This window comes from Paenibacillus thalictri, assembly GCF_004307995.1.
Classification (GTDB): Bacteria; Bacillota; Bacilli; order Paenibacillales; family NBRC-103111; genus Paenibacillus_AF; species Paenibacillus_AF thalictri.
The window spans coordinates 1-57671 of the sequence record NZ_SIRE01000034.1 but is presented as its reverse complement, the minus strand read 5'-3'; the positions used below and the strand labels follow the sequence as shown (position 1 = coordinate 57671).

Annotated in this window: 53 protein-coding genes and 1 riboswitch; of the genes, 11 read left to right on the top strand and 42 right to left on the bottom strand. The window is 49.8% G+C overall.

The window, feature by feature from the left end:
• Positions 1 to 251: 251 nt before the first annotated feature.
• From EYB31_RS34350 to EYB31_RS34340, 3 genes are all read right to left on the bottom strand, one after another.
• Positions 252 to 581 (bottom strand): hypothetical protein, encoded by a 330-nt coding sequence (locus tag EYB31_RS34350; protein ID WP_131018104.1) that lies wholly within the window; start codon positions 579 to 581, stop codon positions 252 to 254.
• Between the two features lie 138 nt (positions 582 to 719).
• Complete coding sequence (locus EYB31_RS34345; RefSeq protein ID WP_165452766.1) at positions 720 to 1379, bottom strand: tetratricopeptide repeat protein; 660 nt, start codon at positions 1377 to 1379, stop codon at positions 720 to 722.
• A gap of 97 nt (positions 1380 to 1476) precedes the next feature.
• Positions 1477 to 4005, bottom strand: a complete 2529-nt coding sequence (locus tag EYB31_RS34340) for a chitobiase/beta-hexosaminidase C-terminal domain-containing protein (RefSeq protein ID WP_131018102.1) — start codon at positions 4003 to 4005, stop codon at positions 1477 to 1479.
• A 379-nt stretch (positions 4006 to 4384) separates the two neighbouring features.
• On the opposite strand from EYB31_RS34340, the gene EYB31_RS34335 reads away from it, so the two are divergent.
• The gene (locus tag EYB31_RS34335; protein WP_131018101.1) at positions 4385 to 5932 is read left to right on the top strand and encodes an ATP-binding protein; all 1548 of its coding nucleotides are present in this window, start codon (positions 4385 to 4387) and stop codon (positions 5930 to 5932) included.
• A gap of 50 nt (positions 5933 to 5982) precedes the next feature.
• Here EYB31_RS34335 and EYB31_RS34330 read toward each other — a convergent pair whose 3' ends face one another.
• The 3 genes from EYB31_RS34330 to EYB31_RS34320 all read right to left on the bottom strand — a co-directional run bounded on the left by EYB31_RS34330 (position 5983) and on the right by EYB31_RS34320 (position 10091).
• Positions 5983 to 6348 (bottom strand): hypothetical protein, encoded by a 366-nt coding sequence (locus EYB31_RS34330; protein ID WP_131018100.1) that lies wholly within the window; start codon positions 6346 to 6348, stop codon positions 5983 to 5985.
• A 155-nt stretch (positions 6349 to 6503) separates the two neighbouring features.
• A complete protein-coding gene (locus EYB31_RS34325) occupies positions 6504 to 8399 on the bottom strand; it encodes a PrkA family serine protein kinase (protein ID WP_131018099.1) in 1896 nt (631 codons plus the stop codon).
• Positions 8400 to 8777: 378 nt separating this feature from the next.
• Entirely contained in the window at positions 8778 to 10091 is a 1314-nt protein-coding gene (locus EYB31_RS34320; protein WP_131018098.1) for a sn-glycerol-1-phosphate dehydrogenase, read from the bottom strand.
• Positions 10092 to 10227: 136 nt separating this feature from the next.
• Between EYB31_RS34320 and EYB31_RS34315 the strand changes: the two genes are divergently transcribed.
• Together EYB31_RS34315 and EYB31_RS34310 are read left to right on the top strand one after the other, a co-directional pair.
• Positions 10228 to 10956 carry a DUF2161 domain-containing phosphodiesterase gene (locus EYB31_RS34315; RefSeq protein WP_131018097.1) on the top strand — a complete coding sequence of 243 codons (729 nt, stop codon included), beginning with the start codon at positions 10228 to 10230 and terminating at the stop codon, positions 10954 to 10956.
• Between the two features lie 301 nt (positions 10957 to 11257).
• Complete coding sequence (locus EYB31_RS34310) at positions 11258 to 11971, top strand: polysaccharide deacetylase family protein (protein ID WP_240763157.1); 714 nt, start codon at positions 11258 to 11260, stop codon at positions 11969 to 11971.
• A gap of 10 nt (positions 11972 to 11981) precedes the next feature.
• Here EYB31_RS34310 and EYB31_RS34305 read toward each other — a convergent pair whose 3' ends face one another.
• A complete protein-coding gene (locus EYB31_RS34305; protein WP_131018096.1) occupies positions 11982 to 12947 on the bottom strand; it encodes an NAD(P)/FAD-dependent oxidoreductase in 966 nt (321 codons plus the stop codon).
• 171 nt (positions 12948 to 13118) lie between these two features.
• Positions 13119 to 13685 (bottom strand): FAD-dependent oxidoreductase, encoded by a 567-nt coding sequence (locus EYB31_RS34300; protein ID WP_131018095.1) that lies wholly within the window; start codon positions 13683 to 13685, stop codon positions 13119 to 13121.
• A gap of 327 nt (positions 13686 to 14012) precedes the next feature.
• Between EYB31_RS34300 and EYB31_RS34295 the strand changes: the two genes are divergently transcribed.
• On the top strand, positions 14013 to 14450 hold the full coding sequence (locus EYB31_RS34295) for a hypothetical protein (RefSeq protein ID WP_131018094.1): 438 nt from the start codon (positions 14013 to 14015) through the stop codon (positions 14448 to 14450).
• Entirely contained in the window at positions 14450 to 15520 is a 1071-nt protein-coding gene (locus tag EYB31_RS34290) for a phosphodiester glycosidase family protein (protein WP_131018093.1), read from the top strand. The genes EYB31_RS34295 and EYB31_RS34290 overlap by 1 nt, the downstream gene beginning before the upstream one ends.
• Before the next feature lie 296 nt (positions 15521 to 15816).
• Here the strand turns inward: EYB31_RS34290 and EYB31_RS34285 are convergent, their stop codons facing one another.
• Entirely contained in the window at positions 15817 to 16071 is a 255-nt protein-coding gene (locus tag EYB31_RS34285; protein ID WP_131018144.1) for an AbrB/MazE/SpoVT family DNA-binding domain-containing protein, read from the bottom strand.
• A 122-nt stretch (positions 16072 to 16193) separates the two neighbouring features.
• Positions 16194 to 16658: a tRNA (uridine(34)/cytosine(34)/5-carboxymethylaminomethyluridine(34)-2'-O)-methyltransferase TrmL gene (gene trmL, locus EYB31_RS34280; protein WP_131018092.1), complete on the bottom strand. Its 465-nt coding sequence runs from the start codon at positions 16656 to 16658 to the stop codon at positions 16194 to 16196.
• Between the two features lie 155 nt (positions 16659 to 16813).
• Between trmL and EYB31_RS34275 the strand changes: the two genes are divergently transcribed.
• Positions 16814 to 17530 carry a response regulator transcription factor gene (locus EYB31_RS34275; RefSeq protein ID WP_131018091.1) on the top strand — a complete coding sequence of 239 codons (717 nt, stop codon included), beginning with the start codon at positions 16814 to 16816 and terminating at the stop codon, positions 17528 to 17530.
• A 121-nt stretch (positions 17531 to 17651) separates the two neighbouring features.
• Here EYB31_RS34275 and serC read toward each other — a convergent pair whose 3' ends face one another.
• Positions 17652 to 18740, bottom strand: a complete 1089-nt coding sequence (gene serC / locus EYB31_RS34270) for a 3-phosphoserine/phosphohydroxythreonine transaminase (RefSeq protein ID WP_131018090.1) — start codon at positions 18738 to 18740, stop codon at positions 17652 to 17654.
• Between the two features lie 143 nt (positions 18741 to 18883).
• Between serC and thpR the strand changes: the two genes are divergently transcribed.
• Positions 18884 to 19456, top strand: a complete 573-nt coding sequence (thpR, locus tag EYB31_RS34265; protein WP_131018089.1) for an RNA 2',3'-cyclic phosphodiesterase — start codon at positions 18884 to 18886, stop codon at positions 19454 to 19456.
• A 62-nt stretch (positions 19457 to 19518) separates the two neighbouring features.
• Here thpR and EYB31_RS34260 read toward each other — a convergent pair whose 3' ends face one another.
• The 13 genes from EYB31_RS34260 to liaF form a co-directional block, all read right to left on the bottom strand.
• Positions 19519 to 20757, bottom strand: a complete 1239-nt coding sequence (locus tag EYB31_RS34260) for a DUF1501 domain-containing protein (RefSeq protein ID WP_131018088.1) — start codon at positions 20755 to 20757, stop codon at positions 19519 to 19521.
• 16 nt (positions 20758 to 20773) lie between these two features.
• On the bottom strand, positions 20774 to 22090 hold the full coding sequence (locus EYB31_RS34255; protein WP_131018087.1) for a DUF1800 domain-containing protein: 1317 nt from the start codon (positions 22088 to 22090) through the stop codon (positions 20774 to 20776).
• Positions 22091 to 22273: 183 nt separating this feature from the next.
• Positions 22274 to 23698, bottom strand: coding sequence for a type I glutamate--ammonia ligase (glnA, locus tag EYB31_RS34250; protein WP_131018143.1), 1425 nt, complete (start codon positions 23696 to 23698; stop codon positions 22274 to 22276).
• Between the two features lie 488 nt (positions 23699 to 24186).
• Positions 24187 to 25230 carry a 3-deoxy-7-phosphoheptulonate synthase gene (aroF, locus tag EYB31_RS34245; RefSeq protein ID WP_131018086.1) on the bottom strand — a complete coding sequence of 348 codons (1044 nt, stop codon included), beginning with the start codon at positions 25228 to 25230 and terminating at the stop codon, positions 24187 to 24189.
• Between the two features lie 144 nt (positions 25231 to 25374).
• On the bottom strand, positions 25375 to 25905 hold the full coding sequence (locus EYB31_RS34240; protein ID WP_131018085.1) for a DUF2062 domain-containing protein: 531 nt from the start codon (positions 25903 to 25905) through the stop codon (positions 25375 to 25377).
• 63 nt (positions 25906 to 25968) lie between these two features.
• The gene (locus EYB31_RS34235) at positions 25969 to 26925 is read right to left on the bottom strand and encodes a 4-hydroxy-3-methylbut-2-enyl diphosphate reductase (RefSeq protein WP_131018084.1); all 957 of its coding nucleotides are present in this window, start codon (positions 26923 to 26925) and stop codon (positions 25969 to 25971) included.
• A 79-nt stretch (positions 26926 to 27004) separates the two neighbouring features.
• Entirely contained in the window at positions 27005 to 28516 is a 1512-nt protein-coding gene (locus EYB31_RS34230) for a sensor histidine kinase (protein WP_131018083.1), read from the bottom strand.
• A complete protein-coding gene (locus tag EYB31_RS34225; RefSeq protein WP_131018082.1) occupies positions 28516 to 29208 on the bottom strand; it encodes a response regulator transcription factor in 693 nt (230 codons plus the stop codon). Before EYB31_RS34225 ends, EYB31_RS34230 begins: the two co-directional genes overlap by 1 nt.
• A gap of 135 nt (positions 29209 to 29343) precedes the next feature.
• On the bottom strand, positions 29344 to 30873 hold the full coding sequence (locus EYB31_RS34220; protein WP_131018081.1) for a trypsin-like peptidase domain-containing protein: 1530 nt from the start codon (positions 30871 to 30873) through the stop codon (positions 29344 to 29346).
• 357 nt (positions 30874 to 31230) lie between these two features.
• Positions 31231 to 31641, bottom strand: a complete 411-nt coding sequence (locus EYB31_RS34215; protein ID WP_131018080.1) for a YugN family protein — start codon at positions 31639 to 31641, stop codon at positions 31231 to 31233.
• Positions 31642 to 31694: 53 nt separating this feature from the next.
• Complete coding sequence (locus EYB31_RS34210; protein ID WP_131018079.1) at positions 31695 to 32348, bottom strand: response regulator; 654 nt, start codon at positions 32346 to 32348, stop codon at positions 31695 to 31697.
• Between the two features lie 14 nt (positions 32349 to 32362).
• Positions 32363 to 33367: a HAMP domain-containing sensor histidine kinase gene (locus tag EYB31_RS34205; RefSeq protein WP_240763156.1), complete on the bottom strand. Its 1005-nt coding sequence runs from the start codon at positions 33365 to 33367 to the stop codon at positions 32363 to 32365.
• 17 nt (positions 33368 to 33384) lie between these two features.
• Positions 33385 to 34263 carry a cell wall-active antibiotics response protein LiaF gene (gene liaF / locus EYB31_RS34200; RefSeq protein ID WP_131018077.1) on the bottom strand — a complete coding sequence of 293 codons (879 nt, stop codon included), beginning with the start codon at positions 34261 to 34263 and terminating at the stop codon, positions 33385 to 33387.
• 243 nt (positions 34264 to 34506) lie between these two features.
• Here liaF and EYB31_RS34195 point away from each other — a divergent pair, with 243 nt between their 5' ends.
• The gene (locus EYB31_RS34195; protein ID WP_131018076.1) at positions 34507 to 35811 is read left to right on the top strand and encodes an ammonium transporter; all 1305 of its coding nucleotides are present in this window, start codon (positions 34507 to 34509) and stop codon (positions 35809 to 35811) included.
• A 116-nt stretch (positions 35812 to 35927) separates the two neighbouring features.
• On the opposite strand, the gene EYB31_RS34190 is transcribed toward EYB31_RS34195, so the two are convergent.
• The 10 genes from EYB31_RS34190 to metA form a co-directional block, all read right to left on the bottom strand.
• Positions 35928 to 36305 carry a nitrogenase component 1 family protein gene (locus tag EYB31_RS34190; protein WP_170318295.1) on the bottom strand — a complete coding sequence of 126 codons (378 nt, stop codon included), beginning with the start codon at positions 36303 to 36305 and terminating at the stop codon, positions 35928 to 35930.
• A gap of 213 nt (positions 36306 to 36518) precedes the next feature.
• The gene (locus EYB31_RS34185) at positions 36519 to 37385 is read right to left on the bottom strand and encodes a VOC family protein (protein ID WP_131018075.1); all 867 of its coding nucleotides are present in this window, start codon (positions 37383 to 37385) and stop codon (positions 36519 to 36521) included.
• Positions 37386 to 37533: 148 nt separating this feature from the next.
• On the bottom strand, positions 37534 to 37656 hold the full coding sequence (locus EYB31_RS41345; protein ID WP_276322125.1) for a hypothetical protein: 123 nt from the start codon (positions 37654 to 37656) through the stop codon (positions 37534 to 37536).
• Positions 37657 to 37739: 83 nt separating this feature from the next.
• Positions 37740 to 38408, bottom strand: a complete 669-nt coding sequence (locus tag EYB31_RS34180) for a 3D domain-containing protein (RefSeq protein ID WP_131018074.1) — start codon at positions 38406 to 38408, stop codon at positions 37740 to 37742.
• A 207-nt stretch (positions 38409 to 38615) separates the two neighbouring features.
• On the bottom strand, positions 38616 to 40553 hold the full coding sequence (gene thrS / locus EYB31_RS34175; protein WP_131018073.1) for a threonine--tRNA ligase: 1938 nt from the start codon (positions 40551 to 40553) through the stop codon (positions 38616 to 38618).
• A 351-nt stretch (positions 40554 to 40904) separates the two neighbouring features.
• The gene (gene ytxC / locus EYB31_RS34170) at positions 40905 to 41849 is read right to left on the bottom strand and encodes a putative sporulation protein YtxC (RefSeq protein WP_131018072.1); all 945 of its coding nucleotides are present in this window, start codon (positions 41847 to 41849) and stop codon (positions 40905 to 40907) included.
• Positions 41850 to 42041: 192 nt separating this feature from the next.
• Entirely contained in the window at positions 42042 to 43187 is a 1146-nt protein-coding gene (mqnC, locus tag EYB31_RS34165) for a cyclic dehypoxanthinyl futalosine synthase (protein ID WP_131018071.1), read from the bottom strand.
• 199 nt (positions 43188 to 43386) lie between these two features.
• On the bottom strand, positions 43387 to 44544 hold the full coding sequence (locus EYB31_RS34160) for a trans-sulfuration enzyme family protein (protein WP_131018070.1): 1158 nt from the start codon (positions 44542 to 44544) through the stop codon (positions 43387 to 43389).
• A gap of 5 nt (positions 44545 to 44549) precedes the next feature.
• The gene (locus EYB31_RS34155) at positions 44550 to 45740 is read right to left on the bottom strand and encodes an aminotransferase class I/II-fold pyridoxal phosphate-dependent enzyme (protein WP_131018069.1); all 1191 of its coding nucleotides are present in this window, start codon (positions 45738 to 45740) and stop codon (positions 44550 to 44552) included.
• Positions 45737 to 46663, bottom strand: a complete 927-nt coding sequence (gene metA, locus EYB31_RS34150) for a homoserine O-acetyltransferase MetA (RefSeq protein WP_131018068.1) — start codon at positions 46661 to 46663, stop codon at positions 45737 to 45739. Before metA ends, EYB31_RS34155 begins: the two co-directional genes overlap by 4 nt.
• A 121-nt stretch (positions 46664 to 46784) precedes the next feature.
• A riboswitch (SAM riboswitch) is annotated at positions 46785 to 46907 on the bottom strand.
• Positions 46908 to 47305: 398 nt separating this feature from the next.
• Between metA and corA the strand changes: the two genes are divergently transcribed.
• Positions 47306 to 48241, top strand: a complete 936-nt coding sequence (gene corA / locus EYB31_RS34145) for a magnesium/cobalt transporter CorA (protein WP_131018067.1) — start codon at positions 47306 to 47308, stop codon at positions 48239 to 48241.
• A 63-nt stretch (positions 48242 to 48304) separates the two neighbouring features.
• Here the strand turns inward: corA and EYB31_RS34140 are convergent, their stop codons facing one another.
• Positions 48305 to 49318, bottom strand: a complete 1014-nt coding sequence (locus tag EYB31_RS34140) for an HRDC domain-containing protein (RefSeq protein ID WP_131018066.1) — start codon at positions 49316 to 49318, stop codon at positions 48305 to 48307.
• Positions 49319 to 49570: 252 nt separating this feature from the next.
• On the opposite strand from EYB31_RS34140, the gene EYB31_RS34135 reads away from it, so the two are divergent.
• A complete protein-coding gene (locus EYB31_RS34135) occupies positions 49571 to 49894 on the top strand; it encodes a hypothetical protein (protein WP_240763155.1) in 324 nt (107 codons plus the stop codon).
• Between the two features lie 258 nt (positions 49895 to 50152).
• On the opposite strand, the gene ilvD is transcribed toward EYB31_RS34135, so the two are convergent.
• A complete protein-coding gene (gene ilvD, locus EYB31_RS34130) occupies positions 50153 to 51838 on the bottom strand; it encodes a dihydroxy-acid dehydratase (RefSeq protein WP_131018065.1) in 1686 nt (561 codons plus the stop codon).
• A 148-nt stretch (positions 51839 to 51986) separates the two neighbouring features.
• On the opposite strand from ilvD, the gene EYB31_RS34125 reads away from it, so the two are divergent.
• Positions 51987 to 52280, top strand: coding sequence for a DUF3055 domain-containing protein (locus EYB31_RS34125; RefSeq protein ID WP_131018064.1), 294 nt, complete (start codon positions 51987 to 51989; stop codon positions 52278 to 52280).
• A 230-nt stretch (positions 52281 to 52510) separates the two neighbouring features.
• Here the strand turns inward: EYB31_RS34125 and EYB31_RS34120 are convergent, their stop codons facing one another.
• The 6 genes from EYB31_RS34120 to EYB31_RS34095 all read right to left on the bottom strand — a co-directional run bounded on the left by EYB31_RS34120 (position 52511) and on the right by EYB31_RS34095 (position 57539).
• A complete protein-coding gene (locus tag EYB31_RS34120; protein ID WP_131018063.1) occupies positions 52511 to 53071 on the bottom strand; it encodes a GNAT family N-acetyltransferase in 561 nt (186 codons plus the stop codon).
• A gap of 144 nt (positions 53072 to 53215) precedes the next feature.
• Entirely contained in the window at positions 53216 to 53533 is a 318-nt protein-coding gene (locus tag EYB31_RS34115; RefSeq protein ID WP_131018062.1) for a cupin domain-containing protein, read from the bottom strand.
• Positions 53534 to 53649: 116 nt separating this feature from the next.
• A complete protein-coding gene (locus tag EYB31_RS34110; RefSeq protein ID WP_276322124.1) occupies positions 53650 to 54543 on the bottom strand; it encodes a 5'-3' exonuclease in 894 nt (297 codons plus the stop codon).
• Between the two features lie 425 nt (positions 54544 to 54968).
• Positions 54969 to 55118: a 50S ribosomal protein L33 gene (rpmG, locus tag EYB31_RS34105; RefSeq protein ID WP_131018061.1), complete on the bottom strand. Its 150-nt coding sequence runs from the start codon at positions 55116 to 55118 to the stop codon at positions 54969 to 54971.
• Positions 55119 to 55154: 36 nt separating this feature from the next.
• Positions 55155 to 56372, bottom strand: coding sequence for a GTP-binding protein (locus EYB31_RS34100; protein ID WP_165452765.1), 1218 nt, complete (start codon positions 56370 to 56372; stop codon positions 55155 to 55157).
• A gap of 51 nt (positions 56373 to 56423) precedes the next feature.
• Positions 56424 to 57539 carry a metal ABC transporter substrate-binding protein gene (locus tag EYB31_RS34095; RefSeq protein WP_240763154.1) on the bottom strand — a complete coding sequence of 372 codons (1116 nt, stop codon included), beginning with the start codon at positions 57537 to 57539 and terminating at the stop codon, positions 56424 to 56426.
• Positions 57540 to 57671: the final 132 nt, after the last annotated feature.

Below are 57671 nucleotides of genomic sequence, written 5' to 3'. Positions count from 1 at the left end.
TGCTACGAAGATTGTAACATGTTTTTGAACCGCCGAATATGGAGATTTCCCTAAAAAGTATAGGCAAAAAACACCAACGTCGGGCAAAAGAAAAAATCAACCTTTACAACAAATCATATTTTTACCTGAATAGGAAAAAGATATCTTTAGTGAACGGCGAGCAGCCTTAATCATTAAAGCGCATCGTTGCAATGAGGATGTTTTGGTGGCGGGTTCTTCGTTGGTTAGGAAAAAAATGGTCGTAAGCGAGGTTATCTGAGCTGTTTTAAAATAGACTCATGCTCAATAGAACGGGCTGATAGCAGATCGATAATTTTGCTGTGGCGTTCTTGGGTCAGTTCGATTCTTTTGACCGTTTCGTTTGTCTCGAGAACGGCTTGTTGAATAAACGGCAGAATGGCAATATCCTCTTTGGTCGCCAATTTTGCGATGTCGTCTTTGGTCGCCATGTTCGAGATGTCATCTTTGGTTGCCATGTTCGAGATGTCGTCTTTGGTCGCCATGTTGGTTTCCACATGGGTCAATCTATCATTAATTTGGCTCAATTGGTCGATAATATGCTGCAGCATTTGCTCGCTCATTCGAATCACTCTCCTGCTCTTAATAGTATATTAATACATATCATTTTAACACAAGAAATACAAAATAGGAATATATGTTCCTGTTAATGGATATTAATATTTCAAGTTCCGTTTAAAATGTGTTTGTCTAATCTTAAGTTAAGGTGACTTTAACTCTGCGACAATTCGCTCAATCTCCTGTAAACCTTGGGTGGTTGGCGAAGCCTTCTGCAAATATTCCGCAAGAGAATTTAAAGCCTGCGGCTTTTGACCAAGCTTGTACTGCGACAACCCCAAAAACCGGTAAGCTTCAAAATACTCCGGGTCACCCACAAGCGGCTCCAGCAGTGGAACAACTTGTGTGTATTGCTGCTTTAAATACAGAAGTTGCCCTTTTTTAAAATTCAAGTCCTTATAGTCGGGTTTCTGTTTCAGCCCATCCTCTATGATGCTCATGGCGTCATCCAATTTGTTTTGCAGCATTTTAATTGCCGCCGCATTATTATAGGCTTCAATTAACTGCGGTGAAGTGCCCAACGCAGATAGATAGTAGGTTAAAGCTTGATCCATTTGATTTTGCATACGTGCGACATTCCCTAGTTGAAAATCAAATTTTCCGTCCCCCTGATACTTTAGCTTGCATTGATTTAATTGCTTCTTCGCGTCTTCCCACTTTTGGCTCTGAACAGCAGCCGTCGCTTGCGAATAACAAGAGGATGCGGTCTCCACCTCGTCTGGAACTTTCATAGTGAAGTAAACCGCAATTGCTGCAATGAGCAGAATAGGTATCAATATGAATGCAACTTTATTTTCTTTCACGCGAAAAATACCTCCACAATATGCTACTCCCATTCTCCGGGATAATGAAAAAAGAGTCAAACCTTTTTCAAGGTTTGACCCCGACAAAATAAGTGCATCATTGCCTATAAACGCTGAAACTTATAGTATCCACTTGATAGGTCACACTAGAAACTGTTCTTTTGAGACCGCCTAACGTGATATTGTAGGTTTCACCAACAGCCAATGTGCTATGAGGAATGACTGCGACATAAACACCTTGATATACAGATGTAGTTACAGCATTGGCTTGAGCTCCTGGTAAGTCAGTATTAAGAGCTACTCCTGAGTAATCACTGTCAAGGTTGTCATCAAACTTGATTACTAAATAAGGATTAGTATCATTAGCTCCGATTTGATAAACCGACGAACTCACACTTAATGCGTAAACATTGGAAGTGACAGCTGCATCAAATGAGGTAAACACACTATATACACCGGCTGTGACTGTAGGCAAACTGGTTATCGTATACGGGAAGCTTACTACCTGACTGCTAATCAATCCCTCTTGCGCAGCAATGGCTTTGATCGTCACCGGACCTGTAATTGTGATTGGAGTGGTAAACAATGTGCTGGAAGTGGTCGGGTCGCTGTTATCCGTCGTGTAATACACAGCCGCATTAACGGAACTTAGCGTAACTTGGGTTCCAGAAGCAACTGCGCCTGCTGCCGGACTTGCCGTTGGCGCTGCTGCGAAGCCGGGAGCCGGGATAATTGGATAGGTAAATGTCGCCACTTCACTATCAGTCAGTCCCTGATAAGCCGCAAACGCTTTAATCGTAAACGATCCCGTACCTTGAATGGCGATCGCACTGCTGTATAACATACTGGATGCGGTTGGCGTTGTACCATCCACTGTGTAATACACAGCCGCACCCACTGTTGTCGAAGACAATGCAACCGTTGTTCCAGCAGGTACCGGGCCTGGAGCTGGATTAGCCGTTGGCGCCGCCACTTGGGAAAGTGCATTTAATGTAATGCTGCCCGTTTTAGACACTCCCGAATAAGTGACCGTGTAAGTTACATTTTGCGATGAAGCCGTCAAAAGAATGGTTGGTACGGTCAAAGTAAGCGTTCTTGCACTCACGTCGATTGCGGAGCTGCTAATAGCAACATCGGTTGCCGTTCCTCCATTATTAGAAACCTTGACGGTAGGCGTAAAACTGATCAGACCGTAAGTCATATTCAGTACGATCTTGCCATTTTCCGGTACAGATACGGAGTCCAAAGTAGCATAGATAACATCACTTGAGCTACTTACATAATTACTGCCGCTTCCCGGTCCAAACGTAGCGCCGCTGTTATTTTGCACCGAGTTCGGCTGCGTTTGGAAGGTTGTGCCTTCTGCTCCCTTGTTAATGGTAGCTTTGTCAATCTTACCGTCGCCGAGCACCTTGAGTATAGCATTCAGTACCAGTTGCAGCACTTTGGCATCTTTGCCTAAATTAAGCGATGTGTCGCCGCCTTGACCGCCTACATTCAGGTTTTTAATCGTGCCGTTCGGCACATCGACGGCAATGGATTTTGCTGAAATATCGACATTTTCAAAGCTGCCAAGCAGCGAAACCTTGGAACCGGCCGGAAGCTTGTCCTGCAAGCTCACGTTGGAGAACCCGCCGTTTGTAGCATTGCTGTTGTCAATTTTAGAACTCGATTGCACGTTGACTTGTTTTACCGTCGTCTTGCCTTCGGCAACGATCCGTACTTCTCCGGTTTTTTTGTTGACAACGATCGTTACCAATATGCTGTCTTTAAAATGAACCGAACTGGCGCCTCCGCCATTAACTACGGTGTCACCGTTAACGGTAACGTTGTCGAGAGTGACATCGCCGTCTCCGACGTTTTCACCAATCGTCAGGTTGCCGGAAATGGTCGTATTACGAAGCGTGACGCCGGCTGCGCCAATGACCACGTTGCCTTCAATTTTATCGTTCCCAGTTGCAGGACCGTATGTACCGGCTTGGTTGTAAAATGCGGCAGTGCCGCCGCCCAAAGCGCGTTCCAATGTCACAACAGCCTCAGCGCGGGTCAGGCTTTTCTCGAAGCCCAGCGTCCCGTCCTCATAACCGTTGAATACACCTTTCGACACCACGGCGCCAAATGCAGCTTTGCTCCAATCCGGAAGTTTGGCCGTGTCCTTGAATTTGGACAAGTCCGCATCTTTGCCGGTGTCGAGCTTCAGCACTTTCGCTAGCATAACAGCAACTTCCTGACGGCTTACCACGTTTCCGGGCTTGATCGTACCGTCAGAATAACCGCTGATATAGCCAGCCTTTAATGCGATAGCGATCTGGTCGTAGGCCCAGTTTTTCGAGTCGACATCTTTGGCCTGTACCTCCGCCTTTTCCGTGAATCCGAATGCCCGGTTGACAACCGTAACGAATTCGGCCCGGGTAATCGCATTGTCGGGCTTGAATGTGCTGTCAGGGTAACCTTGAATATAGCCTTTTGCGATGCCGGTTTGCAGCGACGTTTCGGCCCAGTGACCCTTAATATCCTTTACTTCTTCCGCAGCAAAAGCTACGCCCAGCGATGAAAAGATGAGACAAATGCTCATGACTACCGCCAGCGTACGCCTTGCTTTTTGTGATGCTCCTAGCAAACTCATACTTCTCCTCCTCGCATTAGTTAAAACTACCAAATCTTGCTCCCACCCCCCACATTGCTAATAATACTAGAATTTGCTAAATTTTTCTCTACTTTTTTTCTATGTTTTGGTATTTTGTATGTATTGTATCCATTTTGTGAACTTTACCACATTTTAATATAGGCCAAAAGTCCTGGATGAAAAAGAAAAATGAGTCTCCATCCGGTTATTTTTGAAAGTTTTTAAATTTGTCATTTACTAGGCGGTTGGCTAACTATATAATGTATTAGTCATATGCTTTTACATTTATTAGGGTATCATGATGATTTTGGCATGGTTGGTCCGGTTTTACTCCGCTGAGCAACCATAGAGTTACCATAGCTAGGAGTGGATAACTGGGATGCAAAAAATTCCCGTTACTCTCGATGGAAAAAAAGGTTCTGAAATTATTATCATTAACTCCGATGAAGTCGTTAAAATTGAAAGTCTGAAGGACAGGCATTTTGTAATGCACACCAAAGACAATAAATACTATTGGGCCGCGTCGCTTGAAGCTTTTGAGGAATGGCTGTACGAGGAAGGTTTCAGACTGATCGACCAAACGAACCTTGTTAACTTAAATCAAGTGGAAGAATACGACCTTAAAAAAGGGACCGTATATTTTGGCAGCAGCTTAAACCCGGAGACAAAATCGGCGTCCGCAGCGCGCATTCATCGCGAACACATTATCAATGCCATGGAAATGCTGAAAAGAATGAATTGGGAGCTTACGGACACACAGCAGAGCCAAGAAACCGACGAACTGCTCAAATCGATCGTTGCCCAAGCTATGGATGTCCGGTTTGCCCGCTCCTATGCGATGATTCAAGCGATTTATGAAAAGAAAAAAGCGGAAAGACGTCTTGAGGAAAGTGAACAGCGATACAAATCGCTTTTTGAAAATAACCCGGATTCAATCTGTTCCTTTGACCTGGAAGGCCGGCTGCTTAGCCTCAATCCGGCGATGGAGTGGATGTCGGGGTACACATCCGAAGAACTGCTGCATAAATCGATCGATCATCTGGTCATACCGGACCATATGTCGCGCTGGCAGTACCATTTTACAATGACGATTTCGGGAGATACGCAATATTATGAAATTTGTTTCTTAAGCAAATCCGGAGCCCACGTTGAATTAAGCGTCGTAAACGTCCCCATTATCGTAAACGGTAAAATTGCCGGAGCTTACATGATCGGAAAAGATATTACCGATAACAAGCAAGCGGAAGAGATGCTCATTAAATCGGAGAAGCTGTCTATCGTCGGACAACTGGCAGCCGGGGTCGCTCATGAAATACGTAACCCCTTAACTTCGCTGCGCGGCTTCGTACAGCTGCTTGAGTCCAAAATGAGCGGATATAAAGCTTATTTTGATATCATGCTTGACGAACTCGACCGGATTAACTTAATTGTCAGCGAATTCCTAGTTATTGCCAAACCGCAATCGGTGTCGTTTCAGCCCAAGCCGATCGGGCCGATATTGCAAAATACAGTGGCTTTACTGAATTCGCAGGCCATTATGAATAATGTGCTGATCTCAACTAAAATTACCGCGGGGCTCCCTCCGATCCTTTGTGATGAAAATCAGATTAAACAAGTATTTATTAATATTTTGAACAACTCCATCGACTCGATGCCGGAAGGCGGGAATATCATCCTGGAGGTAAAAAACTATGATGAGCGCCACATCGTGATTCGATGTATCGACCAAGGATGCGGCATACCTGAGGAACGGATTCCTCGGCTTGGGGAACCTTTTTATACGACCAAAGAAAAAGGGACCGGGCTTGGCCTCATGGTCAGCTTCAAGATTATTGAAAATCATCAAGGGCATATGCATATTGAAAGTGAAGTCAATAAAGGAACCGTCGTCAACATTGTTTTTCCTATATCGCGGGAACATGAATAAATAACTAAAAAACTTCCTAAGCCGTCTGCAGGCCAAGGAAGTTTTTCGCATTAATACGCCGGATAGGGATATGGGTACGGATATGGCGGATAGGGCGGATAAGGATAGGGATACGAGTAAGGATAAAGTGTGCTGTAAACGATTGGAGCGATAAGCGGCAACGCACCTAATCCTCCGTCAACAGGCCCATGAAAGCCGGGACTATGGCCGATCGGGCCGACATGTACGGGACCGGGACCGTGAAAACCAGGACCCACTCCGCCGTGAACGCCAGGGCTAGGACCGTGAAAACCCGGGGCAGGACCGCCATGGAACCCGGCACCGCCATGCACACCGGGAGCTGGATCACCATGCATGCCGCTAATTCCGCCGCCATGCGGCACATGAATATGAACAGGCATTTGAATCACTCGCATTCTGTTGAAATGGGCTCAGTCATTCCGTTACGAAGAAGTAACGGGATATAGTTCTCAATTCAACATATGTGCGTTCGCCCACAGGGTGAATGCCTACTTCAAAATTGGGCACGCCCAAAAATAAAAAGCCCGCAAGGAGCAGGCTCGGATGATATTTAACGATTCAGCAAGCTGCCCACATACCGGAGCAATTCGTTTGCGCAAGCCGGACAGTAGCCATGCTCGTCGATCAGCCGTTCGGTCACCTCGTTGATTTTTTTCAACTGCCTGTCGTCCGGTGTTTTCGTTGAAGTCGTTATTTTTACGATGTCCTTCAAATCGGCAAACAGCTTTTTTTCGATCGCTTCGCGCAGCCGCTCATGGCTCGAATAATCGAACTTGCGGTTTTTGCGCGAGTAGGATGACATCCGGATCAAAATCTCTTCGCGGAACGCTTTTTTCGCATTTTCCGATATGCCGATCTGCTCTTCAATCGAACGCATCAGCCGTTCATCCGGATCCATCTCTTCCCCCGTCAGCGGGTCGCGAATTTTCTGCCAATTGCAATAAGCTTCGATGTTGTCGAGATAATTGTCAAACAGCGTTTTGGCGGATTCTTCAAAGGAATAAACAAATGCTTTTTGAATTTCTTTTTTGGCAAGCTCGTCGTATTCTTTGCGGGCAACGGAAATAAAGTTCAGATAACGCTCGCGTTCTTCTTTCGTGATTGAAGCATGCTGATCGAGACCATCCTTGAGCGCGCGCAGCACGTCAAGAGCGTTGATGCACTGCAGGTCGTGCCGGATGAGCGCGCTGGAGATCCGGTTGATGACGTAACGCGGGTCGATGCCGGTCATGCCTTCTTCGATGTATTCGTTTTGCATTTCCTTCAGATCGGCTTCCTTGTAGCCTTCGACCTCTTGGCCGTCGTACATCCGCATTTTTTTGACCAGGTCCATGCCCTGCTTTTTCGTTTCTTTAAGCCGTGACAAGATTGAAAAAATAGCGGCGGCGCGCAGACTGTGCGGAGCTATATGTATATGGGACATATCGCTTTGCTTGATGAGCTTGCCGTAAATTTTCTCCTCTTCCGACACCTTCAAATTATAAGGAATCGGCATGACGATCATCCGCGACTGGAGCGCTTCGTTTTTCTTATTGGCGATAAACGATTTGTACTCCGATTCATTCGTATGCGCAATAATCAATTCGTCGGCGCTAATCAAAGCAAACCGTCCCGCCTTAAAGTTGCCTTCCTGCGTAAGCGAAAGCAAATTCCACAGGAACTTCTCGTCACACTTGAGCATTTCCTGAAATTCCATCAGACCGCGGTTCGCTTTATTAAGCTCTCCGTCAAACCGGTATGCGCGAGGGTCGGATTCCGATCCATATTCTGTAATCGTCGAAAAATCGATGCTGCCCGTCAAATCGGCAATATCCTGCGACTTCGGATCGGAAGGACTGAAGGTCCCGATCCCGGTGCGATTGTCCTCGGAGATCAGTACCCGTTCAACCTGCACTTCCTCTATGCGTCCTCCGTACTCCGTTTTAAGCCTCATTTGGCACGACGGGCACAAATTGCCTTCGATTTTGACATTCAGATCTTTTTCCACATCGGGACGCAGTTCCAGCGGTATCAGATGCAGCGGGTCTTCATGCATCGGGCAGCCTTTAATTGCATAAATCGCTCCCTCATCCGTACGGGAAAATTGCTCCAAACCACGCTTGAGCATCGTGACGATCGTGGATTTGCCGCCGCTCACAGGTCCCATCAGCAGCAAGATCCGCTTGCGCACATCGAGTCTTCGAGCCGCTGAGTGAAAGTACTCTTCAACCAGCTTTTCAACGCTTCGGTCCAGACCAAAAATTTCCTGCTCGAAAAATTTGTACTTTCGCCTTCCGTTGTCTTCATCGATTCCTGAGGAGGCGATCATTTGGTATACCCGGGAATGCGCCGTCATCGACAGGCTTGGATTTTGGCGGACTTTTTCAATATATTCCTTGAAGCTGCCGGTCCACGCCAATCTCTCATTTTCCGCACGGTACTCCGAAATCTTCTTAAAAATGTCCATTTTGTTGACCTCCTAAGGGCTTTTTCGAAGGAAAAGCCTGCTTCGTAAGGAATACTGGGCTTTTTCGAAGGAAAAAGCCAGCTTCGTACGGGACACTGGGCTTTTTCAAGAAAAAAGCCGACTTCGTAAGGGATACTGCGCTTTTTCCAAAGAAAAAGCCAGCTTTGTAAGAGTGACCCAATGCTCAAATCAAGTTTGACCTAGAAACTTCTCCACTTATCCATTTCTTTCTTAAGCATCAGTGTGACAAGAAGAAGTGTATTAAATACCTATGCTTTTGCAGCGGATATGTTGCCCGAAATTTTTGAAAAAAAGTAAAGAAAAAAAGACGCCGCCCCATGAACAGGACAACGCCTCAATGAAATAGAGCCCGGACCGTTAAATCGGGGTTTCAGGTCCGATAAAACGCATCAGTCGAAGAATAGTATAGCGGCTGCGGACGAACAATGCGCAATCCAGACTTCGTGCCAGCAAGGCCGGAGAAATGCCCAATTGTTCCGGGGATGCCGCTCCCCCTACCTGAACAAGCAGAGAAGCCAACTGCTCCGGTGCAGGAACGCTGCGCGCAATGGCAGCGACCGCTTCCCATCGATCATTCAGCCGCTGCGCAAGAAACGAAGCGCCGGCAGCCTCTTGCCGTTCAGATGGCGGAAAGTTCTCAGCAATCACCTGTTCGGCGATAGCCCCAAAGGCATCGCGAATCATCTGTTCGTCGTGCTCCCTGCTAAGCTGCGGCCTTTCGTGAATCCGCCGAATCGCCTCATCCCGGTTCATCCCGGCCAATTCAGCATACTTGTGAGCCATCAACACGGTAGCTGCGCCTACCTTCGCTCCATGGAGAAGCGCCCGCCGCCGCTCCTGCAAATAATTCATCTCCCAAAAATGCGACAGATGGTGCTCGGCTCCCGAAGCCGGACGCGAGTGGCCGACAAGCAGCATCGATATCCCCGATAACGTCAACGCTTCCATCAGCTTGCATACCCCAAGCTCAGAACCTTTGGCAATCTCATCGACGTGATCGAGGCACAGCCGAAGGCCATCCCGCGTCAGCTCTTCCGCCGTCTCGCAGAAAGCTTCGTCAAAAAGCACTCGGCCCAGCCCCCAATCGGCCAGCGAAGTAAACTTGCCAAGCATATCTCCGAAACCGGCGGCGATCATCGCTTGCGGCGCTCCGGCCATCACCTTCACATCGGCAAACATCGCTTCCGGAGCCAATGCATGGACGGTTTGTTTAAACCCGCGCAGAATAAGCGGGGCGCCGACCGACGTAAAACCGTCCACGGAAGGAGCGGTTGGCACCGAGATGAAGGCATGGCCCGTTTTGCTGCATGCAAATCGCACGATATCATGAATTGTGCCCGAACCTACGGCAAGAATTGCCTTAACGCCTTCCTTCAGCGCCAGCAGCACTTGTACGATCGCTTGCTCATCCGCGGCGATTTCGCCTTTCTCATCCGGCAGCAGAATACATACGTCGGCTCCGGTCAGCCCGGCAAAAAGCCGGTTGCCTGCAACCCTCATCGTCTGCTCATCCGCAACCAGCAGCACCCGGTCATAGTTATTTTGCGCTAAATATGCCGGTACCTCATCCAAGGCGCCGGAGTGAATAGCAATGTGCCGAATCGCTACCTCATGCGTCTGCCCGCAGCCGCAGGCAAATCGTCGGTTCAGCCATTCCTGAATGCTCGACATCGGAATCTCTCCTTTCAACTCTCTCAATATCGTAGCAAACTTATGCTATAATGGCACTAGAAAAATTGTTCGGTTTTTTCACGGCTATTAATATGAAGATGAACTTCGAAAGATGTGAAGGAAGGAGTCGTTTCCCATCGCTATCCGCAGCGAAACCGAGCTGTACGCCCCGGTAAAAACGTATTTTGAACAACTTGGCTTCGAGGTTCGCGGCGAGGTCAATCATTGCGATGTTGTCGCAATACGCGGGGAAGAACCACCCGTCATTATTGAATTGAAAAAAAGCTTAAACATCCCGCTCCTGCTCCAAGGCATTGATCGGCTGACCATGAGCACGCAAGTATATGTCGCCTTCGAGCTGCCAAGCAAAGGAAAAGCGCCGCACGGCGCAAGCTGGCCGGAAATCCGCCGCTTATGCCAAATGCTCGGGCTCGGCGTTCTGACCGTGCAATTTTATAAAACACGAAAACCGAAGGTTGAAGTGGTCTGCCACCCTGGAACGACAGCACCCCGGCATAACAAAAGAGCGGCACGTCTTGTCGTTCAAGAATTCCGCGAACGGCGGGCCGATTACAATGTTGGCGGCAGCACGCAGCGCAAGCTGGTGACGGCATACCGCGAGAAAGCGCTGCATATCGCTTGTTTGCTGAAGCAGCGCGGACCGCTGAGCCCAAAGCAGTTAAGAGAGTTGACCGGCAGCTCCAAAGTGCCCGGATTGCTGCAAAAAAATTACTACCGCTGGTTCCAGCGCATCGAAAGGGGCATTTATCGCCTGTCTCCGTCAGGCGAGGCGGCTGTAGAAGAATATGCGCACGTAATTAAAGAGCTGCCTCTTCCCGCCGACAGCTCCGCCATTCAAGGATGAGCGACCGCGATTTAGCGGAAGTTTTTCTTGAAACATCAGAATTGTTCAGCTCCGCTGAAAATGATAAATTCTGATGTTATAACAAAAACTTCTATCGAAGCCATTCAAGGATGAGCGACCGCGATCTAGCGGAAATTTTTCTTGAAACATCAGAATTGTTCAGCTCCGCTGAAAATGATAAATTCTGATGTTATAAAATAAGAGGGTCCGGCTTATACATAGAATTATAGATTCCAAATCCAACTTGAGCAGGTGGGTGAAGAAATTGATTCTAGTCCGGACCTCTCTTATTTGCTGTTTGTTGCTTAACCTGATTGCATTGTCTGTCAAGCCGTCCTCCGCAGTCGCCGCTGCCGTTTCCATCCCCGTGCTGAATTACCACAGCATCACCTATGATCCCGGTAACAAAGCCGTTATTACACCGGAGCTTTTTACAGAACAGATGAACTATTTAGCCGAGAACGGATATACCACCTTGACGTTGAAGCACTTTTCCGACATCTGGTTGGGGGAAGCGGAGATGCCGAAGAAACCGGTGCTGCTTACTTTTGACGACGGATATGCGGATAATCACGAGTACGCTATGCCGCTTCTGAAAAAACTCGGATTTCACGCCACCTTGTTTATGTCGCCCGGCACGACGGATGACGGTTATTTTTTATCCTGGGAACAAGTGAAAGAAATGCATGAGGCCGGTTGGGATATCCAGCCTCACGGGATGACACATCCTTACTTGACCTCGCTCAGTAAATCGGACCAGGCCTACGAAATCCTGGAGGCCAAAAAACAAATCGAAGATCAGCTCGGCACAACGGCCGATATATTTTGTTACCCTTACGGCGCCTACAACGCCAAAACATTGGCGATTCTGAAAGAAAACGGCTTCCGCTTCGCTTTTACCATTGAACAAGGGAAAACCAAGACCAACCAAGATCCGCTGAAGCTGAAGCGCATATTCGTTAATGGCGAAGAACCTACCAAAACGCTGATCAAAAATTTGGAAAAAAACTATTAAACGTATCCACTCAGCTTCTCACCGGTTCCGCTTCAACCCGTCCTGCGGCCATACGCAGCAGCTCCTTATGAATCCAAATTGCCGCTTGCGATCCTTCTCCCATAGCGATGGTAAGCTGCTCGGAATGCACGCCGATATCTCCCGCCGCCCATACGCCGTGGATGTTTGTCATTTTGGAGCGCGGATCGGTCACGATGTGCTTATTCTCATACAGCTGTACGCCAAGCCCGGCGACAATGGAGGAACGCACTTCATTGCCGCCAAAGGCAATAAACGCTTTTTCCCCGGGGACGAGACGGCCGCTCGCAAGCTTCACTCCTTGAAAAACGCCTTCCTTTCCTGGGGCAGTCAAAATTCGCCCGATGGGCTCGCCGATGCATTCGATGCGTTTCTCCTCAAGCCGGAGCATCAGATCCGGGTCAACCGTATGCTGCTCATGATTGACATAGACAAGTTTGTCCGTAAAATAGGACAATGTCAGCGCCATCCGCGCCCCTGTATCGCCGGAGCCCAGTACAATCGTGTGTTTGGCGGAAATTTCGTATCCGTCGCAATCCGGACAGACGTAGATCGACAAACCCAAACATTCAACGAGCCCGGTCAGCTGCGGGAATCGATCCATCACCCCGGTGGCGATCAGCAGCGTATGCGAGCGATATAAGGTCTTTTCGTTCGCAGCAGCCTCATCTCTTACCGATACGGCAAAAAGCTCCTTTTCCTTGTTAACGCTGAGCGCCTCGCCTTTCAGCAGCTCCGCTCCGTATCGTGCCGCTTGTAACCGTCCCAGCCTGCGCAGTTCCTGCCCGGAAATGCCGTCCGGCCAGCCGATCACGTTATGATAGCTTTTGCATAAAACAGATCTTCCCGCTTCCGAATCGACCACAAGAATGCGGTGACCCATCCGGCCCAGCTGAATCGCAGCCTGCAGCCCCGCAATCCCGCCCCCTATAATAATCGTCTCGTATACCGCTGCCATATGGGATCACCATCCTTCCAAGCACATCGTTTTCATTCCACCCCTTGCAATTAATTTGCCACAAACAGCGCTTCTCAATCCGGCCCAAACCGCAACGTTCAATTACCGCAAAAAGACCGGCAGCTCCCCGATAGGAAGCGCCGGTCTTAATATGTTATCTCTTATCTTATATTAAGCTTTCAGAACGTCATGATCGACGTAACGGGCTCCGTTTAATTCACTGATGACATTGATCGCCACTCTGGCTCCATCGCCCGCGGTAATAATCGTGTGCATGCTGACCCCTGCAATGGTGCCCGCACCCCAAACTCCAGGAATACTTGCCTGACCGGCGGCATCAAGATCCAGAATCGTTTTGATTCTTGGCTCCGTGCCGGGTTTTGTAGCCAATCCCGCCGCTTCCGCCAAATCGGCAAACATGCCGGTTGCTACGATGACGTGTGTGCCTTCATAACTTGCTTCATCTGTTGTCACGGAGAGTCCGTTATCGGATTTGCCAATACCCGTCGCTTTTCCTTGAACGAATTCGGCTCCGAACTTAGCAGCTTGCTTCTTGCCGGTATCGACGAGGTCAGGACCTGTAATTTCCGCTACGCCGTAATGATTTTCGATCCATGCTCTTCGGGTGACGCTCTGGTCGCTGTCAATCACCAATGTTTTTTTGCCTGCTTTGGCGGTGAATAATGCCGCACTTGCCCCTGCCGGGCCTGCTCCAACAATGATCACGTCGTAACTCATAGATTCCAGCTCCTTCGCTGCATTTTTGAAAATTAAAAAATCCAACATTTTCTAATCGGGATGCTCAATTTCATGCTAACGGATAAGCCGCCTTTTGTCAAACATACTATACGGTAATGTTTGTTTTGTTTACAAAAGTCAGTGTGATATCAAATAGGTTGCCCTTGCGCTGCATTCTCATATTCTTTCATCTTGCACATTCCGTTTTGCGAGATTGCAAACTGTATGCAAAACCAGTATCATCAGGATATTGTGCCTAAAACGTTCGCCGTCGATTTTTATTCGGGAAGCGTCGCATGTTATAATAATGGATGAGGTGAGACCAACATGAGCACGCCCGTTGAGACGTCAACCGTCCGGCAGCAGCCCGCAGCGCGAAGCGTCAAATCCGCCAAAGCAAAAACCAGCACTTATATTTATTTGTTATTAGGGTGGATACTGCTGATCGGGGCCGGAGTATATGGCGCTAAGATGTACGCGGAGTATATGACCAAGCAGATCGAACAGAACATTGCCGCACAAACCGAACAGCAGTTGAAGACAATTCAGGATGATTACCAGAAGCAGGTAACGGAATTAAAAGACAACATGACCTCCGATATGGCCAAAATGCAATCGAAAATCGACTCGCTCAGCGAGCTCTTGGCTTTCACGAAGGACAGCGCCAACAGTAAAACAGACAACAGCAACCAGCTGTATACCCAGCTTGCCGATGTGAAAAAAAAGCTGGATGATTTGAAAAAAAGCCTGGATGTGTTGCAATAATGAACCCGGTACAACAAATCAACCGTGTGTTTTTGATGGCGTGCGCTCCTTTTCTAGGGGCTTTAATTTATATGCTGGCCATACATATGTCCGTTCAGTTGCCCGCTATCAAACTTCAGCCTGCTCCCGCATTCTCATTAAAGAACGACGCGGAGAACGTCAACAAGAAACTTGATACCGCTTATACCAATGCAACGCAAATTAAAACGACAATCGAAAAGTTTTTTCAACTGTACGAAAAAAGTACGGCCGATACGGCGGCGATGGCCAAAACGGCGGCGTCAGCGGCTTCCCGGCCAAATGCCATTTACGACTCGCGCATAACCGCCAAGCTTGGTAAACCGAGCAAACAAACGTCAACTAGCAACATCGACCTGAAATTATTTTACTTAAATGAAGCAAACTATAAAGGGTATGCCCTTAAAGTTGACATGAAAAGCGATAAAGCGATGAAAATGGTGCTCGGCAAGGACAAGCTGGGCAGCTCCGAAACTACGCTGGAGGCGGTTCGCCGGACAGGGGCGGTTGCCGGCGTCAATGCGGGAGGATTTGCGGACGACAACAAAACCGGCAAACGTTATCCGCTCAGCACCACGATGGTTGGCGGCAAATACGTTTACGGCTTCGAGCCGACTTTCGATAACTTGACCTTTATCGGACTCAGCAAGGACCGCAAGCTGATCGGCGGCAAATTTTCGCGTCAAGCCGATTTGGACAAGCTGGGCCCAGACTTTGGCGCCACATTTGTACCGACGCTGCTTCAGAATGGCAAAAGAACGGCAATCCCGTCCCCCTGGGCGACATCACCGGCCAGGGCGCCCCGAACGGTTGTCGGCAACTACCGAAACGACCAGCTGTTGTTTATCGTAACCGACGGCTACGACGAGCGCGGCAATTCCGGGGCCACTTTAGCCGAGCTGCAGGACAAGCTGATTCAGCTTGGCGTTGTCGATGCTTATAATTTGGACGGCGGCGGCTCTTCCAGCATGATCTACGACGGCCAGGTGATTAACCGTCCTTCCGACGGAAAGCTGCGGCCTCTGGCTACAAACTTTGTGTTTTTCAAATAATGTTCACAGTTTTAGACGTTTTCTTTTACACTATGCTTGGGGTATAATACCCATATAAGCGCAGGTCGCTAAAGCTGCAGGAAGAGGTGCTTTTAAGAATGTCCGCAACATTTTGGATTATGATGGTTACTATATTGATGTTTCTTACGGCCATGCTTACTGCCGCATATAACGACGACAAGACTAAGGGCCTGTAATGCCGCCGGGTTCTCCCCCGGAGCTTAAGGCATAAACTAAAAAACCACCGTGCTTCATTCGAAGCCGCGGTGGTTTTTTGGTGTTTATTTGGAAGTTTGTTAGGCTTGTTCTTTCAACACATTCATCTCTGTCAAACATTCGGCGCAAACATGGCGTTCCCTAAATTCGCTGACCATTTCCATACTGCCGCAGAATACGCATCTTGGGCGGTAACGTTCCAATATAATATGGTCACCGCTTACAAGAATCTCAACAGGATCGCCTTCGTTCATTTGATATCTTTTGCGCAGCGATTTAGGTAATACAATACGCCCCAATTGGTCCACTTTACGGACAACACCTACAGGTTTCATCATCCGTTCACCTCTCCTCTAACATGTCTCAAGTCAATTTCCCCGAAAATGTACCCTGAATCCGTCGCCATCCTACTTACATCCGGGCAGCTTACTTCAATTATATTGTTCGCAAAGAATTTCTAATTTAAGTCCATAAACCCCGTTTGCCGCAATCCTTCATATAAAATAATCGCAGCGGAATTCGATAAGTTCAGCGAACGTACGTCGCCGGTCATCGGCAAACGCATCAACGATTCCGGATGAGCGGCAAGAATGTGTTCGGGCAGCCCTTTCGTTTCTTTGCCGAATACGAGAAAATCTCCATCCTGAAATGTAAAATCCGTATAGATGCGCTTCGCTTTTGTCGTCGCAAAAAAGAACCGTCCCTGAGGGTTCTTATCTTTTACTTCCTGAAATGAGTCGTGATATTCTACTTTTACCGCCGGCCAGTAGTCAAGGCCAGCCCGTTTCAGCGTTCTGTCGTCGGTATTGAAACCAAGAGGCCGAACAAGATGCAAATAAGTCCCTGTCGCCGCACAGGTTCTCGAGATATTACCGGTATTCGCGGGAATTTCCGGCTCGACCAAAACGATGTGAAATGCCATGATGCCTCACAATCTCCCTGTTTTCAAAAATAGATGCGCCGCTATAGCTTAAATTTAACATTAGGTTTACTTCTTCTTAATATGCTGATGATGCTGCTTTATCATAATGAGAACATAAAGCAAAATAAAACAATTCACATAAATGAGGGAGTATAATGACAAAAAAGAAAATTCTGGTCGTCGACGATGAACCTTCGATCTCCATGCTCATAGAGTTCAATCTAAAGCTGGTCGGCTTCGAGGTGCATTGTGTACATGATGGGGAAGCCGTTTTTAACGCTATCCATTCATTCCGCCCTGATCTGATCGTCTTGGATCTCATGCTGCCGAAAATGGACGGCATTCAAGTATGCCGTGCGCTCAGAGAACGCAATAACCTGGTGCCTATTATTATGCTGACGGCGATGCAGGACTTGTCCGATAAAATTGCCGGACTTGATAACGGAGCCGACGATTATATGACCAAGCCGTTCAGCCCGCAAGAGCTGATTTCACGGATTCAGGCCATATTGCGCCGCATCCAGACGTTGCCTTCTTCCACGGAGGAAGCTCCGCTGACCATCGGGCAGATCGTACTTGCTCCCGAAGGCCGTGAAGTCACCGTGCGCGGCGAACTGATTGAGCTGACGCCTAAAGAGTTCGACCTGCTGCTATTCCTTTGCAAGCACCGCGGCAGAGTGCTTAGCCGACAACAGCTGCTGCATGGCGTATGGGATTATCACTTTCTCGGAGATACGCGTATCGTTGATGTGCATATCAGCCATCTTCGAGATAAAATCGAGCACAATGCACGTACTCCAGAATATATTGTAACGATTCGCAACATCGGTTACAAGCTCGTTGAACCTGCTGTAAAAGAATCATTTGCATAAACATGGTTTTCATATAAAATATTTGCGGTTATTTGATGAGCCCGCCCAGCGGAGCTCATTTTTTTTGCGTGAAAAAGCCCCGCCGCTCCGCAAACAGCGAGTAACGAGGCTTTAGTGTCTATTAACTGTTGCGAGCTTGGAAATCGGCCATAAATTCGGCGAGCGCCTTGCACGCTTCGTAAGGAACGGCATTGTAAGTGGAAGCGCGGAGGCCGCCAACGCTGCGGTGTCCCTTCAAGCCGACAAAACCGTTCTGCTCCGATTCTTTGGCGAATTTCTTCTCAAGTTCTTCATCATTCATCCGGAACGTGATGTTCATCAAGGAACGGTCGCCCGGTTCGACAACCCCGCGGTAAAAACCGTTGCTGTCGTCGATCGCTTTGTAAATAAGCGAAGTCTTCTCGCGGTTGGCACGTTCCATAGCCGCAACCCCGCCGTTTTCCTTGATCCATTCCAGCACAAGACCTACCATATATACCGAGTAAGCGGGAGGTGTATTGTACAACGAGTTGTTTTTGGCATGAGTCGCGTAGCTGAACATGGTCGGAAGATTTTTCGGGACAAGGCTCAGCATGTCCTCGCGTAAAATAACGACCGTAACCCCGGACGGACCCAGATTTTTTTGTGCGCCCGCATAGATCATCGCGAACTTCGACACATCCACCGGACGGCACAAAATATCGCTGGACATATCGGCGATCAGCGGCACATTGCCTGTATCCGGATATTGCTGGAACTGCGACCCGCCGATCGTTTCGTTGGAGGTCAAGTGCAAGTAAGCCGAATTCGGCGCAAGCTGAATATCGCTAAGTGCCGGAATACGTTTAAAATTGTCCGCCTCCGAGCTGGCAGCGACGGAAACTTCGCCAAATAGCTTTGCTTCTTGAATCGCCTTTTCCGCCCATGCTCCGGTATGTATATAACTGCCGACAGTTCCCGCTGCCAGGAAGTTCATCGGAATCATCGTAAATTGCGTGCTGGCGCCGCCTTGCAGGAAGAGCACTTTGTAACCGTCTGGAATGCCAAACAGCTCTTTCAACAGAGCTTGCGCCGAGTCGTTGACTTGCTCATACTCGCTGCTGCGGTGAGAGATTTCCATGATGGACATGCCAATGCCTTTATAATCGACGAATTGTTCCTGAGCTTTTTGCAGTACTTCAAGCGGCAGCGCTGCCGGTCCCGCATTAAAATTGTAAGCGCGTTTAGCCATTCGTTTTTACACCTTCGCTTTCTGTTATTATGGTAATGATAGCAAAGTTCAACCGCACTGTTCAAGTGTTTCACCGCATTCTTCACGATATTGTAGAATCCAATCTTTGGACATATTAAATAAATCGCTGAAAGGAGGATTCAATGAGCGAACATTTCCGCCTCTTTATTGCCGTGCCTGTTTCAACAGAAGTTAAATTGGGCCTCAAGACGATTTGCGAACCGCTTAAGGAACGCTTATTATCTTTCCAGAAATGGGTGCATCCCGAAGACATGCATATCACAGTTCAATTTCTTGGCAATACACCCGAAGATAAGCTCCCAGCCATCCGCTCACATCTGGAAAGCATCGCCGCCGGAACGGCCCCCCTGCATTTGATTACGGGAGACTTGGGCGTATTTGGCAAACCGTCATCTCCAAGCATCTTGTGGGCGGGGGTAAAAGGAGATACGGACCGGCTCGAGACGCTGCACCGGCAAGTGGAACAAGCGATGCAGCAGCATGGTTACGAGCCTGAGGATCGCGCCTATTCGCCGCATATTACGCTGGCCCGGCGTTATCAGGGGAATGCGCCGTTCAACCGTCAGGAAGGATTGTCGCAGGCCTACAGCCCGCTTGTGTGGACCGCGGACCGGCTTGCGCTCTACCGCAGCCATTTGAATCGGACTCCCATGTACGAGATGCTTTATGCTTTTGCCCTGAATCATCAAACATGAAAAAAATCCCCGGGCGCCAACTAACATGCAGCTGCTTGCCCCGAGGACTAGTTCCCATCGGTCTATATGAAATTAATTTTTTCAAAGATTTGCCCAAGTGCGGCCTTGGCGTCTCCTTTCAGCCAATCGTCAAGCACCGTATAATAAACGGAACGGAAGTCGACCTGGTATTTCAGGTCTCCGTTATCCAAGTTCGTCAAACTTGGATATTCGCCGTACAATCCGCCCTTGACGCGGCCCCCTAACACAAACATCGGAGCTGCGGTGCCATGATCGGTGCCGCCGCTGCCGTTCTCCTTCACCCGCCGCCCAAATTCGGAGAAAGCCATCGTGACGACGCGGTCCTGCAAACCTTGAGCTTCAAGATCCTGATAAAATGCGCTGAGCGCTTGATCCATTTGGCTGAGCAGCTTGGCATGCAAGTTTTTCTCGTCGGCATGGTCGTCAAAACCGCCCAACTGCACATAAAATACGCGGGTGCCGGATTTGCCGGCAAGCAGCTTGACGATCAGCTGCAAATCTTTGGCGAAGCCCGACTTCGGATATTCGACTTTATTTACGTAGGCATTATCCAGCGCATGAATCGCCTCTACACTTTCATACGCGTCAACGCCGCGCTGGCACGTTACCTGCAAATTCGCGGCTTGACGAAGCGGATCGTACATATCGAGAAACGCTTTAGAAAGCCGGTTCTGATCGGCCTTAGGCGTCTTGGCGTCAAAGAAGTTAAAAGATTCGACGGTTTGAATGACCGGTACGCCGATCGAATCCGAATTAAACGCTTTATTGGCGGCATTGCCGATCTGTATGGCACGAAGAGGGTTGGTTGATGAACGGAGCGACGATTCAACATAACGGGCCAGCCACCCCGTACGGAGGTACTTCTCCGGTTCCGCCGTTTGCCAAATTTCCATCGAGCGAAAATGCGAATGGTCGGGTTTCGGATAACCGACTCCTTGCACGATCGCCAGCTTTCCTTTATCATACAACGCTTTAAGACCCGTCAAGCTTGGATGCAATCCCACTTGGCTAGTGAGCGCCAGCACCTCGCTTTGGGTAATTCTGAGCGTCGACCGCGCGTCAAAATAACCGCCCATGCCGTATGGGACAAGCGTATTGATGCCGTCGTTGCCGCCGCTTAATTGCACAACGACTAGTACCGGATTGTCCACTCCCGGATCGCTGCTCACCGTGCTGCTGATCGGCAGCCCGTCGTCGGCGAGCACGATAGGCCCTCTTAACCCAAGCGCGGCAAGGAGCGCAGTGCCCTTGATGAGAAAATCGCGTCTTGTCATTTTCATCGTTACCGCCCCCTTCCTATTTCATTTGTGCTTCAGGACTGATCATCAACAGCTGCAGCAGCCCCTTCATGCCGCTTTGCTTTTGCGTGCTGTATACAAACGTATCGCCGGCATATTGGGAAAGCACCTGCGCGGTACTGCCGCCAAGCTCCCATAAGCCGATATTTTTGCCAAACGAGGACACCCACTCCTCCGGTTTCGCATCGGCTCCAACGCTGAAATCGGCCGACGTCAGCAGCGTATTATTTACCCGTTTCGCCACCGATTCGGCAAACTGATACCTCGACAGCAGCGAGGTGCTCATCAGCCAGGACGCTCCGCCACGCCAGCCCGCTACATCCGGCGGCAGGTACAACTCCTGGCCCATTTTACGGGCCGCTTGAGTGAAACCTTTGGATAACGGCAGCTTTAGCGATTTCACAATGCCGGCCACATATTCAATCGGCGTTTTGATCAAGCCGCTCCTCACATTATCCTGATAAAATTCATCCGACAAAAATAAATTTGATAACACTTCACCCAGCGTTGATTTTTGTTTCACATCGGCGGCAACCTTCTGAATCCAAGCTTCGGAAGGCTGATCGGCAGCAAAATAATGCAGCAGCTTAAGCGCTATATATTTCGGAAGCGCCTCCTGCCGGAACAGCACATCCACTACGGTCGTTTCGTTAAAATTGCCGCTTTCGCCAAGCAGCGTTTTTTTCTTGTCGTCATGCTGCTTAGGCTGAAAACTCACCTCATCCAGCGCCTTCTCGTATTTCCAGCCGGTAAACGCCCTGGCCGCCTCGCGAATATCCTGCTCAGTGTAATTACCGATGCCAAGCGTAAACAACTCCATCACTTCGCGGGCATAATTTTCGTTAGGTTTCCCTTTACGGTTGCTGTTCGAATCAAGCCATATCATCATGGCCGGATCTTTTCCCACCTCAAGCACCAGCTCGTGAAAGCTGCCAAGCGCATACTTGCGGAAAAGCTCGTTTTGCTTCACCATCAGTTCGGTTTGCTTCACCTTCTGATACGAAGTTGCAAAGTGCCCATGCCAGAACAACGTCATCTTTTCGATCAACGGCGCCTCCGTGTTCACCATTCGATACAGCCAATACGTTTGCTGATCGCCGATTTGATCTGCGGACATGTCTTTTCCGTCCGCTTTCAAAGAAACGATCGGCAGCAGTTCCGTCGTTTTACCCGTAATCGATTCGCCCGCTACCAGCCGGCGCACCGTCTCATCTTTACCGAGTTTGACGGCTGCCGTTACTTCTTCCTTGCCCGACAAAAACGTCGCTCTGCCGAGCAAATGAGCCGCTTCTTTGTCTGTCCAGTTATCTCCCATGATCGCACCACCCATCTTGCGGTATCTCTATATCGCTAGTATAAAGGCGAATTGTTACAAAATAATGACCCTTAAACCGTGTCCCGCTTACTTTAACACGCAGCGATGTCATGCGATTTAACATAGAAAAACCCCCGGGATCGAAGTCCCGGGGGTTATATTTACATGATAAATAAGTTCAACTTACAGGTCGAAGTACAGGTTGTACTCGTAAGGATGGATGCGGATTCCAACGGACTTCGCTTCGTCGCGTTTAAGGTTGACGTAGTTGTCGATAAAGTCCTTAGTAAATACGCCGCCTTCAAGCAAGAACTCATAGTCTGCTTCCAAAGCGTTAAGCGCTTCGTCCAAAGTACCCGGAACGCTGCGGATTTCCGCTTTTTCTTCGTCGGACAGTTCATAAATATTTTTGTCGTACGGACCGTAACCAAGCGCACGAGGATCGATCTTCTTCTTGATACCGTCAAGACCTGCCATCAGCATAGCTGCGAAAGCAAGATAAGGGTTGGACGTGGAGTCCGGAGTCCGGAACTCGATGCGGCAGCCTTTAGGCGTTACTGCAGCAACTGGAATACGAACTGCAGCGGAACGGTTGCCTTTGGAGAATACCAGGTTAACCGGCGCTTCGTAGCCAGGTACAAGACGCTTGAAGGAGTTGGTGCTTGGGTTCGTAATGGCGATCAACGCTGGAGCATGGTACAAAATACCCCCTACATAATGCAGCGCCAATTCGCTCAGGTTAGCATAACCTTCTTTATCATAGAACAACGGAGTACCATCATTAAAGATGGACATATGCACGTGCATGCCGCTGCCGTTGTCGCCAAACATTGGTTTTGGCATGAAAGTTGCCACTTTACCATATTGTCTAGCTGTGTTTTGCACGATATATTTATATTTCATCAGGTTGTCGGCTGTTTTAGTCAGCGTGTCAAAACGGAAGTTGATTTCGCCTTGTCCGGCAGTCGCCACTTCGTGGTGATGGCGCTCGATGCGAAGACCGGCTTCCATCAACAAACGGCACATTTCGCTGCGGATGTCTTGTTGCGTATCTGTAGGAGCAACCGGTACATAACCGCCTTTTACCGGAATTTTGAAACCAAGGTTGCCGCCTTCTTCTTTACGGCCGGAGTTCCAAGCCGCTTCTTCGGAATCCACTTCAAAAAACGATCTATTCATACCGGTTTCGTAACGAACGCTGTCGAAAATAAAGAACTCGGATTCAGGAGCAAAAAATGCGTCTGTACCGACACCTGCAGTTTGCAGATATTCTTCGGCTTTCTCAGCGATACCGCGCGGGTCGCGATCGTAACGTTCGCCTTCCGGAGTGTAGATATTGCACATGATAACCAATGTAGGATGAGCTGTGAACGGATCAATGAAAGCCGAGTTGGTGTCTGGCATCATAACCATGTCGGATTGCTCGATACCGCGGAAGCCTGGAATGGAGGAACCGTCGAACGCTACACCATTAACAAAAGTTTCTGCATCAACCTCTACAGCCGGTAAGCTGATGTGTTGTGCTCTACCGGATAAACCGATAAAACGGAAGTCTACCCACTCAATGTTTTTTTCCTTAATGAGATCCAAAACGTTCTGAACTGACATGTGAAAAATACCTCCTATTTCCGTACATTGTTCGTACTCTGTAGTTGAAATGTTCATCTTTGTTGATCACTTGGGATTATTATAATCCTATATTCAAACAATCGTCAATACTCATGTAAGGTATTTTTTACGCTTGTGTTAAGTATGCTCACACTCGCATTGCTTTTTGTTCACAAAATCGACAAAACACATACAAAATCAATGAATATATGGAGCTGCAATGCAACTTTGCCACGTTTTTAATCTCCTTTGCAGTATAGATCTCACATACCAGACCTCCAATCGGCTATAAATCACGATTATTATTAAAGCCCTTACATTAGAAAACCAGCTAATTTGCACGGCAGATGGCCAAGTTGTCACAAAAAGCGATGTTTATCTGTAAAACACGAGATAAACGCACATCCGATAAAAAAGAAAGCATTTCCCGAATGTTCGGGAAATGCTTTCCTATCCAGACAATATTTTAAACTTGACGTTTCATTGTTTTAGGCAAAAACGTAATTTTTGTTCGTGTTAAACGTTCTACCGACCAGCGGAGCGAGTTTTTCCAAGTCAAGCATCAGCTTGGCGAACTGATCCGGGAAAAGCGATTGAACGCCGTCGCCCGTCATCGAATTATCCGGGTCCGTATGCATTTCTACGATGAGTCCGTTGGCGCCTGCAGCGACGGAAGCTTTGCTCATCGGCTCAACCAGCTCGCGGCGGCCTGTGCCGTGGCTCGGATCGGAGATGACCGGCAGATGGCTGAGCGTTTGCAAAGCCGGTATGGCCGCGAGGTCAAGCGTATTGCGCGTGTAGGTCTCGAATGTGCGGATACCGCGTTCGCAGAGCATAACGTTCGGATTGCCGCCGGCCAATATATATTCAGCAGCATTTAAAAATTCGTCGTAGGTTGCGCTGAAGCCACGTTTGAGCAGCACCGGCGTCTGGATCGTACCCAGTTTGCGGAGTAAGTCGAAGTTCTGCATGTTGCGTGTTCCCACCTGCAAAATATCTGCATACTGCGCGCATACATCCACATATTCCGGTGTCATGACTTCGGTAATCGTAAGCAAGCCATGTTTCTTGCCCGCTTCCGCCATCATTTCCAAGCCCTCAATGCCAATGCCCTGGAAGCTATACGGCCCCGTCCGCGGTTTGAATGCGCCGCCGCGCAGCACCTGTGCGCCGGATGCTTTAACGAGCCGGGCGATTTCATCGATCTGGTCATTGGATTCTACCGCACACGGGCCACCCATGATTACGATCTCTTGTCCGCCGATCTCCACATCTTTAATGCGAATGACGGAGTCTGCCGGATGGAAATCGCGGCTGGCCAATTTGTACGACTTGGAGATTTTTACAACCTGCTCGACACCGCTCATCTGGCGCAGCTGCTCGGCCAGCTTAGGATCAGCTTTGCCGATGATGCCAATCACCGTCTTGTCTTCGCCTTTCGAGATATGTGCCTGCACTCCGTGTTTTTCGATATGGGATACAATTTCCGCGATACGCTCTTCCGATGCTTTGTTTGATGTAATAACGATCATTGCGAACACGCTCCTTCATATGTAATAAATTTTAAATTTACGCACTTACACGCTTCAACGCTTATACGCTTTTAAGCTTTTAATCACTAAAGCAAATATACAACGGGAATGCTCTCCCCGTCAATACCTAGCCGGCTCACAAAATCAGGTATCCGAAGAGAGCATCAATTGAGCCTTGCGGCGTTTGCGTTTTTCCTTGCGGCGTTCTTCAAACAAAATCAATATCCAGCGGATCGGGAAATAAGAAATACAAGCAAGCGCAAGCCCGTCAACCATGCCGCCCACAATCAGCTTCAGATTGAATCGGAGGAACTCCATGAGCCAGTCAGGAGCATGCCTCATAACACCGTGAAGGAACTCTCTTGGCATAAGCAGATCCCCGACTCTTTTATTAAGAAAAGACATCGGAATGTAGATCACCTTACCGAATACGAAACCGATCAATGCTCCGGCCATACTGCCGCGCAGCACATAGACAAGCGGGAATATCAGGAAAAATGCCAAGCCGGCTGTAGGCAGGGTAAACATCTCGACAAACAGGCCGATCGCAAACCCGATGGCAACGATGCTTGCCCCTCCCTTAGCCCGGGTCAGCAGCAAATATTTTAATTTGAACCAGCGCCCGATGCTTTGTAAGGTAATGGGCTTTTTTTGTCTGTTCCGGTTACGCTGCATGTCCCTTCATCCTGTTCTAATCTTAATATTGGCCCGACGTATTTCAACGTGCTGCGGATGAAACTACTCTTCGCTCGACGACTTCGTTTTGGCAGCCGGAATCAGCTTAGCCAAATTGACGGTACGACGGATTTGCCAGGTGGAGGCATCTTTAGGATCGTATTGCTCTAAATATTGTATGACTTCTTTGGTGATCGGAGTAGGAGTAGATGCCCCTGAGGTGACAGCAACTTTGCGCACCGGCTCCAGCCACTCACGTTTCAGCTCGGTAATGTCGGCAATCCGGTAAGCTTTGACCCCCGAAATATCCTCCGATACTTGCGCCAGCCTGCCCGAATTGTTGCTCTTCGGATCGCCGACGACAATGACAAGATCGGTTTCCTTGGCTTGCTCGGCTACCGCTTCCTGCCTTACCTGGGTAGCCAGACAAATCTCGTTATGAATTTCAGCCTTGGGGAAATGTTCCAGCAAGCTGTTCATAATATGCCGAATATCCCATTGGCTCATCGTTGTCTGGTTCGTAATAATCAGCTTGTCGGAATGCAGCTTCAGCTCCTGCACTTCCTCCAGCTTTTCGATCAAATGCACCTTGCCCGGAGCTACGCCAACAGCTCCCTCCGGCTCGGGGTGGCCTTTTTTGCCGATATAGATGACTTCGTAGCCGTCTGCCACCTTTTCCTTGATCAGATCGTGCGTCCGGGTTACATCCGGACATGTGGCGTCCACCACGGTCAAACCTTTCTCTTTCGCTTTACGGCGTACTTCCGGAGAAACGCCGTGTGCCGTAAAGATGACGGTGCCGGTTTCGACTTGCTCCAGAATCTCCAGCCGATTCGGTCCGTCAAGCGTAATGACATCTTTTTTCTCAAAATATTCAGTCACATGAGCGTTATGCACGATCATGCCTAAAATATATATCGGCCTGGGCAGATTCAAATTTTGCGCGGTCTGCATCGCCAGAGCCATCGCGTCAACCACACCGTAGCAATATCCGCGCGGCGAAATTTTAACTACTTCCATTAGGAGAACACCTGCTTACTTTTTCGATTCATCACAAGGTCGGATGATGTCGCTTTTTATTATACCTTATTCCTCACGTTCAAGAAAGCGCAATGGTGCTTCCCCCATCATTTCTCTTCACAATGGGGAACCACAATGTAAAAGTAGAACCTTCCCCTTGGCGTGTCTTCACTTCAATCGAACCTTGATGTTCATCGATGATCCATCTGGCGATGGACAAACCTAAGCCGGTACCCGCTTTTTGGCCACGCGACAAATCCGCACGATAGAAACGGTCAAATATATGCGGCACCTCATCTTTTTCCATACCGATTCCGGTGTCCTCGATAACGATGCCCACTTGATCTTCCATTCTGAGCACACCTAATCTGACATAACCCTCGTCCGTATATTTAAACGCATTTTCGATGAAAATGAACAACAGCTGCTGCAAATAGTCGTTATTGCCGCTAATATACACACCTTCCGCTTCCGAAAAATCGCCTGTCAGCCACTCGACGGAACGGGGCAGCATGTGCGCTTTGCGCACAACCTCTTCCAGCAGCGGTCTCAGCTCGATCTCCACCTTGTCCATCTGCACTCCGGCGTCCGCCCTGGCCAGCGACAACAGATCGCTGACCAGCCTGCTCATTCTTGCCGCTTCCCCTGCAATATCGTGCATCGCTTCCAGTGAAATTTCCATCTGTTCCGAAGTGGTATTGCCACCTTCAGTTAACGCCGCTTTCTTCCACATTTTTTCCAGCAGATCAACATTGCCCCGAATCGTGGTTAACGGCGTGCGAAGCTCGTGCGAAGCGTCCGAGACAAATCTTCTCTGCGTGCTATACGCTTCCTCAAGCTCCGTATAAGCCGTTTGAATACGTCCCAGCATGCCATTGATCGTGCTTGTCAGCCTGCCGATCTCATCTTGCGGACCGTCGTACAATATGCGGTTTTCCAAATCGGCGCCTTTCTCGATTTGACCGGCCGCTTCAATGACCTGATCGATCGGGCGCAGCGCTTTACGGGCCAGAAACCAGCCGAGCGATGCGGCCATCAATATGGTGATCATCACCATAAAACTCAGAATCACCTGAAGGGAATGGAAAAACCGCCCGAACTGCTCTGTCGGCATCGCCGCCTGCAGCACGCCGATCAGCTTCTGCTCATTATTCTGCACCGCGGTAATCGCCGTATTGCTGACCAGAAATTGAATGCCTTCAATCTGGACCGTCTCTTGAAAGGAATCCGATTGGATGAGAAGTTCCTTCCGTTTGTCGGTGATTTCCGGCAGATCGATGTCGAGTTGGGTCAAACTGGCCGATTTATTGATTTTTCCGGTGGTCAAATTAATGACCTGATAATATGTTCCCGTATTCCGCAAATAATCTTGGTTGCCCAGCACCAAGTCAAGCCCCAAGTTTCCCTGCAGCGTTAATGAAGGCCGCAGTTGGATGCGCGAGCGGACGCTTTCCGCTTGCTTCCTCAGGGATTGCCCCAGATCGTCGTAAATATAATAATACAGAAAAAAATAAAGGACGACGCCGAACAGCAGCAGCACGACAAAAAGGATGCCGGAATACCACAGTGTCAGCCGCATCCGAACGCTCATTAGTTGTCACCTCTTAAGACGTAGCCCGCTCCCCGCACAGTGTGGATAATCCGCTTGTGGCCAAACTCTTCCGTTTTTTGGCGCAAGAGAGCGATATATACTTCCAGCACATTGGACTCGCCGCTGTAATCGTAACCCCATATTTTCTCCATGATCAAATCGCGCGACAGCACCCGTTTCGGATTTTGCAAAAATAGATGCAGCAGATCGAATTCCTTGGTCGTCAATTCGATCAGCTTGTCCCCTCTGAACACTTCCCGGGTATCCAAATCCATCGTCGCATCCAAATAATGCAGCCGGTTCGTCGGCTGCTCGGCTTTGTCCGCCGCGCGGCGCCGCAGCAGAACACGAACGCGGGCAAGCAATTCCTCAAGCGCAAACGGTTTGACCAAATAATCGTCTGCGCCAAGATCAAGTCCGCGCACCCTGTCGCTCACTTCATCTTTGGCCGTGAGCATCAGCACAGGCACCTGTGAACCTCCCTCGCGGATACGTCTGCACACTTCCCAGCCGTCGAGCTGGGGCATCATGACATCCAGCACCACAACGTCGGGGTCATGATCCAAAATCTGCTTCAAGCCCTCCAGACCGTTATTTGCCGTCATGACGGTGTAACCTTCAAAAGCGAGCGACCTCCGAAGCATGGAGGTGATTTTTTCATCATCATCGATTACGAGTATTTTCTCTCTCATTACAACCACCCGCCTATATCTGAATTTATTACTATTGTACCGAAAAATGGCGATAGGTACAAAAAAAGAAGCAGAGCGTTTACGCCAAGAGACCGCTCTGCTTCTTCCGTTTTATTCCGCCTGCGCTACAGATCGTTATTTGGCCTGATCGGCATTTTTGTCGCCGATGACGACGGCAAAGTCGGATTTTTTGCCATCCCGCATAATACCAAACGTCGCCTTGTCGCCAACCTTGAGTGTCTTCACTTTGTCCACGACTTCTTTGGAATTTTTAATCTTCTGGCCGTTGATTTCCAGAATGACGTCGTAAGGTCGCAGACCCGCCTTAAAGCCAGGGCTCTTGCGGTCGATTTGGGAGACAATGGCGCCTTCCGTATTGTCGAGTTTCAGCTCGCCGATCCAATCCTTATCGATATCCTGAAGCGCCACGCCGATATAAGGCGCCGGTTCTTTCGGAATCTTCACATTGTTTTTCAAGTTATCGAGAACCGAAGAGATCGTACTTGTCGGAATCGCAAATCCGATCCCTTGCGCTTGAGCGCTGACCGCGGTATTGATGCCGATGACCTCGCCGTATAAGTTGAGCAGCGGACCGCCGGAGTTGCCCGGATTAATCGAAGCGTCGGTTTGCAGCAGATGTTTGTATTCGCGTGTGCCTTGATTGTCCGGGATGTTGATCGGACGTTCCTTCGCACTGAGCACGCCGACGGTTACCGTATGGTCGAAGCCGTACGGATTGCCGATAGCCACGACCCAATCGCCAACGCTGACGTTCTCCGGATTGCCAAGCGGCAGTGTGGTAAATTCTTTGTCGTTATCGATTTTCAGCGCAGCGAGGTCGAGATCGTAGCTGTTCCCGAGCAGCTTGGCTTTAAAAGGCTGATCGTAGCCTTGCACGGTAACCCAGATTTCGTCCGCTCCGTCAATCACGTGTTCGTTGGTCAGAATATAACCCGACTTTTCAAAAATAAATCCGGACCCCATGCCGCCAGGCTGCAGCTGGTCGGAATTTTTATTTTTGTTTTGCGGCGAAGTTCCGAAGTCGTCCCCGAAAAACTGGCGGAAGAACGGATCGTTGAACAGCGAATTGCCGCCGGTGCTTTTCGCCTTGACTTTGGTTTCGATTTTGACGACGGCGGGACTTGCCTGCTCGACAATTTGCGAGATGTTATTTGGCCTTCCGAGGTCAACAGATGTCTTTTTTACATCCCCGCCGGCTGCAGCCAGTTTACCGCTGCCGCTGCCTGCCAACGGCGCCGACATCGTGCCCGCGGAAGCGCTTGAGAACAAATTCATTTTATCGGAAACGATCATCAAGCTTGCTACAACAACCGCTCCCGCCATAAACGCCGCAAAGGTGCTCTTAAAAGAAGATTTCTTTTTGTGCTCAAATTGCCAGTTGCCCATCGGGGGCTGCTGCGAATCTCTCGTATTAAAATGGATCGGACGGATAGGTCGCGGCGGCGTCATTTCCACTTGGTCCGCTGGACTGATGTTTGTATCCGCATCCTGGTTCTGGTTCGATTTATAAGGTCCGTAGGAATAATAGTATGATGGCCGCTCTTGTGTATGTTGCGTATCATTACGCAGCTCGTCTTCGTTATGTTTGTTCTCCCCGGAACGCTTAAAGAAATCACTGTAATCGTTTCTTTTGTTATCATCCATAAGTAATTCCTCCACACTATCAAAAGGTTAATTCTATCGTTGACTATATCATGCACTTTCAACCTTAAGTCAACCTTAAAATTTTATAAATGGACTATAAAAAAATGAGCGGCTTCGCCAAAACTAAAAAAACCTGCTGCATCACTGGTGTATGCGCATACATTTTTACATAAAAAAAGAGTCTCTAGCGGAGTTGAGGCCACTAAAAAGTAGCGAAACGAGCGGAATTATGGTGAAGAAACGCAGCGTTCGCTTTTGTTCCCGAATTTCACCCGCCATGAGCGGGTATAAAACTTAAGAAATTCGGGGACAATTGGCGATCGGAGGAATCATTCGCTTATCAGTTAAATTCGGAGATTAGAACGGCCAACTTTGCTCCAATTCAGTAAGCACATGTTTGGCTTTGGAAACCCACCGGTCTTCCAGCGGGGCATCTTTATCGGCAGGCTCTTGAAATTGGTTCATCAAACCGCCGTCCATCATATGCGCCTCCGGATCTTTACCTTCCTGGTACACATGCTTCAGCACAAACGGAGTACCCAGCTGAATCACCGCATCCGTAGCGTCGGTATCTCCATCCAGCGCGCCATAAGTAACCTGGAACGGAATTCGCAGCCACACCTTGTTGCCGTCATCCAAGGAACAGTCAAAATAACCGTGATCGTAATCCCAATTCCCGCCGAGCGAAAAACCGTAGTTGTCCAGATAATGCCTTACCGAAGCGAAATCCTTCTCTGTATTTGTCATATTCCAATTCAGCTGCTGCATCCATCCCACACTCCTTTGTCGTTAGGATGAGCGTTTGCCGGTTGTTTTATGTGTTACGCCTTGCCGCCCATTCCGTTTCTGTGGGCATAGATGGCCAGCTGCGTGCGATCCGCCAGCTCCAGCTTCATCAGCAAATTGCTGACATGTGTTTTGACCGTCTTAATACCGATATGCAGCTCGTCGGCTATTTCCTGGTTGGTTTTTCCTTCAGCTATCAGCAGCAGCACTTCTCTTTCCCTTGCCGTAATGCCGTCGTCCGCCCCTTGTACGGAACGCTGCCTTAATCCGCGGCTTAATGCCTGAGCGACTTCCGGATTCATCTCCGGCAAGCCTTGGTGGGCGCTTTTGACCACTTTGACCAGTTGATCCGAGGAAACCGTCTTCAGCACGTAGCTTGTCGCTCCCGCTTCCACAGCCGCCAGCACCTTCTCGTCTTCAAGAAAACTCGTGAGCAGCACGATTTTTAATTCCTTACGGAGCGCTTGCAGCCTTCTGGTCGCCTCCACCCCATCCATCACCGGCATCATTAAATCCATCAGCACGACATCCGGCAAATTCTCGCCGCGCTCAATATACTGAACGGCTTCATGGCCGTTAACCGCTTCCCCGACCACTTCCAATTCCGCCTCCAACGATAAAAAAGTACGCAATCCAATACGCACCATGTCATGATCGTCAACAATCAATACTTTGATTTTACTGCTCATTGATCCGGCCACCTTTACGTTTCCTTAAACTTTGGAATTTTAACTTTGAGTGTCGTTCCCGTACCCGGTTTGCTTGCAATTTCCAGCTGCCCGCCCAACTTCTGCGCGCGTTCCCGCATTGTGGTCAGTCCATATGAATGGGTGTTCACCTCTATTTTACTAAAACCTTGGCCGTCGTCTTCGATCTGCAGCATGACCTGGTGGCCGGCATCCATAATCGATAAGACAACCGACCCGGCCGAAGCGTGTTTGACTACATTCGCCATACCTTCCTGCACAATCAGAAACAGCTGGTGTTCCATCGCTTCCGACAGCGGTTCGGGAAGTCTCAGCTCCAGCCTCCCCTGCAGCACATTCTGCCGGCAGTAATCGGGGAACCACCGGTCGAGGCCTTCCTGCAGCGAGACACCTTCCAACTCGATGGGTCTGAGCTGGGCGATCAAACCGCGAATTTGCTTTTGCGCATGATGCGACATCTGCGTCAATTGCTCAATAATCGGCGCCGCGGCGTCCGATTTCAGCTCAATTAACTTAGGCAGGGAAGCGGCCGACATGTGGATGGCAAACAACTGCTGGCTGACCGTATCATGCAAATCACGGGCCAGCCGCTTTCGCTCCTCGGTCACAGCCTTTTCCGAAGAATGAGTTTCCAGCACCCGTTCTTCCGCAGATTTCTGCAGCAGTTGAAGCCGATTCTCCACAGCGTAGGCCATCTCATTAAAATCGCGGTACAGCTGATGAAACGAATCGGCCGGATCTGCGGCCAGCCGATTGGACCAATTCCCTTGAGCCAGCTCAATCATCGACAGATGAAGCTTGTCTATACCGCGCTGCACCTTCCGCGCCGCAAAAAAACCGACCGCGAGGCCTAACAGCAGCAGCGCGGCCAGTACGGAAAGCAGCAATTCCGGGGTTTGCAGCCAATCGATTAAATAATGAATGGCCGCGATAAAGCCGACTAATACAAGCAGCGTCGATAATCCAAAATAAAACAGCAGCTTCCATTTAATATTTGTCATCCGCTGTGAAAGCATCGTTACCCCACCCTTTTCACAACGACATCGCCGATAAACATATTTACGACAAGGCGCACTTTTTTACCTGCATCCGCATAATGCGGACTTTGCGTGGCGATATGCCGCATCATCCCGCTCTCGCGGCGGTCCAGCACATTCATATCGCCGATAAAAGCGGAAGCCTCCACGCGAACCTCGACATCGTAATCATTCGGAACAAGCAGCTTGACATCTCCAACGAATGCCGAGACTGTAATCAGCGTTTCGCCAAAAGGAATGGACGCCTTTGTCAAATCTATCACGGTATCGCCGATAAAATGCGCAATATTCGTCGGAGTTAACTCCCAATAGTCCTGGCCCAAAAAAATATCTCCGATAAAGCTGTTTCTTTCTTCCTTATTACGCTTCCACTCCGTATGGATGTAATCGTGCGCTTCCTTGTAATATTCGGCCGAAGAAGCATACCCGTTCTTCATGGCTTCTTTCCATCTGCGTTTTTCCTCCTTGCGGCGCTCTCTCCATTCATGGCGTTCTTTCTTCCGCTCTTCACGCGGCGGACTGAACAATAAGCCGATACCAAAGACGATCAACAGCAGCGGAAGCATGTATTGGAATACATCGTGGAAGGATATGTCCGTAATATTCAAATTGTTTAACAGCAGCACGGTGCCGACGCCCGTCACGATGACGCTCCATAAGTAAGCCCCCGGCCAGCCCCGGTGCTTATGCCGGCGGAACAAACCGCTTAAGCCAAAGCATATCAGCAAAACCGGCCAAAAAATAGAAATCACCGATCCGATGCTCAGCTGGATGATGCCGTTTTGACTTAATAGAAATAATACGCCAACCCCAATCAGACCAAAACCGAACAGCAGTTTTCTCAAAAATGGAGGATTCATAACATAAGTTCGTCTCCTTCGAAAAACATCATCTTGTTATGAATCATTGTAAGCTTTTCTCGAAGTTATGCAAAGCGGCGTAAGGTGGACAGCGGCATCCGTCTCAAGACGGAGCGACACAACAATTTTACAATCCAATTCCTTATGTCAATTTATCTAACTCATTCCGTTGACATAATTATCATAGGAACCTTATAATGAGTGACGAAAGCGCTATACATGTAAGCAAAAGGGGAGAATACTATGGATCTCGCCGCACTGAAGAGCGGCATGGACACGATTTGGGTCGTATTGACCGCTGCTATGATTTTATTGATGGAAGGCGGCTTCGCCCTTCTCGAGGCAGGTTTTGTCCGGCAAAAAAATGCGGTCAGCATCATTATGAAAGTATTTGTCGATATCTCCTTTGGGGCGCTTGTGTTTTATTTTCTCGGCTTCGCTTTCATGTACGGCAAAGATGCCGCAGGTTTGATCGGCACCAGCGGCTTTATGTTGGGCGGAGACCTCAGTCATATTAGCCTGACGATTTCCAACGATACGTACTGGCTGTTCCAATGCGCGTTTGTCATCGCCGTTATTTCGATTGTTTCCGGGGCAGTAGCGGAACGCATGAATTTTCACGCATATATCATTTATACGATTGTGATGACCGGATTGATCTATCCGATTGCCGGGCATTGGGTATGGAGCGCAGGAGGCTGGCTTGGCAAACTGGGGATGATCGACTTCGCAGGTTCGGCCGTCATCCATGCGTTAGGCGGCTTCTCCGCCTTGGCAGCGGCCATCGTCGTAGGCCCGCGGATCGGAAAGTTCGGCAAAGACGGGAAAGCTAACATCGTGCCTCCCTCGAACTTGCCTCTCGCGTCTGTTGGTGCTTTTATTCTTTGGTTCGGCTGGTTTGGTTTCAATTCCGGCAGCACCCTCAGCGCCACTAACGGGTCCATCGGGCATATAGCGGTAACAACGATGCTGTCGGCGGCGGCCGGCAGCGCAACCTGCATCTTGTTTACGATGCTGCGTTACCGTAAATCCGACCCGCCTATGGTCATTAACGGAGCTTTGGCCGGACTTGTGGGCATTACCGCAGGATGTGCGTTTGTCGGCGACGGCGCAGCCATCTTTATCGGAATTGTATGCGGCATCGCCATGGTTCTTGCCACCGAATGGGTTGAATCGAGAACCATCGACGATCCGGTCGGCGCTTTCGCCGTACATGGGGTGAGCGGCAGCATCGGTACGATCGCCGTAGGTTTGTTTGCCAAGCCGGAGCTGACAAGCGGCCCTGCCGGTTTGTTCTACGGAGGCGGCTGGCAGCTGCTTGGCGTCCAGGCGCTTGGGCTTATCGTCGTCAGCATCTGGGGATTTGTTTTGACTTGGAGCGCGTTTAAGCTGATTAAACGGTTTGTTCCGGTTCGAGTCAGCCGCGATGAAGAACTTGTCGGTCTGGATGTCGGCATTCACGGGGTTCCCGCTTACAGCGAAGAACATGACTTTATCGATTTGAAGCAGCTTAACCCCACTTCCATCGATGCAAAGAAAGAGCAATAAGAGCAATCTCAGGTCCCGGACGAAGCCCGTTTGCCAGGCCATTCGCGTTTTGGCGGAAGCTTTCTTGCGACAAATTACTCTAAAAAAAACAAACCTCCGGCAGCAGCCGGAGGTTTTTATTCGAATTCCTTTTCCATTTCGGGGGTCAATGTAATCATATCTGACGGATCGGACTGACTTAACAACGTCCTCGCGTATTCAATTTCCATGCGCAGCTGGCGCATTTGTTCCATTGGCTTCTTCACATAATGGATGTATTCGACTGCGAGATGATGGTCCGGCTTCTTGCCCGTAAACATGCGGCGAAGCGGCGACATCGTGCGGTACGCCCGTTCCTCCATCATTCTTTTCTTCTCGTAACGTTCGATAATCTGCTCGATCTCTGCGATTTTCTGCTCTCTCCGGGCAATATAAATTTCAAGAAAAGGATATACTTCCGCCGCTTTCCTCTGGAACACCTTCATCGAACTCCCTGTTATCATCGCGTTCAGCATGAAATATCACCTATCTCTTCATGTAAACTAAAATTACAATGAGTTCATTTTACAACAATTCGTCTTATTTGGGAATAAAAAAATGATTTCATGTGAAATAAGCTGCCCATGAATGCCCTATCAGCGAGGCTTAACAGGGTACTGAACGAAGCTTTGTTCCCATGCTTACAAATAAATCCCGGTTCAACATAAACCGGGATCTGTTATAGATGGCTAATGCTTTAATTTTAACGTGATTCCCGAAGGGTCTTTCGCCGTGTAAACGTCCCCTTCCCGGTCGACAGTCACACCTGCACGCTGCAGGCGCTGCACTGTCTCATTCAAGGCCCCGGCATCGGGAAATAGGACCGCGAAATACGCCAAGCCCGTTGCATTTGCGGGAGGAACCGGCGCCCCCCTTCCAGCCCACATATTAAGCCCGATATGGTGATGATAACCGCCTGCCGATATGAAAAGCGCCCCCATGGATCCGACCAGATCAGCCATCACTTGGAAACCGAGAACAGTACAATAAAACCGCTTGGCTTGCTGGATGTCGCTGACATGAAAATGAACATGGCCGATGGTTGTTCCTGCGGGCAAGCCGTTCCATTCCAAACCTTCGGCTTCACTTTGCAGACCGTCCCCATCGAGCGGATCCGTGGCCATCTTCACACTGCCGTCAGCGTTAAAGGGCCAGCTTGCCCGTGGCCTATCGCAATAAATCTCGATCCCGTTGTGATCCGGATCGGTAATGTACAGCGCTTCGCTGACCAAATGATCTGACGCGCCGATGTGGATGCCGGTTTCGATCAAATGACGCAGCGAGAGCCCAAGATCCTTACGTTCGGGCAGAAGGATGGCAAAATGATAAAGCCCCGCAAACGACCGCCGCGGCACAATAAAAGCGTCGGTTACCTCTTCCAGCTCGATCAGAACGTGTTTCCCGTCCGCCGTTAATCCGGCGGCTTGACCTTCCCGCTTCAAGACGCTCAAGCCAATTACGTCTTGATAAAACTGCAGCGATCTATCCAGATCGCTTACTTTTAATCGGACTTCGCCCAGCCTGATATCGGGATGAATAAGCTGCTCATCGTTCATTTTTTTAGCCCCCATCGAACCTCTAATGTTATCCGTTGTAATTGATTCGATTATACCTTAATATGTATTAACAAAAAAAGAGAAGCATGCTTCAAACTACAAGCGGATGCTTCCCTTTTTACCTTGAGCGGCATAATCTGTATGCTATTTATTTATTCGATCCTTGGTTAGCTTTGTTTCTGGAAGATTGTTGGTTGTTGGAACCAACCTCTTGAGCGAACTCAACATCGTTTTGTTGTTTTTGTTTGTTTTGCTTATTGTTTTTTGCCATAAGTAATCACCTCCCGTTGCATATAGTATGGGAAGTCCTATCGATAAATATGTTGGCTATTTGTGGATTTTTTAAGTCGGCGCTTACGATAATATTTCCCGCTCCAGCACATTTAACATCGCCTCGTTGACTTTCCCTTCACCTTTCTTAACGACAAACACGTTGACCGTTTTCTTGCCCCATTCTTTATAAATCTGGTCTTTGGTTTCAAAATACAGGTCGATCCGGTTGCCTTTCACCATACTCCCTGTATCGGCGACGATGCCATAGCCGTAACCGGGTATATAAAGCACCGTACCCAGCGGAAATACATTGGGATCGGCAGCAATCGTAGAGATTGCTTTATTGTCGCGGCGCACCTTAATTCCTGAGTAAGTTACCCCGTATTCCGGATGGCCCGGGGTTTTTCCGGTCGACTCCTTTCCGGCATAATAGCCGGTAGCGACAACTTCGATGGATACGTATTGCGATAAATCATGTTTAAGACTCGGCTCATGCACATAGGTACTTGCCTTGGAAACCGTCTTTTCTTTTGAGGGCATATCTGCGCTTTGAGCGGCTGCAGCGATCGCTTCAGCCGGTTCGGCAGCGTTTCCTGTTGAAACCGCCGCCGAAACCGTTGGCATCGATAAAGCTGGAGAAGCCGCCGGCTCCGTAACAGGCTGCCTTTCTTGATCCATATAAACAAACATGATTGTCACCATAACCATCAGACAGATCCATTTAACTTGGGTTGCCTTTTTGGGCAGCATGTTTTTGCAATACCTCCCTTGATGTAAGAGACCGCATCTGACCAGAAGCTGATATGCACACGGTGTCTTACTTCATAAGGTTTCCAGCAAGCCATAAAAACATGCATCATTGCCATTTCTGCCTATTCGCCCCAGCACGGCAAAAAGACGATGGATGCTGATCCACCGCCTTTTTGCTGCTTATTAACTTTTTACTTTATTTGGAGTTTATTGCTTTTTCGTGCGAATTTCTTCCCCGATCAGGGCGGCCGCATCGGCAATCGACTTCGAACCAAGATCGCCTTCGCCGCGGCGGCGCACGGAAACCGTACCCGCCTTCATTTCATTTTCGCCGACAACAAGCATAAACGGAATTTTCTCCAGCTGCGCTTCACGGATTTTATAACCGAGCTTTTCGTTGCGGTTATCGGCTTCCGTATAAATGCCTGCCAGCTGCAATGCTTCGGTTACTTGGTTGGAGTACTCTTCGTACGCCGTCGAAACCGGGATGACGCGGGCCTGGACCGGTGAAAGCCAAGTCGGCAAAGCGCCGGCGAAATTCTCCAGCAGGAAAGCCGTCATCCGTTCCATCGTCGAGATGATTCCGCGGTGAATGACAACCGGACGGTGTTTTTGACCGTCGTCGCCTACGTACTCCAATTGGAATCGTTCCGGCAGCAGGAAGTCAAGCTGTGCGGTGGACAACGTTTCTTCTTTTTTCAGCGCGGTTTTAATCTGCACGTCCAGCTTCGGCCCGTAGAATGCGGCTTCGCCTTCCGCCTCATAGAACGGCAGCCCCAGTTCTTCGACAACTTCGCGCAGCATGCGTTGGGACATTTCCCACATCGCGTCGTCTTGGAAATATTTTTCCTTATCCTGCGGATCGCGGTACGATAAACGGAAACGGTAATCCTTGATGCCGAAATCCTCGTATACTTGTCTGATCAGGTTAACGACACGGGCAAACTCTTCCTTGATCTGATCGGGACGGCAGAAGATGTGCGCGTCGTTCAGCGTCATCGCACGTACGCGGTGAAGACCGGTCAAGGCGCCGGACATTTCGTAACGGTGCATCATGCCAAGTTCGGCAATCCGGATCGGCAGCTCGCGGTAGCTGCGCATGTCGCTTTTGTAAACCATCATATGATGCGGACAGTTCATCGGACGAAGCACCAATTCTTCATTATCCATGACCATTTTGGGGAACATATCTTCGGAATAATGCTCCCAGTGTCCGGATGTTTTGTACAGCTCCACATTGGCGAGCACCGGAGTGTACACATGCTGGTAGCCGAGTCTTTCCTCCAGGTCGACAATATAACGCTCCATCGTACGGCGCAGCTTTGCCCCATGCGGAAGCCACAACGGCAAGCCTTGTCCAACTTCACGGGAGAACGTGAACATTTTCAGCTCTCTGCCGAGCTTGCGGTGATCGCGTTTTTTCGCTTCTTCCAACAACTTCAAGTGCTCATCCAGATCGGCTTTCTTCGCAAATGCCGTGCCGTAAATACGCTGCAGCATTTTGTTTTTGGCATCGCCTCTCCAATAAGCCCCCGCTATGCTCAGCAGTTTGAATGCTTTGATTCTGCCAGTGGACGGCAGGTGAGGACCGCGGCACAAGTCGAAAAACTCGCCTTGCTCGTAGATGCTGATTTCTGCACCTTCCGGCAAACCGTCAATCAGGTCCAGCTTGAGCGGATCCCCCAATTCTTTATAGATGCGGATCGCTTCCTCGCGAGGTACGATACGGCGTGCGATCGGCAGGTTTTCTTGGACAATCCGCTCCATTTCCCTTTCAATCTTTTCGAGATGTTCGGGTGTGAGCGATGTTTCCATATCGATGTCGTAATAAAAGCCATCTTCGATGACCGGCCCGATGCCCAACTTCACTTCGGTAATGCCGAAAATCCGTTTGATCGCTTGGGCCATCAAATGCGCCGTGCTGTGACGCAGCACCTCAAGACCGTCCTGGCTGTCCAATGTGACGATCTCAATTTTCGCATCTTCCTCCATAGCCGTGTTCAAATCGACGACTTTGCCGTTCACCTTGCCAGCTACGGCATTTTTTTTCAGTCCGGGACTGATGGATTCGGCGATTTGCTCAATGGTTGTACCGTCGCTGTATTCCTTGATTCTGCCATCCGGAAATGTAATATTTACCGCCATGTTGTTCGACCTCCTAGTTTTTGTAAAATCTCAAAAAAGCAAAAAAGCGCCTCAATCCCCAAAGGGACGAGTGCGCTTGGTCTCGTGGTTCCACCCTAAGTTTGATCCATGCCACAACAAAAGCAATACATGAATCCTCATTTTAAGCATTCGATAACGGGAATGACCCGGCAACATTTACTCACCGGCAATTCCTGCTGGTTTTCCTGTCGCAGCTGCAAAGGGGTAAATTGACGGCGAGCTCCGGAAGGAATTACAGCCAAGTTCCTTCTCTCTGCACGGTTCTATCCGGCAATCGTTATCTTTGGTCGTAGCCTTATTTCATTATCATAATAACCTGCGCAGCCAATGTCAAGATTGTTCGCCCAATTGCAGAGCTCCGCTGATCGCTTTAGGCTCGCCAAGCAAGGACTTGCACAGTTTGCAATATCCGCAAATTTCCGTCCGGTCTTCAAAGATTTGCATAATGGTGCTGATGACCTGAACCTCCGGCTCGCGGGTGTGGATCATAATTTTTTGTGGTGAAACGGTAATGAGTGTGCTGACGATCATATTCTCGAAATTAATGTCTTTTTCGATCATTTCGACGGTAACCGTACCTTCGACATGTTCGGTATCGATTGGTTCCAACTCGTCATTCAGCAGCGTAAACTCGTTACCTCCGTTATGAATAAGATGGGCCACCGGAATCTTGGCTTCCTGAATGTAGACAAAATATTTAAGCAGCGAGATAAATTCCTGATATTGCTTATCCATTAAATACTCATCAATCGCATATTCCACGACTTCTCTTAGCTCATCGATGTAATCAGGCAGCCGAAACCGGATAAATCCTTGAACATTGAGATCCGTATACTCCTGTAAGTAACGGTGCAACGCATCAGTAAGTTTCATGATGCGCCGCGGTATCGTTGATTTGTCAAACCCGATGGCGCTTTGATCTCCTTGCAGCATCTGCCGGCAATATGCCATGATCGCCGTTTGTTCCTCAGCTTGATCAAATCCGTATTTGCTGGAAATGAGACCCTCCATCAGCGACAATTCCTGTTCTTTTACAATCATTTCGGCGACGCATTCGGCGGCCTTACGGTATATATCGTCCGTCCGTCCCCCCAACTGAAACAAGGGCAGCACACCCAATACCGTAATTTGCGTGCAACCTTTCAGATTCACTTTATCCAGTTGAACGCTGTCCAGGTTGATATGTAAATGAACGATACATTGTTCTATGCTTTTCAGCAATTGTTCCGCCGTCTCTTCCGCCGAGTTCATTAATGTGATCGTAAACAGCTTCATGCATCCCACTCCCTTCGCCCTGCCAAAGATTCTTATAAAGTATATGGTTCGCAAGTGCCATATATACAATCAACAATTTGGCAGGAGTGGGAGGAGACTATCATCCATACATGAGAAAAAAGCTTGCCGAACCCGCTCCGCTTTAATGGAATAGGTTTAGGCAAGCTTTAATAAGCAAGATAATCATTAGAATTAGTTCTGCATGACAAAATCATTATCTACCGACGTCACCGACTCGTCGTCGAACACACGCAGGGTTTCGTATTTCGTATTGCGCTGCGCCGGGATTTTACCCGCTTCGCGGATGATTTGCAGTGTCGAGCCAATGTTGACCTTGTGTGTAGTGCCTGCCGCGGAAACGACGTTTTCTTCGATCATCGTGCTGCCGAAATCGTCGCAACCGTAGTGCAGCGACAGCTTGCCAACCTCCGGTCCCATCGTCACCCAAGATGACTGCATATGCGGAATATTGTCCATCATGATGCGGCCGATCGCCACCGTCTTCAAATATTCCTCCGGCGTTTGCTTGCGTTCGACTTTCAGGTTGGTGTTGTCCGGCTGGAACGTCCACGGGATAAAAGCAAGGAAACCCGGCGTGTTGTAGCCGTTCTTGATGCACTCATCCTGCGCGTCGCGGATGCGGATCATGTGTAAGGCCCGCTCCTCCATCGATTCGCCGAAACCGATCACCATCGTCCCGGTCGTATGCATGCCCACTTTATGCGCTGTTTCCATAACATCCATCCAATCACGCCAGGAGCCCTTCATACGGCTGATCTTGCGGCGCGTGCGGTCATCCAAAATTTCCGCGCCTCCGCCCGGCAGCGAATCAAGCCCGGCTTCATGAATTTGACGGATCACTTCCTCCAGCGACAAACCTTCCGAGACGTCCTTCATCTTCATGATCTCCGCCGGGGAAAACGAGTGCATCGTAATTTGCGGGAAGCGCTTTTTGATTTCGCGCAACAAGTTGGTGTAGTACGTAAACGGCAGATTCGGGTTCGTGCCGCCCTGCATCAATATTTCGGTGCCGCCTACATCAATGGTTTCTTGGATTTTTTGAAAAATAACTTCATCCGGCAGCACATATCCTTCGTTCGAGCCGGGAGCGCGGTAAAACGCACAGAAACGGCAGTATACGTCGCAAATATTTGTATAGTTAACGTTACGTCCGATGACAAATGTCGTAATCGGCTCGGGATGCAACTTCAACATAATTTGATTGGCGGTGTGTCCCAATTTTTCGATCTCATCGGATTCGTACAGCGTTACGCATTCTTCCAGCCCAATGCGTTCGCCCGCAAGCGCCTTGGACAATATCGGATCGATCAAGCTCATCGTCAAGCACTCCTATCCTCACTCAATTGTATTCTATAATCGTACCACAAACGAGCCTATACGTCACTATGTGATTGATTTCACAGCATCCTATAAAACCCGGCTGCTTTAAAAAGACCCACCCCGAAGGATGGGCCATACTCAACTATATAAGCCCGCAAAGCCGGGCATTCGTTCCCTTTGAAATATCAACCGGCTGCTATTTCAGCGCTTGCTCCAAATCGGCAATAATATCGCCGATATCCTCAAGCCCTACCGAATAGCGGACCAGTCCGTCGGTAATGCCGCGTTCCAAACGCACTTCGCGGGGCATGGAAGCGTGAGACATCATCGCCGGATAAGACAAAATGCTCTCCACCGCGCCCAAGCTGACCGCAACTAGCGGAATGTTCACCTTGCTAAGCAGTTGTTTGGCTTTATCACCCGATCCGACGTCAAACGATACAACAGCGCCGTAGCCCAGCGACTGCTTCTCGTGCACCTCGCGGCGGGGATGATCCGCTAAGCCGGGATAATATACCTTGTCGATGCCGGGATGCTGCGACAGCCACTCCGCCAAACGGCGGGCGCTAGCTTCAGACGCTTCCATCCGCGCCTTCAGCGTTTTCATCCCGCGCATCAGCAGCCAGCTCTCCTGAGCGCTCAGCACGCTGCCCATGCCGTTCTGAATCATCTTGAGACGCACAGCCATGCTTTCGTTAGCCGCAACGGCCAGACCGGCCAACACGTCGCTGTGGCCGCCAAGAAACTTCGTTGCGCTGTGCAGCACGATATCGATGCCGTGTTCGATCGGACGCTGGTGATATGGCGTCATAAACGTGTTGTCCAGCATCGTGATCAAACCGTTCTCTTTGGCCCACTCGGCCACTTCCCGGATATCCGTAATTTTCAAAGTCGGATTGGACGGCGTCTCGATAAATACAGCTTTCGTATTCGGTCTGAGCGCCGCTTTCACTTCGTCGATATCGGTCATATCGACAAACGTCGTCCCGATGTTCATGCGGTTCAGGATCGTCGTCAGCAGCCGGTAAGTGCCGCCGTACACGTCTTCTGTGCAGATCACATGATCGCCTGCCGACAAAATCATAAATGCCGAAGAGATGGCGGCCATACCGGAGGCAAACGCAAAACCGCGCACGCCGCCCTCCAGCATCGCTATGTAATCTTCAAGCGCCTGACGGGTCGGATTGCCCGAGCGGCTGTAGTCAAACTCGGGAGGGTTTTCCAAATCAAAATGATGAAACGTCGACGCCTGGTAAATCGGAACGCTGGAAGCTCCGGTCGTTTTATCGATTTCTGCACCGAAATGAATGAGCCTTGTCGCAAAATCTTTGTTGTTTGTCGTCTCTTCCGACATCGCTTTTAACGGCCTCCTTCCAGCTCCGCTTGAGCAAGCTCGATGGCGCGGGCCAAATCGGCAATCAGATCGTCCACGTGCTCAATGCCTACCGAATAACGCAGCAGCTTATCGTCCACGCCGACTTGGCGGCGGATTTCTTCAGGAATGTCGGCATGCGTCTGCACGGCCGGGTAAGTCATCAGCGATTCTACGCCGCCCAAGCTTTCGGCGAAAGCGATCAGCTGGATGTGACGGAGAATCGGCTCGATATAGCGGGCGTCTTTCATTTTAAAAGAGAAAATGCCGGTATTGCCGGACGATTGTTTATTCTGAATCTCATGTCCCGGATGGGTCGGCAGCGCAGGATAATATACCTGTTCAACCTGTGGATGCTGCTCCAGGAACTGAGCGATTTGGGTCGCGTTTAACTGATGGCGCTCCATCCGGATGGCCAATGTCTTCATGCCGCGCATCAGCAGCCAGCTGTCCTGCGGGTTCAACACCGCACCGATGGAGTTATGCAGAAACGCCATCTGCTCGGAAAGCTCTTTGCCTTTGGTCACGATCAGGCCGGCAAGCACGTCGTTGTGGCCGCCGAGATATTTGGTCGCGCTGTGAACGACGATATCGGCGCCAAGCTCGATCGGACGCTGAAAAAACGGCGTCAGCAGCGTGTTGTCGACGATGGACAAAATACCTTTCTTTTGGGCCCAGCCGCATACAAGCTCCAAATCGGTGACCATCATCAGCGGGTTGGTCGGCGTTTCGATCAGGATCGCCTTGGTGTTTGGTTTACAATTTGATTCGAGCGCGTCCAAATCGTTCGTATCGACATAAGTGGCGGTGACGCCAAACCGGGACATAATGCGCTCCAGCAGCCGGTAAGTGCCGCCGTACAGATCCAGCGAGACGATCAGATGATCGCCTTGGCTGAACAAAGCAAAAATCGTTTGCAGCGCTGCCATGCCCGAACTGCAGGCAAAACCGGCATCGCCGGACTCCAAATCCGCGATCGCTTCTTCCAAGACAGCGCGGGTCGGGTTTTTCGTACGCGAATAATCGAAGCCGGTGCTTTGTCCCAGCTTCGGATGACGGAACGCCGTCGCCTGGTAAACCGGGAAGCTGACAGCCCCGGTAACCGGCTCCGATTGGGAGCCGATTTGCGCGAGTCTGCTTTCGATAGTTAAGCCTTGCAGGTTTTCCTTCAAAGTCATATAACGAATTCTCCTTTGTACAGATCGTAAGGCGTTTCTTGGTATACATAATAGTTAAGCCAGTTCGAGAACAGCAGGTTGGCATGAGCCCGCCAAGTAACAAGCGGATTCCTGCTTGGATCGTCGTTCGGGTAATAATTTTTCGGTACTGCAACGTCCATGCCTTTGTTAATGTCCCGGTCGTATTCGTATTTCAGTGTACACGCATCGTATTCGGAATGGCCGGTTACGAAAATATGCTTGCCGTCGCTGGAAGCGGCGATATAAACGCCGGAATCCTCGGATTCGGACCAAATTTCCAGCCCCTGCACCTTCTCGATATCTTCCCTGCGCACTTCCGTATGACGCGATTGCGGAGCAAAAAACGTCTCGTCAAAACCGCGCAGCAGCTTCACATTTGGCTTGGAAATATAATGCGGGAAAACGCCGAACATTTTTTCAGGCAGCGGGTGCTTCGGCACGCCGAAATGATGGTACAGCCCGGCTTGCGCCGCCCAGCAAATATGGAAAGTAGAGGTCACGTTGTGATTGCTCCACTCCATAATTTGCTGTAGTTCCTCCCAATAATATACATCTTCAAAATCAAGCGTTTCAACCGGCGCGCCGGTAATAATCATGCCGTCAAACCTTTCGTATTTCACATCGTCGAACGTTTTATAAAACTGCTGCAGATGCTCGGCAGACGTATTTTTCGATGTATGGGTCTTCGGATGCAGCAGCACAAACTCCACTTGCAGCGCCGTATTGCCCAGCAATCGCAATATTTGCGTTTCGGTCGTTTCTTTGGTTGGCATTAAATTCAGTATGGCGATCCGCAGCGGACGGATATCTTGATGAAAGGCGATAGACTCATCCATCACAAAAATGTTTTCCCCACTCAATATTTCTTTTGCAGGCAAATGATCCGGAATTTTAATCGGCATCCCACTCACTCCTCGTTTGAGTTTAATGATTCTAAATCAGGAGCGCTCGCCCGAGGAACATAAAAAAACCTTCCTCAGGGCTCAAGAAAGGTTTTGTCTGCGTAACGCAACAAATTGTCCTCTCTCATCTCCCAGAAGCTTACGCTTCCGCAAGAATTAGCACCGTGCTTTCCTTTCCGAACGAAAAGGATTGTCGGTTGCCGGGTATCATAGGGCTAGTCCCTCCACCTACTCTTGATAAGAGCTCCAAACAATATGAAATTGTTATTAATAATGTAATCGAAAACCGGCGTTCCGTCAAGCGGTAAACTGAGGTGAAAACGCATCCGCGGCAGGCTTTTGCAAAAACATAAAAACCCGCTCCGCAGGCCGCAAAATCTATCTTTCACCCCGGGAGCGAACTGGCATATTTTATTATTGAAGTGTGGAAAATGAAGGTATATACTAGACAAGTATTAGCCACTTTATAAAGAAAATGAGGTGCACAGCCGCGAATGGACGGGGACCGAAGTAGGAGTAGCCAATACCAAAAAAGACAATTTTATATGGTAATGGGATTCCAGTCGGCTCGTACTATGGTGGTGGGCACCAAATCATAGCGGGATGCCGGCTGCTTTCCCTTGAACCGAAAGGGTGAGACAGATGAAGGCACGCTTGGTGCAAAACGGCATTTTTACAATTATTGACGATATTACCCAAACGATTACCCAACCCGTTTCCGGTTTTTACTGGATTGACGCGCGCGTGGAGGACTTAAGCATCCTGCAGCCGCTTTTTCATCTGCACGATTTGGCCGTTGAAGACTGCTTGATGGAAGAGGAGCAGCGTCCGAAAATTGAAATTTACGATTCGCATTATTTCATCGTCATGAACAGCATCCGGTTTGACGATGAAGAAATTTTCTTGCGGTCGCTGAACATTTTTCTCGGGAAACACTACATTATTACGGTAACAAGACAGAAAATCAACGAAATCCGGACTTTAAAGCCGATTCTGTGGGAAGAAGAAATCTCCGCTCCCGATTATTTTCTGTATCACTTGATCGATTTGGTTGTCGACAATTATACGATCGTAGCGGACCGTATCGAAGCCAAAATCGAGAAACTTGAAGAAGACATTCTGGTCCACACGAAAAAATCGCACCTGCACGAAATTATCGGCTTGCGAAGCGAAATCTTATGGTTGAAAAAGGTGCTAGTCCCTCAGCGCGAGGTGCTCGCCGCGTTAAACAAAAAGGAACTGCGGCTGATTAGCGAGCCGCTCAAAAAATATTTCGGCGATATTTACGAAAATGCGATTAAGATCGCGGAAACGTTTGATACGTTCCGCGACCTGATGGGCAACTTGCGAGAAGCATACCAGTCCAGCGTCGCCAACCGCGCGAACGAAATCATGCGGATATTTACGGCGCTGACGACGATATTCATGCCGCTGACCTTCATTACCGGCATCTATGGAATGAACTTCGAATATATTCCCGGATTGCATTGGGAATACGGCGGCGTAGCCATCCTGATTTTTATGATCTTGGTAGGTCTTACGATGCTGCTTGTATTCCGTAAAAAAGATTGGCTGTAAGATTGCGTTATCACGTTCCGTCACACCAGTGCGGAAATGAACCGTGCAAGGCGAAAATCCGCCTTACCCCGCCTCGACGATGTCGAGGCTTTTTTGCTTGCGGAAACGGAGCCGCAGCAGGCGAAGCCATTCGTATGTGCGGTCGAGGTCCTTCGATTTCATCTCGGCCGGTCTAACGATCGCCTCAAGCACCGGTTTCAGATAGCGGTCCCCCAGCTTTGCGAAAGCGTCAAGCGCCTGCTCGATTTCGTCCTGGGACACCGTCTTCAGCTCGGCTTCAAGCAGCGGGCCCATGTCATAACCCTCGCCATCCAACTCCTCGACCCAAGTTACGACCTCCCTGCGCTTCAGCGACGTTTGTTTCATCAAGTGGGTAATGTCCACTCCTTCGGACACGCCTTGGAGAAGCCGCAGCTTGGTCTCCTGCTTCTGTTGATCGGCCTGGCGTTTCTCCTCCTTCTGCCGCTGCAGCCAAACGGCAAAATCCGTACGGTGAATGACATGCTCTACCCAAGTAAGCGGAAATTCGCTTTCCCGCGGGAATTGACGCGTGATCCCAAGCATCGCCTCCCCATAAAGTTTCAGTTTGTTCTCGCCAAATCCAGGCAACTGCGCCAGTTCCGCCGCCGTATGCGGGATAAATGCGCTGACCATCTTGAGCAGCTTATTCGATGCGACAATAAAAGGCGACTTTCCTTCCTTGGCCGATTGCTCGCGGCGCCATGCCTTCAGCTGTTCATACAACTCGTCATGGCTGATCTGCTCACTGTAATATTGCAGTATAAGCGATTGTATATATTTTCCGCCAAACAGCTCAAGCGGATCTGCGGATACCGCATCGATGAGGAAACGGAACCCTTCGGATTGTTTGCTTCGCAGATTTTGGCGGAATTGGCTCATCATCTCTTCCCAGCTGCGTCCTTCATACCAGCTGCTTTGCCTTACTTTTCCTTCTTCGGGCGCTTCGCTCCATGACACTTGCCATTCACCCTTTTGCTCGGCTACAGTTAAAATGGCGGTTCTGACGCGGTCTTCGGCGGTCTTTTTTTCCAGTGTGGTCAAAAAAATCACGTTCATTTCATAACGCCTCCCCTTCGATATTGGTTATTTCAAACGCAAAAAAGCACCTCCCCGACCCGTTAAAGGTAGAGAGGTGCTTCCCCGCTTGTTTGAAATTAATTCCATTTTATCATGGATAAGCTGCAGAAATCAAGCCGAATGTAAGGGCGGCAGCGCTGGATAAGAGCGCCAAGCACGGGGCAAAATGTGGGGAAGCACGGATAAAGCTGAACAAATGGCATGGAAACATACCAACGCAGGAGGAATAATATGGATATAGATAATAACCAGCTTGATGAACGCGTCACCAAAGTGCGGAAAAGCTATGCCCCCGAAGCCGAAGACAGCTATACCGATCTGTCGACAGTGGAATCGCAGCGCAACGATTTGGCGCCGGAAGAGTTCCCCGAAGGTCCTTACGGCTCCGATCTGGTGAGCGATATGCTTGGCAAAAGCTCTCCGTGGCGCCCGGAACAGCGTCCACAAAGCGCCTTCACCTATGAAAATCGCGAGCTGCACGCCGATATGCCGCGGGAATATCCAGGGGATCACGAAACACATACCGAAAGCTGGGAAGACGATTCCGGAGAGTAAAGCAGCTTCGTCCGTACTGTCCTGGCCCGGAATGTGCGGCTAACATTCGAGAGAAGCCGCAACGCCGGGATGCCCTGCTAAATCCGAGAAAAGCCACACCGCCGTGTTGCCTTTCGACGTGAGGGCGGCAATGGTCCGTTCCACCGCCATTCTGACGCCGCCATACGTGCAGCGGATTCGCGCGCACGTTGACAACGGCAAAAAGACTGCACGGCCCGCTGCTCGCGGGTATGCAGTCTTTCGTTTATCGCATGCCGATTAAATTTTCATAACTCCACCGGAGCTGGCGTTGGTCACGAGTTTGGAATAACGGGCTAGGTAGCCTGTTTTTACCTTCGGCTCGAAGCCTTTCCAGTTCGCGCGGCGGCGTTCGAATTCTTCGTCGCTGACTTGCAGCTGGATGGTACGGTTGACCAGATCCAGATCGATGATGTCGCCGTCTTCGACAAAAGCGATCGGGCCGCCTTCAGCCGCTTCCGGGGAGATGTGACCGATGCTGATGCCGCGGGATGCGCCGGAGAAACGGCCGTCGGTGATCAAACCGACTTTGGCTCCGAGACCCATGCCGACGATTTGCGACGTAGGCGCAAGCATCTCAGGCATGCCCGGGCCGCCCTTAGGACCTTCGTAGCGAATAACGACAACGTGGCCTTCTTTTACTTTGCCCCCGGCGATACCGGCCAGCGCGTCCTCTTGCGAGTCAAAGCAGATAGCCGGACCCACATGGCGTCCGCCTACGGATTTGTCGACGGCGCCAACCTTGATGATGCTGCCTTCCGGAGCCAGGTTGCCGAACAATACAGCCAGTCCGCCGCGTTCGCTGTGCGGGTTGTCGAGCGGATGGAGCACATCCTTGTCCAAAATTTCGCAGCCTGCCACGTTTTCGCGCAGCGTTTTGCCGGTTACGGTGATCACGTCGCCGTTGATGGCTCCCGGCTTTTTCAACAACTCGTTGATGATTGCACTCACGCCGCCGGCATTGTGCACGTCTTCGATATGATAATCGGAGGCTGGTGCGATTTTCGCCAAATGCGGCACGCGGTTAGCCACTTCGTTGATGCGTTCGATCGGATATTCGATTCCTGCTTCTTGAGCAAGCGCCAAAGTGTGAAGCACGGTATTGGTCGAACCGCCCATCGCCATGTCCAGCGCAAACGCGTTGTCGATCGCATCGATAGTCACGATGTCGCGAGGTTTGATGTCCAGTTTGATCAGCTCCATCAACTGGCGAGCGGACTTTTTCACAAACTCTTTGCGGTCTTCGGAAATCGCCAGGATCGTGCCGTTGCCCGGGAGAGCAAGCCCAAGACCTTCGGCGAGACAGTTCATCGAGTTGGCGGTAAACATGCCGGAACAGGATCCGCAAGTCGGACAGCCGTATTGTTCCAGCTCTAGCAACGTTTTGTCGTCGATCTTACCGACTTGGTATGCGCCAACGCCTTCAAATACAGAAGTCAAGGAGATCGCTTTGCCGTCGCTTGTCCGGCCGGCTTTCATTGGACCGCCGCTAACCATGATCGTCGGAATGTTGACGCGCAGCATGCCCATCATCATGCCCGGGGTGATTTTATCGCAGTTCGGAATACATACCATACCGTCAAACCAGTGAGCGGATACGACCGTTTCTACGGAATCGGCGATAATTTCGCGGCTTGGCAGCGAGTAACGCATACCGATGTGGCCCATGGCGATACCGTCGTCTACACCGATGGTGTTGAACTCGAACGGCACGCCGCCCGCTTCGCGGATCGCTTCTTTCACGAGTTTGCCGAATTCCTGCAAATGCACGTGGCCCGGAATAATGTCGATGTAAGAGTTGCACACCGCAATAAACGGTTTATCGAAATCTTCTTCTTTCACGCCGGCAGCACGCAGCAAACTGCGGTGAGGGGCGCGGTCGAAGCCTTTTTTAATCATATCACTTCTCATTTTAGGCTTAGCCATAATGTGTAACTTCCTCCTTAAAATTAAAATCATTTTAATCTAGCATCGCTTTCAATAAATTCTATCACTTTTTGCGGCAAATGAAAATTTATTATTTGAATTTGATCGTGTATAATCGTAAGGTAAATTGTACCGAGGGGGGCAGGTTATGTCTGAATTTGATTTTTTATACGATACCAAAGAAGAAACGACAACCAGGTGGCTGTGCTTTGTCGGCGAAACGCTGCGCCGGTTTGATCTGGCCATTGTAAATACCAATCGTTATTACGGGAAAAAACTGGTCATCGATCTCCAAACCGGGCGTTCGGCAGTCATCGGTCCCGATGACCTGGAAGAGGAAGGTTATCTGGAGCACGCCTACAAGCTGAACGAAGAAGAAGCGGGCGAGCTGCGCTCTTTCTTAAGCGAAGTAGTCGGCGGGATCCATTTTACGGACATCTAGACCTTAATCAAAAAACAGCCTCCTGCAAATAGGAGGTCACTGAAAAAGCAGCTTAAGTGAGCGAAATCATGCTGGAGAAGCGCCAGCGTTCGCTTTTGTCCCCGAATTTCACCTGCCGCAAGCAGGTAAATTCAAAGAAATTCAGGGACAATTGGCGATCGGAAGCATGATTCGCTCACGCAGCGTTCACTTTTTCAGTGGCCCCGCAAATAGGGGGCTGTTTTTTTTGATTACAGATCTTTGATCATATGTTTGTATGTTTTATGATTGATCGCTATTTCTTTATCGGTCCGGTAGCCACGCTTCACATATAAAGCGTGCGCTCCTTCGTTGCTTTCTTCGACAGCCAGAGCGATGCGGCGGTAACCGGCGTTTAAAGCCCGCCTCTCGGCTTCGCCAATCAATTCGCTGCCGATGCCCCGTCCCATGCAAAGCGGCGATACCGACAATGTGTCGATGTAATATTCATCTTCTTCCGCTTCTTTATCGAGTTTCACGTTAGGATCGTTTTTCAGCTGACGCAGCCGTTCCACCATCGGACGGTCCAGTTCGCCGGCTTCCGGTCCGGCATAAGATACAAGAATCCCAACGACATGCCCGTCCAGCTCCTTGACGACGGCTTGGCGGTAGCTTAACCTCCCCGTCTCTTGCTGGAAAAACATTTCCAACGCAGCTAATGCGTCCGTCTCCACCGCCGCCCCTGTCAATTGGTGGGCTATATCGTGCAAAGCGTCGTACAGCAGACGGGCTGCCGGCTTGACATCGGTTTTTAAGGCGTCTCTGATCGTCATATTTCCTCCTGTCGGGTTTACCTTATTTTCCGTTATTATACCCGATATGCGGCAAAGCGTGCGGCATGTACCCTATCCGATATACAAAAAAACCAAGGCTGCGGGCACATGTCCCAACAAACCTTGGCTGTCTCGCCAAAACGATTAGCGTTTGACCAAATCTTCGCGCACCGGTGTGAACGTATCAAGCAGAATGCTCGGCTCCAACGCCTTCGCGCCATGACGCGCACCACTCGGAATGTAGATCGTTTCGCCCACGCCGATGACCGTTTTCACTCCGTCGATCGTAAATTCGAGCTTGCCTTTCGTGCAATAGGACAGTTGCTCGTGAGGATGGCTGTGCTCGTAGCCTTCCGCGCCTTCCTCAAAGTGAACTTCCATCATCATGATCGTTTTGCCGGGTTCAAAAATTTTACGTTTCACGCCCGGTTCTGCGTTTTCCCATACATTAATATTGCTCAAAGCATTTCCCTCCCAAAGTGGATTGCTTTATCTACACGATATGTAGCCTATCTGCTATTTTAACAAACTATCGGTTGAGAGGAAAAGGGGAATAAATTTAGGTTTTCTACGAGTTTTTATACAACCTTGCTGTTTTCGACAATTTTTCTCAGGCCTTTAAATTCAAGCTCCTCAAACTTGCTCAGCACCCGGCCGCGGTCGACGCTCCAGCGGCATTCGTTCCAATCGCAGGTAACCGGCACTTCGGTCAAGATGGTTGCGAGTTCCCGCGATAAATGCAGCATGTCCAGTTCGGCTTCGATTTTGGTGCGGACGCCTTTAGGCAGCTTGTCGATATTGGCCAAAATGCCGTCGATGGAGCCGTATTCCTGAACGAGCTTCAGCGCCGTTTTTTCGCCGATGCCCTTGACGCCGGGGTAATTGTCGCTTGTGTCGCCCATCAGCCCCTTCATATCGATGACCTGCGGCGGGGTCAGGCCTTTCTCTTCCTGCAGCAGCTGCGGGTTGTAAACCGCATAGTTGGAAAAACCTTTCTTCATAATGACAACAGTCACATCGTCATTGACGAGCTGCAGCAAATCGTGGTCGCCGCTTAGTATGTATACATGGGCATCTCCGGCAAAATGGCGCGACAACGTGCCGATACAATCGTCCGCCTCGAAGCCGTGAATCCCGATATTCGGCACGCCGAAGCTTTCCACGACTTCCTTCACCAGCGAAAATTGCGGGATCAGCTCATCCGGCGCCTCAGGCCGGTTGCCCTTGTAATCCGGGTATTTCTCCGTTCGGAACGTCGTGCTCCCCATATCCCAGCAGCAGGCTACGTGGGAAGGTTCGAACCGCTCCACCGCATCCCAAAAATATTTGACAAACCCATGCACCGCATTAACCGGCACGCCGGCACTTGTCTTTTGTATGTATCCTCCGTAAGCGGAGGCGAAATAAGCGCGGAACAGCAGCGCCATCCCGTCCACCAGCAAAATCGCCTGTTCTTTATTCGTATCAGACAAAGCCAAATCCCTCTCCCTTTCTAGGAGTCTGTCCGACGAAAGTAAACCGGTGAATATTTATTCATGAGTGCGGCTATTGCGGGAAGGGATGGCATTCCACCGCTCGTGAAAACCGTGTTTTCTTGAATTTACCTTACGGTAAAAACACGGTTTTCAAGGCGGACGTAAACTTTCCATACCATTCCCTTACCCTCCATACACCTGCATGAATAAATATTCCCAAAATTAATCCGTCGGACAGACTCCTAGTATTCGCTCTATTATAGCATAGTAGAGAGAAGGTTAAGTCACTCAAGTGGTGTATAAAATAGCAAAAGAGGCTCCGCTGTTTGCGGAAGCCTCGGATTCTACAGACTTAATGTCCGTATGGTCCAGACGGAAAACGGCCGCAGCCCATAATGCGTTTGCGCACCGGCTGCTTCCCTTTACCTTGTTTCCCGGTGCAGCGTATGCCGCTTCAGACGGGGGCAATATTTGCGCAGCTCCAATCTGCCGGGATGTGTCTTCTTGTTTTTGGTCGTAGTGTAGTTGCGATCGCCTGTTTCCGTGCAGGCAAGGGTGACGACAACTCTCATGTGCCATACCTCCGTAAGTTCGTATATTCTGATCGTTTATTGTGCGCTAATTTCCAACTGCTCCGCAGACATATTCGGCAGCCGATCGGGAAACCGGCTCCAATCCTGCTTCATTTCCTCATTCGTCAGCAGACAGGCGTCCAGCTCGGACTCGATCGTCGGCCGGTTCATTTCGATGCCGATAAACACCACTTTATTGACCCGGTCACCGTATTCGTCATCCCACTTGCTGGCCAGCTCATCTTCTTCCTGCAAAATCGCCTGCCGCTCCTGCTCGGGCAGCGCCGCCACCCAATAACCGGCGGGACCAAAACGGATGGAAGGCCCGGCTTGGCTAATATTCTGTGCCAAACGGCTGCGCGTAGCCAGCCACATAATCCCTTTGGCGCGTACGATTTCCGCCGGCCATTGCTTCATCCAATTCATGAGCCGACCGGGGTGAAACGGCTTTTTCCGCTCGTATACAAAAGAAGCGATTCCGTATTCTTCGGTTTCCGGCGTATGAGCATCTTTTTCCATCTCCTGTATCCAACCCGCGGACACGCTGGCCTCTTCAAAGCTAAACAAGCCAGTGTTTAAAATTTGCGCCGGATCTACCTGCCCGTTTACGGAGCGAATCAGCTTCGCCCGGGGCTGCAGCGCACGCAGCACGCCTTCCAGCTCGTCCAGATCGCTTTCCCTGACCATGTCGCATTTGTTTAAGATCAGCACATCGCAAAATTCGATCTGGTCGATCAGCAGATCAACCACTTCCCGCGTATCGTCGGTTCCCACCGCTTGGCTGCGTTCAAGCAGCGTTTCTCCGGACGAATAATCGTGCCAGAAGCGGTAAGCGTCGACCACCGTCACCATGCAATCCAGCCGGCAAAATTGCGTCAAATCGATGCCGTGCTCCTCGTCGATATAAGTGAACGTCTGAGCAACCGGGATCGGCTCCCCAACCCCGGTCGACTCGATCAGGATATAATCGAAGCGTCCTTCCTTCGCCAGCTTCTCCACTTCCTGCAATAAATCTTCGCGCAGCGTGCAGCAGATGCAGCCGTTCGACATCTCCACCAGCTTTTCGTCTGTGCGGGAAACGCCGCCGCCTTCGCGAATTAAAGCCGCATCGATATTAACCTCGCTCAAATCGTTGACGATAACCGCCACCTTCAGCCCGTTCCGGTTGTTCAGCACATGATTAAGCACTGTTGTTTTACCGGCACCTAAATAACCGCTTAAAACGGTAACCGGCAGTTTTTGATTCAAATTCATGCGGAAAGCCACCTCTTTATCGTAAAAATTACTATATAGGATCATGCTGAATTATTCGTTTAGCGCCTTTTTTAAGGCTTCCAAATTGTTTTTCATAATGCCGATATAATCGAGATTGTTTTTCTTATCTTCATCCGTCAGTCCTTCCAACGGGTTCAGCACGGCCGTTTTGGCGCCGATTTCTTTGGCGATCGTCTGCGCTATTTTCGGATCAACCAGCGTTTCGAAAAAGATCGTTTTCACTTGCTTTTCCTTGGCGAATTTGACGATGCCCGCCATTTTATCCGGCGACGGCTCCTGTTCGGGGGAAAGACCGGCGATCGGCACCTGAGTGAGCCCGTAATTTTTAGCAAGATAACCAAACGCCGCATGCTGGGTCACGAACTCTTTATGTTTCACACCGCTTAAATCCTTTTTAAAAGCGGCATCCAGGTCCTTCAGCTTGGCTATGTAAGCCTCGGCGTTTTTCTTGTATTCGTCTTTGCCCGCCGGATCGGCTTTTTCGAATGCGGCTTGGATTGCGGCGACTTCTTTCTGAGCAAGAGCCGGATCCAGCCAAACATGGGGATCAAGCGCATGGTCATGGCCCGCTTCGTGGTTATGATCGGCTTTGTGGTCATGGTCTTCGTCTTCGTCCTCATCTTCGGAGCCTTCGATCAAATCGAGCCCTTTGCTTGCTTCCACCGCAAGCCGCTTGTCGTTTGCCGCGCTCTGCAGCGCTTTCTCCGCCCAACCCTCAACAATGCCGTTATATACAAACACGTCGGCTTCCTTGAGCTGAACCATATCCTTGGCGCTTGGCTCCCAATCGTGAGGTTCCGCACCGGCCGGAATCAGGCCAATCACTTCGGCGCGATCGCCTGCGACTTGTTTGCTGAACTCGACCATCGGGTAAAAGGTAGCTACGACTTTCAGCTTTTTGGCGGTATTTGCCTGTGCCGCCGCAGAGCTTGCTGCCCCTTTGTCCGGCGCGGCCGCTGGCACCGATGTCCCTGGGGCCGCGGTGCTGCCGGAGGCTGCGGAATTGGCCGGTACCGAGGCGGCTGAAGACGCGGCCGCATTTGAGCCTTGCGCCGGTGCCGCGGGAGCAGACCCGTTGGCGCTGCAGCCTGCCAGCATCCAAGCGGACAATGCCGCCAATACGAATGTTTTCACGATGGATTTCATTTTTTTTCCTCCTCGTATAGTATTTCTTAAAGATTGTTGTTGAGCCAATTTCCAGTACCCTAGGGTACTGGCGGCCACCTTCAAAATTTCCAATTTGATCTTTGAAAAATGAAAAATAAATGAAGATTCTTA

What these genes read in the sequence shown, in the direction of transcription:
- metA (WP_131018068.1), bottom strand. Translation starts at nt 46,663, where the DNA reads ATGCCGATTAAAATTCCGGATCATTTGCCTGCAAAAGAAATATTGAGT.
- ilvD (WP_131018065.1), bottom strand. Translation starts at nt 51,838, where the DNA reads ATGGCTAAGCCTAAAATGAGAAGTGATATGATTAAAAAAGGCTTCGAC.
- aroF (WP_131018086.1), bottom strand. Translation starts at nt 25,230, where the DNA reads ATGATCGTTATTACATCAAACAAAGCATCGGAAGAGCGTATCGCGGAA.
- EYB31_RS34135 (WP_240763155.1), top strand. Translation starts at nt 49,571, where the DNA reads ATGGATATAGATAATAACCAGCTTGATGAACGCGTCACCAAAGTGCGG.
- EYB31_RS34095 (WP_240763154.1), bottom strand. Translation starts at nt 57,539, where the DNA reads ATGAAATCCATCGTGAAAACATTCGTATTGGCGGCATTGTCCGCTTGG.
- EYB31_RS34335 (WP_131018101.1), top strand. Translation starts at nt 4,385, where the DNA reads ATGCAAAAAATTCCCGTTACTCTCGATGGAAAAAAAGGTTCTGAAATT.
- EYB31_RS41345 (WP_276322125.1), bottom strand. Translation starts at nt 37,656, where the DNA reads ATGGCAAAAAACAATAAGCAAAACAAACAAAAACAACAAAACGATGTT.
- EYB31_RS34230 (WP_131018083.1), bottom strand. Translation starts at nt 28,516, where the DNA reads ATGAGCGTTCGGATGCGGCTGACACTGTGGTATTCCGGCATCCTTTTT.
- EYB31_RS34275 (WP_131018091.1), top strand. Translation starts at nt 16,814, where the DNA reads ATGACAAAAAAGAAAATTCTGGTCGTCGACGATGAACCTTCGATCTCC.
- EYB31_RS34155 (WP_131018069.1), bottom strand. Translation starts at nt 45,740, where the DNA reads ATGACTTTGAAGGAAAACCTGCAAGGCTTAACTATCGAAAGCAGACTC.
- EYB31_RS34205 (WP_240763156.1), bottom strand. Translation starts at nt 33,367, where the DNA reads ATGACAAATATTAAATGGAAGCTGCTGTTTTATTTTGGATTATCGACG.
- mqnC (WP_131018071.1), bottom strand. Translation starts at nt 43,187, where the DNA reads ATGAGCTTGATCGATCCGATATTGTCCAAGGCGCTTGCGGGCGAACGC.
- EYB31_RS34290 (WP_131018093.1), top strand. Translation starts at nt 14,450, where the DNA reads ATGAACCCGGTACAACAAATCAACCGTGTGTTTTTGATGGCGTGCGCT.
- EYB31_RS34180 (WP_131018074.1), bottom strand. Translation starts at nt 38,408, where the DNA reads ATGCTGCCCAAAAAGGCAACCCAAGTTAAATGGATCTGTCTGATGGTT.
- EYB31_RS34255 (WP_131018087.1), bottom strand. Translation starts at nt 22,090, where the DNA reads ATGGGAGATAACTGGACAGACAAAGAAGCGGCTCATTTGCTCGGCAGA.
- glnA (WP_131018143.1), bottom strand. Translation starts at nt 23,698, where the DNA reads ATGTCAGTTCAGAACGTTTTGGATCTCATTAAGGAAAAAAACATTGAG.
- EYB31_RS34185 (WP_131018075.1), bottom strand. Translation starts at nt 37,385, where the DNA reads ATGAACGATGAGCAGCTTATTCATCCCGATATCAGGCTGGGCGAAGTC.
- EYB31_RS34285 (WP_131018144.1), bottom strand. Translation starts at nt 16,071, where the DNA reads ATGAAACCTGTAGGTGTTGTCCGTAAAGTGGACCAATTGGGGCGTATT.
- EYB31_RS34305 (WP_131018096.1), bottom strand. Translation starts at nt 12,947, where the DNA reads ATGGCAGCGGTATACGAGACGATTATTATAGGGGGCGGGATTGCGGGG.
- corA (WP_131018067.1), top strand. Translation starts at nt 47,306, where the DNA reads ATGAAGGCACGCTTGGTGCAAAACGGCATTTTTACAATTATTGACGAT.
- EYB31_RS34210 (WP_131018079.1), bottom strand. Translation starts at nt 32,348, where the DNA reads ATGAGCAGTAAAATCAAAGTATTGATTGTTGACGATCATGACATGGTG.
- EYB31_RS34330 (WP_131018100.1), bottom strand. Translation starts at nt 6,348, where the DNA reads ATGCGAGTGATTCAAATGCCTGTTCATATTCATGTGCCGCATGGCGGC.
- trmL (WP_131018092.1), bottom strand. Translation starts at nt 16,658, where the DNA reads ATGGCATTTCACATCGTTTTGGTCGAGCCGGAAATTCCCGCGAATACC.
- EYB31_RS34195 (WP_131018076.1), top strand. Translation starts at nt 34,507, where the DNA reads ATGGATCTCGCCGCACTGAAGAGCGGCATGGACACGATTTGGGTCGTA.
- EYB31_RS34350 (WP_131018104.1), bottom strand. Translation starts at nt 581, where the DNA reads ATGAGCGAGCAAATGCTGCAGCATATTATCGACCAATTGAGCCAAATT.
- EYB31_RS34240 (WP_131018085.1), bottom strand. Translation starts at nt 25,905, where the DNA reads ATGCAGCGTAACCGGAACAGACAAAAAAAGCCCATTACCTTACAAAGC.
- EYB31_RS34300 (WP_131018095.1), bottom strand. Translation starts at nt 13,685, where the DNA reads ATGAGTTACGACGTGATCATTGTTGGAGCAGGCCCGGCAGGGGCAAGT.
- EYB31_RS34295 (WP_131018094.1), top strand. Translation starts at nt 14,013, where the DNA reads ATGAGCACGCCCGTTGAGACGTCAACCGTCCGGCAGCAGCCCGCAGCG.
- ytxC (WP_131018072.1), bottom strand. Translation starts at nt 41,849, where the DNA reads ATGAAGCTGTTTACGATCACATTAATGAACTCGGCGGAAGAGACGGCG.
- EYB31_RS34220 (WP_131018081.1), bottom strand. Translation starts at nt 30,873, where the DNA reads ATGGATGATAACAAAAGAAACGATTACAGTGATTTCTTTAAGCGTTCC.
- rpmG (WP_131018061.1), bottom strand. Translation starts at nt 55,118, where the DNA reads ATGAGAGTTGTCGTCACCCTTGCCTGCACGGAAACAGGCGATCGCAAC.
- EYB31_RS34140 (WP_131018066.1), bottom strand. Translation starts at nt 49,318, where the DNA reads ATGAACGTGATTTTTTTGACCACACTGGAAAAAAAGACCGCCGAAGAC.
- EYB31_RS34325 (WP_131018099.1), bottom strand. Translation starts at nt 8,399, where the DNA reads ATGGACATTTTTAAGAAGATTTCGGAGTACCGTGCGGAAAATGAGAGA.
- EYB31_RS34125 (WP_131018064.1), top strand. Translation starts at nt 51,987, where the DNA reads ATGTCTGAATTTGATTTTTTATACGATACCAAAGAAGAAACGACAACC.
- serC (WP_131018090.1), bottom strand. Translation starts at nt 18,740, where the DNA reads ATGGCTAAACGCGCTTACAATTTTAATGCGGGACCGGCAGCGCTGCCG.
- EYB31_RS34340 (WP_131018102.1), bottom strand. Translation starts at nt 4,005, where the DNA reads ATGAGTTTGCTAGGAGCATCACAAAAAGCAAGGCGTACGCTGGCGGTA.
- EYB31_RS34225 (WP_131018082.1), bottom strand. Translation starts at nt 29,208, where the DNA reads ATGAGAGAGAAAATACTCGTAATCGATGATGATGAAAAAATCACCTCC.
- EYB31_RS34235 (WP_131018084.1), bottom strand. Translation starts at nt 26,925, where the DNA reads ATGGAAGTAGTTAAAATTTCGCCGCGCGGATATTGCTACGGTGTGGTT.
- EYB31_RS34260 (WP_131018088.1), bottom strand. Translation starts at nt 20,757, where the DNA reads ATGAAAATGACAAGACGCGATTTTCTCATCAAGGGCACTGCGCTCCTT.
- EYB31_RS34190 (WP_170318295.1), bottom strand. Translation starts at nt 36,305, where the DNA reads ATGCTGAACGCGATGATAACAGGGAGTTCGATGAAGGTGTTCCAGAGG.
- EYB31_RS34215 (WP_131018080.1), bottom strand. Translation starts at nt 31,641, where the DNA reads ATGCAGCAGCTGAATTGGAATATGACAAATACAGAGAAGGATTTCGCT.
- thpR (WP_131018089.1), top strand. Translation starts at nt 18,884, where the DNA reads ATGAGCGAACATTTCCGCCTCTTTATTGCCGTGCCTGTTTCAACAGAA.
- EYB31_RS34120 (WP_131018063.1), bottom strand. Translation starts at nt 53,071, where the DNA reads ATGACGATCAGAGACGCCTTAAAAACCGATGTCAAGCCGGCAGCCCGT.
- EYB31_RS34320 (WP_131018098.1), bottom strand. Translation starts at nt 10,091, where the DNA reads ATGTCGAGCATTCAGGAATGGCTGAACCGACGATTTGCCTGCGGCTGC.
- EYB31_RS34160 (WP_131018070.1), bottom strand. Translation starts at nt 44,544, where the DNA reads ATGTCGGAAGAGACGACAAACAACAAAGATTTTGCGACAAGGCTCATT.
- thrS (WP_131018073.1), bottom strand. Translation starts at nt 40,553, where the DNA reads ATGGCGGTAAATATTACATTTCCGGATGGCAGAATCAAGGAATACAGC.
- EYB31_RS34100 (WP_165452765.1), bottom strand. Translation starts at nt 56,372, where the DNA reads ATGAATTTGAATCAAAAACTGCCGGTTACCGTTTTAAGCGGTTATTTA.
- liaF (WP_131018077.1), bottom strand. Translation starts at nt 34,263, where the DNA reads ATGAATCCTCCATTTTTGAGAAAACTGCTGTTCGGTTTTGGTCTGATT.